50 protein-coding genes (2 of these 50 cut by a window edge) are annotated in these 54963 nt (G+C 71.6%); 24 read left to right on the forward strand and 26 right to left on the reverse strand.

Annotated elements, in window-relative coordinates; translation table 11 throughout:
- The 3 genes in view from ACLBYB_RS08250 to ACLBYB_RS08260 are tightly spaced (each overlapping or abutting the next) and all read right to left on the reverse strand, a layout consistent with a single transcriptional unit that may run on beyond the window.
- A protein-coding gene (locus ACLBYB_RS08250) for a FecCD family ABC transporter permease (protein WP_447698465.1) crosses the window boundary here: on the reverse strand, positions 1 to 780 show its 5' portion. The gene continues 273 nt to the left of window position 1, outside the view; only the first 780 of its 1053 coding nucleotides appear in the window; the start codon lies at positions 778 to 780; the stop codon falls past the left edge of the window.
- Positions 777 to 1841 (reverse strand): iron ABC transporter substrate-binding protein, encoded by a 1065-nt coding sequence (locus tag ACLBYB_RS08255; RefSeq protein WP_447698466.1) that lies wholly within the window; start codon positions 1839 to 1841, stop codon positions 777 to 779. The genes ACLBYB_RS08250 and ACLBYB_RS08255 overlap by 4 nt, the downstream gene beginning before the upstream one ends.
- Positions 1841 to 2224 (reverse strand): VOC family protein, encoded by a 384-nt coding sequence (locus ACLBYB_RS08260; protein ID WP_020092953.1) that lies wholly within the window; start codon positions 2222 to 2224, stop codon positions 1841 to 1843. Before ACLBYB_RS08260 ends, ACLBYB_RS08255 begins: the two co-directional genes overlap by 1 nt.
- 231 nt (positions 2225 to 2455) lie before the next feature.
- Here ACLBYB_RS08260 and ACLBYB_RS08265 point away from each other — a divergent pair, with 231 nt between their 5' ends.
- The gene (locus ACLBYB_RS08265) at positions 2456 to 3376 is read left to right on the forward strand and encodes a DnaJ C-terminal domain-containing protein (protein WP_056531888.1); all 921 of its coding nucleotides are present in this window, start codon (positions 2456 to 2458) and stop codon (positions 3374 to 3376) included.
- A 127-nt stretch (positions 3377 to 3503) separates the two neighbouring features.
- Positions 3504 to 4328 carry an enoyl-ACP reductase FabI gene (fabI, locus tag ACLBYB_RS08270; protein WP_132366064.1) on the forward strand — a complete coding sequence of 275 codons (825 nt, stop codon included), beginning with the start codon at positions 3504 to 3506 and terminating at the stop codon, positions 4326 to 4328.
- A 55-nt stretch (positions 4329 to 4383) separates the two neighbouring features.
- Here the strand turns inward: fabI and ACLBYB_RS08275 are convergent, their stop codons facing one another.
- Positions 4384 to 5538, reverse strand: coding sequence for an AAA family ATPase (locus ACLBYB_RS08275; RefSeq protein ID WP_447698467.1), 1155 nt, complete (start codon positions 5536 to 5538; stop codon positions 4384 to 4386).
- A gap of 16 nt (positions 5539 to 5554) precedes the next feature.
- On the reverse strand, positions 5555 to 6547 hold the full coding sequence (locus ACLBYB_RS08280) for a polyphosphate kinase 2 family protein (RefSeq protein WP_020092949.1): 993 nt from the start codon (positions 6545 to 6547) through the stop codon (positions 5555 to 5557).
- Between the two features lie 96 nt (positions 6548 to 6643).
- Between ACLBYB_RS08280 and ACLBYB_RS08285 the strand changes: the two genes are divergently transcribed.
- The 3 genes from ACLBYB_RS08285 to ACLBYB_RS08295 all read left to right on the forward strand — a co-directional run bounded on the left by ACLBYB_RS08285 (position 6644) and on the right by ACLBYB_RS08295 (position 12863).
- Complete coding sequence (locus tag ACLBYB_RS08285) at positions 6644 to 7231, forward strand: histidine phosphatase family protein (RefSeq protein ID WP_020092948.1); 588 nt, start codon at positions 6644 to 6646, stop codon at positions 7229 to 7231.
- A gap of 111 nt (positions 7232 to 7342) precedes the next feature.
- The gene (locus ACLBYB_RS08290) at positions 7343 to 11413 is read left to right on the forward strand and encodes a Pls/PosA family non-ribosomal peptide synthetase (RefSeq protein WP_447698468.1); all 4071 of its coding nucleotides are present in this window, start codon (positions 7343 to 7345) and stop codon (positions 11411 to 11413) included.
- A gap of 295 nt (positions 11414 to 11708) precedes the next feature.
- Positions 11709 to 12863: a diguanylate cyclase domain-containing protein gene (locus ACLBYB_RS08295; protein ID WP_447698469.1), complete on the forward strand. Its 1155-nt coding sequence runs from the start codon at positions 11709 to 11711 to the stop codon at positions 12861 to 12863.
- 17 nt (positions 12864 to 12880) lie between these two features.
- Here the strand turns inward: ACLBYB_RS08295 and ACLBYB_RS08300 are convergent, their stop codons facing one another.
- A complete protein-coding gene (locus ACLBYB_RS08300) occupies positions 12881 to 14356 on the reverse strand; it encodes a methyl-accepting chemotaxis protein (protein WP_447698470.1) in 1476 nt (491 codons plus the stop codon).
- A gap of 372 nt (positions 14357 to 14728) precedes the next feature.
- Between ACLBYB_RS08300 and ACLBYB_RS08305 the strand changes: the two genes are divergently transcribed.
- On the forward strand, positions 14729 to 14935 hold the full coding sequence (locus ACLBYB_RS08305; RefSeq protein ID WP_447698471.1) for a SlyX family protein: 207 nt from the start codon (positions 14729 to 14731) through the stop codon (positions 14933 to 14935).
- Positions 14936 to 14974: 39 nt separating this feature from the next.
- On the opposite strand, the gene ACLBYB_RS08310 is transcribed toward ACLBYB_RS08305, so the two are convergent.
- Together ACLBYB_RS08310 and ACLBYB_RS08315 are read right to left on the reverse strand one after the other, a co-directional pair.
- Positions 14975 to 16408 (reverse strand): NAD-dependent succinate-semialdehyde dehydrogenase, encoded by a 1434-nt coding sequence (locus ACLBYB_RS08310; RefSeq protein ID WP_447698472.1) that lies wholly within the window; start codon positions 16406 to 16408, stop codon positions 14975 to 14977.
- Positions 16409 to 16509: 101 nt separating this feature from the next.
- Positions 16510 to 17295, reverse strand: coding sequence for a class II glutamine amidotransferase (locus tag ACLBYB_RS08315; RefSeq protein WP_020092942.1), 786 nt, complete (start codon positions 17293 to 17295; stop codon positions 16510 to 16512).
- 321 nt (positions 17296 to 17616) lie between these two features.
- On the opposite strand from ACLBYB_RS08315, the gene ACLBYB_RS08320 reads away from it, so the two are divergent.
- Complete coding sequence (locus ACLBYB_RS08320) at positions 17617 to 18009, forward strand: response regulator (RefSeq protein WP_012322423.1); 393 nt, start codon at positions 17617 to 17619, stop codon at positions 18007 to 18009.
- 301 nt (positions 18010 to 18310) lie between these two features.
- On the opposite strand, the gene rpsU is transcribed toward ACLBYB_RS08320, so the two are convergent.
- Positions 18311 to 18646 (reverse strand): 30S ribosomal protein S21, encoded by a 336-nt coding sequence (gene rpsU, locus ACLBYB_RS08325; protein ID WP_012322424.1) that lies wholly within the window; start codon positions 18644 to 18646, stop codon positions 18311 to 18313.
- Between the two features lie 222 nt (positions 18647 to 18868).
- Here rpsU and ACLBYB_RS08330 point away from each other — a divergent pair, with 222 nt between their 5' ends.
- A complete protein-coding gene (locus ACLBYB_RS08330; protein WP_012322425.1) occupies positions 18869 to 19915 on the forward strand; it encodes a threonine aldolase family protein in 1047 nt (348 codons plus the stop codon).
- Between the two features lie 253 nt (positions 19916 to 20168).
- On the opposite strand, the gene ACLBYB_RS08335 is transcribed toward ACLBYB_RS08330, so the two are convergent.
- Together ACLBYB_RS08335 and ACLBYB_RS08340 are read right to left on the reverse strand one after the other, a co-directional pair.
- A complete protein-coding gene (locus ACLBYB_RS08335; protein WP_447698473.1) occupies positions 20169 to 21356 on the reverse strand; it encodes a DUF1501 domain-containing protein in 1188 nt (395 codons plus the stop codon).
- Positions 21353 to 22882: a DUF1800 domain-containing protein gene (locus ACLBYB_RS08340; RefSeq protein ID WP_447698474.1), complete on the reverse strand. Its 1530-nt coding sequence runs from the start codon at positions 22880 to 22882 to the stop codon at positions 21353 to 21355. Before ACLBYB_RS08340 ends, ACLBYB_RS08335 begins: the two co-directional genes overlap by 4 nt.
- Before the next feature lie 185 nt (positions 22883 to 23067).
- Between ACLBYB_RS08340 and ACLBYB_RS08345 the strand changes: the two genes are divergently transcribed.
- Positions 23068 to 24681 (forward strand): peptide chain release factor 3, encoded by a 1614-nt coding sequence (locus tag ACLBYB_RS08345; protein ID WP_020092937.1) that lies wholly within the window; start codon positions 23068 to 23070, stop codon positions 24679 to 24681.
- A 51-nt stretch (positions 24682 to 24732) separates the two neighbouring features.
- Here the strand turns inward: ACLBYB_RS08345 and ACLBYB_RS08350 are convergent, their stop codons facing one another.
- Together ACLBYB_RS08350 and ACLBYB_RS08355 are read right to left on the reverse strand one after the other, a co-directional pair.
- Positions 24733 to 25191: a response regulator gene (locus ACLBYB_RS08350; protein WP_020092936.1), complete on the reverse strand. Its 459-nt coding sequence runs from the start codon at positions 25189 to 25191 to the stop codon at positions 24733 to 24735.
- 7 nt (positions 25192 to 25198) lie between these two features.
- Positions 25199 to 25666 carry a BLUF domain-containing protein gene (locus ACLBYB_RS08355; RefSeq protein ID WP_020092935.1) on the reverse strand — a complete coding sequence of 156 codons (468 nt, stop codon included), beginning with the start codon at positions 25664 to 25666 and terminating at the stop codon, positions 25199 to 25201.
- 310 nt (positions 25667 to 25976) lie between these two features.
- Between ACLBYB_RS08355 and ACLBYB_RS08360 the strand changes: the two genes are divergently transcribed.
- The 5 genes from ACLBYB_RS08360 to ACLBYB_RS08380 all read left to right on the forward strand — a co-directional run bounded on the left by ACLBYB_RS08360 (position 25977) and on the right by ACLBYB_RS08380 (position 31635).
- Positions 25977 to 27362 (forward strand): flagellar hook protein FlgE, encoded by a 1386-nt coding sequence (locus tag ACLBYB_RS08360; RefSeq protein WP_020092934.1) that lies wholly within the window; start codon positions 25977 to 25979, stop codon positions 27360 to 27362.
- A gap of 34 nt (positions 27363 to 27396) precedes the next feature.
- A complete protein-coding gene (gene flgK / locus ACLBYB_RS08365) occupies positions 27397 to 29280 on the forward strand; it encodes a flagellar hook-associated protein FlgK (RefSeq protein WP_447698475.1) in 1884 nt (627 codons plus the stop codon).
- A gap of 2 nt (positions 29281 to 29282) precedes the next feature.
- Positions 29283 to 30890, forward strand: coding sequence for a flagellin (locus ACLBYB_RS08370; RefSeq protein WP_447698476.1), 1608 nt, complete (start codon positions 29283 to 29285; stop codon positions 30888 to 30890).
- Between the two features lie 147 nt (positions 30891 to 31037).
- A complete protein-coding gene (locus ACLBYB_RS08375) occupies positions 31038 to 31298 on the forward strand; it encodes a hypothetical protein (RefSeq protein WP_056531919.1) in 261 nt (86 codons plus the stop codon).
- A 1-nt stretch (position 31299) separates the two neighbouring features.
- The gene (locus ACLBYB_RS08380) at positions 31300 to 31635 is read left to right on the forward strand and encodes a hypothetical protein (RefSeq protein ID WP_447698477.1); all 336 of its coding nucleotides are present in this window, start codon (positions 31300 to 31302) and stop codon (positions 31633 to 31635) included.
- Here ACLBYB_RS08380 and ACLBYB_RS08385 read toward each other — a convergent pair.
- Genes ACLBYB_RS08385 through ACLBYB_RS08395 form a run of 3 tightly spaced genes read right to left on the reverse strand, consistent with a single transcriptional unit; the run spans position 31632 to position 33613 of the window.
- Complete coding sequence (locus ACLBYB_RS08385; protein WP_447698478.1) at positions 31632 to 32105, reverse strand: hypothetical protein; 474 nt, start codon at positions 32103 to 32105, stop codon at positions 31632 to 31634. The genes ACLBYB_RS08380 and ACLBYB_RS08385 overlap by 4 nt on opposite strands.
- Positions 32092 to 32451, reverse strand: a complete 360-nt coding sequence (locus ACLBYB_RS08390; protein WP_020092928.1) for a rod-binding protein — start codon at positions 32449 to 32451, stop codon at positions 32092 to 32094. The genes ACLBYB_RS08385 and ACLBYB_RS08390 overlap by 14 nt, the downstream gene beginning before the upstream one ends.
- Before the next feature lie 25 nt (positions 32452 to 32476).
- Positions 32477 to 33613 carry a flagellar basal body P-ring protein FlgI gene (locus ACLBYB_RS08395; RefSeq protein WP_331299751.1) on the reverse strand — a complete coding sequence of 379 codons (1137 nt, stop codon included), beginning with the start codon at positions 33611 to 33613 and terminating at the stop codon, positions 32477 to 32479.
- Positions 33614 to 33853: 240 nt separating this feature from the next.
- Between ACLBYB_RS08395 and ACLBYB_RS08400 the strand changes: the two genes are divergently transcribed.
- Complete coding sequence (locus ACLBYB_RS08400; protein WP_020092926.1) at positions 33854 to 34282, forward strand: flagellar assembly protein FliX; 429 nt, start codon at positions 33854 to 33856, stop codon at positions 34280 to 34282.
- Positions 34283 to 34369: 87 nt separating this feature from the next.
- Here ACLBYB_RS08400 and ACLBYB_RS08405 read toward each other — a convergent pair whose 3' ends face one another.
- Entirely contained in the window at positions 34370 to 35866 is a 1497-nt protein-coding gene (locus ACLBYB_RS08405) for a helicase HerA domain-containing protein (RefSeq protein ID WP_447698479.1), read from the reverse strand.
- A 244-nt stretch (positions 35867 to 36110) separates the two neighbouring features.
- On the opposite strand from ACLBYB_RS08405, the gene ACLBYB_RS08410 reads away from it, so the two are divergent.
- The 4 genes from ACLBYB_RS08410 to dksA all read left to right on the forward strand — a co-directional run bounded on the left by ACLBYB_RS08410 (position 36111) and on the right by dksA (position 40471).
- Positions 36111 to 37358 (forward strand): Hsp70 family protein, encoded by a 1248-nt coding sequence (locus tag ACLBYB_RS08410; RefSeq protein WP_447698480.1) that lies wholly within the window; start codon positions 36111 to 36113, stop codon positions 37356 to 37358.
- 127 nt (positions 37359 to 37485) lie between these two features.
- Positions 37486 to 38859, forward strand: a complete 1374-nt coding sequence (locus ACLBYB_RS08415) for an MBOAT family O-acyltransferase (protein WP_447698481.1) — start codon at positions 37486 to 37488, stop codon at positions 38857 to 38859.
- A gap of 2 nt (positions 38860 to 38861) precedes the next feature.
- Positions 38862 to 39869 (forward strand): hypothetical protein, encoded by a 1008-nt coding sequence (locus ACLBYB_RS08420; protein WP_447698482.1) that lies wholly within the window; start codon positions 38862 to 38864, stop codon positions 39867 to 39869.
- Positions 39870 to 40051: 182 nt separating this feature from the next.
- A complete protein-coding gene (dksA, locus tag ACLBYB_RS08425; protein ID WP_132366079.1) occupies positions 40052 to 40471 on the forward strand; it encodes an RNA polymerase-binding protein DksA in 420 nt (139 codons plus the stop codon).
- A gap of 47 nt (positions 40472 to 40518) precedes the next feature.
- On the opposite strand, the gene ACLBYB_RS08430 is transcribed toward dksA, so the two are convergent.
- Genes ACLBYB_RS08430 through ACLBYB_RS08440 form a run of 3 tightly spaced genes read right to left on the reverse strand, consistent with a single transcriptional unit; the run spans position 40519 to position 43452 of the window.
- Positions 40519 to 42225 (reverse strand): pilus assembly protein TadG-related protein, encoded by a 1707-nt coding sequence (locus ACLBYB_RS08430; protein WP_354454873.1) that lies wholly within the window; start codon positions 42223 to 42225, stop codon positions 40519 to 40521.
- Positions 42197 to 42862, reverse strand: a complete 666-nt coding sequence (locus tag ACLBYB_RS08435) for a TadE/TadG family type IV pilus assembly protein (protein ID WP_100250747.1) — start codon at positions 42860 to 42862, stop codon at positions 42197 to 42199. The genes ACLBYB_RS08430 and ACLBYB_RS08435 overlap by 29 nt, the downstream gene beginning before the upstream one ends.
- Entirely contained in the window at positions 42841 to 43452 is a 612-nt protein-coding gene (locus ACLBYB_RS08440) for a TadE/TadG family type IV pilus assembly protein (protein ID WP_244603177.1), read from the reverse strand. Before ACLBYB_RS08440 ends, ACLBYB_RS08435 begins: the two co-directional genes overlap by 22 nt.
- A gap of 237 nt (positions 43453 to 43689) precedes the next feature.
- Between ACLBYB_RS08440 and ACLBYB_RS08445 the strand changes: the two genes are divergently transcribed.
- Positions 43690 to 44100 carry a hypothetical protein gene (locus ACLBYB_RS08445; protein WP_354454870.1) on the forward strand — a complete coding sequence of 137 codons (411 nt, stop codon included), beginning with the start codon at positions 43690 to 43692 and terminating at the stop codon, positions 44098 to 44100.
- Entirely contained in the window at positions 44097 to 44567 is a 471-nt protein-coding gene (locus ACLBYB_RS08450) for a hypothetical protein (protein ID WP_091678920.1), read from the forward strand. Before ACLBYB_RS08445 ends, ACLBYB_RS08450 begins: the two co-directional genes overlap by 4 nt.
- 12 nt (positions 44568 to 44579) lie before the next feature.
- On the opposite strand, the gene ACLBYB_RS08455 is transcribed toward ACLBYB_RS08450, so the two are convergent.
- Positions 44580 to 45857: an NAD(P)/FAD-dependent oxidoreductase gene (locus tag ACLBYB_RS08455; protein ID WP_447698483.1), complete on the reverse strand. Its 1278-nt coding sequence runs from the start codon at positions 45855 to 45857 to the stop codon at positions 44580 to 44582.
- Between the two features lie 147 nt (positions 45858 to 46004).
- Here ACLBYB_RS08455 and ACLBYB_RS08460 point away from each other — a divergent pair, with 147 nt between their 5' ends.
- Positions 46005 to 47345: a glutamate--tRNA ligase gene (locus tag ACLBYB_RS08460; RefSeq protein WP_447698484.1), complete on the forward strand. Its 1341-nt coding sequence runs from the start codon at positions 46005 to 46007 to the stop codon at positions 47343 to 47345.
- Between the two features lie 4 nt (positions 47346 to 47349).
- On the opposite strand, the gene ACLBYB_RS08465 is transcribed toward ACLBYB_RS08460, so the two are convergent.
- From ACLBYB_RS08465 to ACLBYB_RS08480, 4 genes are all read right to left on the reverse strand, one after another.
- The gene (locus ACLBYB_RS08465; RefSeq protein WP_447698485.1) at positions 47350 to 48126 is read right to left on the reverse strand and encodes a class I SAM-dependent methyltransferase; all 777 of its coding nucleotides are present in this window, start codon (positions 48124 to 48126) and stop codon (positions 47350 to 47352) included.
- 16 nt (positions 48127 to 48142) lie between these two features.
- Complete coding sequence (locus tag ACLBYB_RS08470) at positions 48143 to 49351, reverse strand: MFS transporter (RefSeq protein WP_091925134.1); 1209 nt, start codon at positions 49349 to 49351, stop codon at positions 48143 to 48145.
- Positions 49352 to 49457: 106 nt separating this feature from the next.
- Positions 49458 to 51599: an OmpA family protein gene (locus ACLBYB_RS08475; RefSeq protein ID WP_447698486.1), complete on the reverse strand. Its 2142-nt coding sequence runs from the start codon at positions 51597 to 51599 to the stop codon at positions 49458 to 49460.
- Positions 51600 to 51678: 79 nt separating this feature from the next.
- The gene (locus tag ACLBYB_RS08480) at positions 51679 to 52770 is read right to left on the reverse strand and encodes a DUF2865 domain-containing protein (RefSeq protein WP_447698487.1); all 1092 of its coding nucleotides are present in this window, start codon (positions 52768 to 52770) and stop codon (positions 51679 to 51681) included.
- Between the two features lie 160 nt (positions 52771 to 52930).
- Here ACLBYB_RS08480 and ACLBYB_RS08485 point away from each other — a divergent pair, with 160 nt between their 5' ends.
- Complete coding sequence (locus ACLBYB_RS08485; protein ID WP_020092910.1) at positions 52931 to 53443, forward strand: CreA family protein; 513 nt, start codon at positions 52931 to 52933, stop codon at positions 53441 to 53443.
- A 62-nt stretch (positions 53444 to 53505) separates the two neighbouring features.
- On the opposite strand, the gene ACLBYB_RS08490 is transcribed toward ACLBYB_RS08485, so the two are convergent.
- Complete coding sequence (locus ACLBYB_RS08490; protein WP_042672904.1) at positions 53506 to 53853, reverse strand: hypothetical protein; 348 nt, start codon at positions 53851 to 53853, stop codon at positions 53506 to 53508.
- Positions 53854 to 54163: 310 nt separating this feature from the next.
- Between ACLBYB_RS08490 and cysS the strand changes: the two genes are divergently transcribed.
- Positions 54164 to 54963, forward strand: the 5' portion of a protein-coding gene (cysS, locus tag ACLBYB_RS08495; RefSeq protein ID WP_447698488.1) for a cysteine--tRNA ligase. 598 nt of this gene lie beyond the right edge of the window; the window shows 800 of its 1398 coding nt (coding positions 1-800); its start codon is at positions 54164 to 54166; the stop codon falls past the right edge of the window.

Below are 54963 nucleotides of genomic sequence, written 5' to 3' on the forward strand. Positions count from 1 at the left end.
GCCGGCGATCAGGACGGGGCGCAGCACCCGCGTCTCCACGCCGAGGGCCCGCGCCTCCGCGTCGCCGAGGCTCATCAGGTTCATGCGCCAGCGCAGCAGCACCAGCGGCACGAGGCCGAGCAGCAGCATCGGCAGGGTGGCGGCGACGTCGCCGAGGGTGACCGAGGACAGGCTGCCGAGGAGCCAGAAGGTGATCGCCGGCAGCTGGTTGTAGGGATCGGCCAGCACCTTGAGGAGCGAGATGCCCGCCCCGAGCACCGCGCCGACCGCGACGCCGGCGAGGACCAGCGTCAGGACCGGGTCGTGCCGCCGCACGGCGAGGCCGACGCCGTACACCGCCGCGACGGCGCCGAGCCCGCCCAGGAAGGCCAGGGCCTGGATCGGTGCCACCGGCAGGCCGAGATAGATCCCCAGGACGGCGCCGAGCCCGGCGCCGGCTGAGACGCCGAGGATGTCGGGCGAGACCAGCGGGTTGCGGAACAGGCCCTGGTAGGTCGCCCCCGCGGCCGACAGGGCCGCGCCGACGACCAGCGCGGCGATCACCCGGGGCAGGCGCACCTGCATCACGACCGTCTCCGCCGTCGCCGGAACCCGGAGGGGCAGCCCGAGCAGCCGGTGGCCGAGGATCGCGGCGAGGTCGGCGGGCGCGACCGGGTACTTGCCGACCGCCAGCGCCACGGCGGTCAGCGCCAGCAGGGCGAGACCGGCCAGCAGCGCCGCGGGCAGGAGGAGGCGGGTGCGCGCCCGGATCGTCTCGGCGGCGGCCGGGACGCGACTCACCGCGCCGGGCCCGGGGGGGCGCCAGGCGGCGTCGGGCCGAGGAGGGCATCGGCCTGACCGAAATCGAGGTCGACATGGTAGAAGCGGCCGTAGAAGGCGCGCACCACCTCGGGCATCGGTTGCGGGAACAGGTCCGGATGAAGTCGGGCCGCCAGCCAGCGCAGGCCGATCAGCCGGTTGACCCCCGGCGGGGCGTCGAACCACGGGAAAGGCTGGAGCGGCGCCACGTAGACCCGCCCGGTCCGCACGGCCCGGACGTCCCGCCACAGCGGGTCGACGCGCAGCCCGGCCGCGAAGGCCGGGTCGAGGGTGACGATCACGTCGGGGTTCCAGGCGAGCACCTGCTCGGGCGAGACGTTGCCGAGGCGGCCGCCCCCGTCCTGCGCGACGTTGCGGCCGCCGGCGGCCTCGACCAGCTCGGTGTTGATCGAGCCGGCGAACCCCGTCTCCAGCCCGCGCGGCCCGCGCGCGTAGTAGACCCGGGGCCGCTTGTCCTCCGGGACCATCGCGACGGCGCGGTCCACCGTGTCGGCGAGGCTCTGGGCCTCCGCCGCCAGGGCGTCCGCGTCGGACTGACGGCCCAGGGCCGCGCCGAGCTGCCGATACGCCTCCGGTGTCTTCGCGAAGCTGCCGTCGAGCAGGATGTAGGGGATCCCGGTCTGCGCCTGGACCCGGTCGGCGAGCGACGCGTAGGTCGGCCCGAGGCTGCCCGAATCCACGATCAGGTCCGGTTTGGCGGCCAGCACCGCCTCGACGTTCGCCGTGCCGCCGCGCCCGGTCAGGCGGCCGTAGGCGGGGAGGGCCCGGGTCCGGGGCGCGAGGAAGGGCAGCGCCTCGGGATGCGGGGCGCTCACCCAGCCGGCCATGAGGTCGGGCGCCAGCGTGTAGAGCAGCACCGCGGCCGGCGGTCCCGCGGCGAGCACCCGCCCGACCCGTTCGGGGAGTTCGACCGTGCGGCCGGCCGCGTCCGTGAACGGGCGCGCCGCCGCCCCGCCGGACGCCGCCAGCAGCAGGATCAGCGCCGCGGTGAGGGCGCGGCGGCGCGCGGGTCGCGGCGCCATCAGGCGGATTTCCGCTCCAGGATCTCGATCAGCGCCCCGTCGGGGCCCTCCACGAAGGCGATCCGGAGGCCGGGGCCGCGCTCCGTGATGCCGGTCCGCACGGGCACGCCCCGGGCGGTGAGATCGGCCATCGCGGCCTCGATGTCGGCGACGCGCAGCCCGAAATGCTCGATCCCGAGGCAGGGCGTGGCGGTCGCCGGCGCGATCTCGTCCGGGGCCTGCTCGATGAAGACGGCGAGGCCGCCGAGGTCGAGCACGACGCGCTGCACCGGGTCCGCGCCGACGCGCTTCACCTCCCGGGCCCCGAAGGTCTCGACGTAGAAGGAGGCGGCCGCGACGGCGTCGCGGCTGCGCAGGTGGAGGTGGTCGCAGGCGTAGTGCATCGGCTCTCCGGTTTCAGGTGATCCAGACGGGCGCGGCCCCCGGCCCGGAGGCGCCGTTCCGCGCCGTGTCCGACGATAGGGCCGGCGCGGAGCCGCGGCGAGATCGGCCGCTTGACGTTCGGCCCGAACCCGCAGACTTTCGCCGCCAGAACCGTTGCAGGGATGCAACATCCATCCCACATCCCGGTTGCGAACCCACATCGCACAGCCAACCGCACAGCCAAGAGATCCATGCGCAATCCCTACGACGTGCTGGGCGTGGCCAAGGGGGCGAGCGAGGCCGAGATCAAGAAGGCCTATCGCAAGCTCGCCAAGGACTTCCACCCCGATCGCAACAAGAACGACGCCAAGGCCAAGGACCGGTTCGCCGAGGCGAATTCGGCCTACGAGATCCTGGGCGATTCCGAGAAGCGCAAGCAGTTCGACCGCGGCGAGATCGACGCCGAGGGCAAGCCGCGCGCGACCGGCTTCGAGGGGTTCGGCGGCTTCGGCGGCGGGCGCGGGGGCAATTTCGATTTCGAGAACATGGCGCGCGCGCAGCGCGGCGGCGGCGGCGGGATGGGCGAGGACATTTTCTCGCACATCTTCGGGGAAGCGTTCCGCGCCGGCGGGGCCGGTCCGGGCGGCCAGCGCCAGGCGGCCAGGGGCGAGGACGTCGCCGCGGAGCTGCTGGTGACGCTGGAGCAGGTCGCCAGCGAGGAGAAGCTGCGCCTCGCCCTGCCCACGGGCCGTGAGGTCGACGTCGTGATTCCCCGCGGCGTGGTCGACGGCCAGACCATCCGACTGCGCGGCCTCGGCCAGAGCGGCGGCCTCCGGGCCGAGCCGGGCGACGCCCTCCTTACCATCAGGATCCGGCCGCACCCGCGCTTCACCGTCGAGGGGGCCGACCTGCGCACCAGCGTCGACGTCCCGCTGGAGGATGCCGTGCTCGGCGGCACGATCCGCGTGCCGACGCTCACCGGCGCCGTCGAGATGAAGATCCCGGCGATGACGAGTTCCGGCCGCACCTTCCGCCTGCGCGGCAAGGGGCTTCCGAAGAAGGACGGCACCCGCGGCGACCTGTTCGCCACGACGGCGATCGTCCTGCCGGAGGGCGAGGACGCGGCACTGACCGAATTCGCCCGCGGCCGCCGGGCGGCCAACGCGGCCTGACGCGCCGGCGTAGCCACCGGGGCGCGCATGAAGGCGCTCGGCGGCGTCCCGGACTTCCGTCGCCGGGCCGCCTCCGCTAAGGAGGCCCCCCGGCCCCGAGAGGGGTCGCGCGGCTTCGGGATCGATCATGGCGGAACACGGGCAGGGCCTTCTGGCGGGCAAGCGGGGCATCGTCCTCGGGGTCGCCAACAACCGCTCGATCGCCTGGGGCATCGCCCGCAGCGCCCGCGCCCACGGGGCCGAACTGGCCTTCACCTACCAGGGCGACGCCCTGCGCAAGCGCGTCGAGCCCCTGGCCAAGGAACTCGACGCCCACGTAATCGGGCACTGCGACGTCACCGAGTCGGCCACGATCGACGCGGTCTTCGCGGAGGCCGCCAGGGTCTTCCCGGACGGCATCGACTTCGTCGTCCACTGCGTTGCCTTCTCCGACAAGGACGAGCTGACCGGCCGCTACATCGAGACCTCCGAGGACAACTTCACCAAGTCGCTCCTGGTCTCCTGCTACTCGTTCACCGCCGTGGCCCAGCGCGCCGAGAAGATCATGCGCCCGGGCGGCTCGCTGGTGACGCTGACCTATTACGGCGCCGAGAAGTGGATGCCGCACTACAACGTCATGGGCGTCGCCAAGGCAGCGCTCGAGGCGTCGGTGCGCTACCTCGCGGCCGATCTCGGCCCGAAGAACATCCGGGTCAACGCCATCTCGGCCGGCCCGATCAAGACCCTCGCGGCCTCCGGGATCGGCGATTTCCGCTACATCCTGAAGTGGAACGAGTACAACGCGCCCCTGCGCCGGACCGTGACGATCGGGGAGGTCGGGGAGACCGCGTCCTACCTCGTCTCCGACATGGCGGCCGGCATGACCGGCGAGATCCTCCACGTGGATGCCGGCTACCACGTCGTCGGCATGAAGAATCCCGAGGCACCGGATCTAACCCTCGACAAGGACTGAGACGGGTCGCTCGTCGCGGCGGCCCAGACCTGAGGCGTGAGCGGCCCGGTGCGGCTCACGCGTCCTCCCCCTCGTCGAACTCCCCCGAGAGCGTGAGCCCGTCGATCCAGGTCTCGCCGTCGCGCTTGATGACGGTGCGCGGCCGGACCTTCCCGTGCTCCGCGATGCCGGCCGCCAGCCGCTCCGAGTGCGTGACGAGCCAGACCTGCGTGCGCTCCGCGGCCCGCGCGATCAGCCGCGCCAGCGGATCCATGAGATCGGGATGCAGGCTGGTCTCGGGCTCGTTCAGCGCGATGAACGGCGGCAGCCGGTAGCCGAGCAGCGCGCCGGCCAGGGCGAGGTAGCGCAGGGTGCCGTCCGACAGTTCCGGCGGATCGAAGGTCCGGCCCGGGAAGTCGGGGAAGCGCAGGCCGAAGCGCGCGTGACGGCCCGGCTCCGGCAGCACGAGTGCCGCGCCCGGGAAGGCGCCGTCGACGGCCTCGTCGATCTCGGTCGTGTCCTCCCGGATATGCGCCAGGGTGGCGAAGACGGCGGCGAGGTCCGCGCCGTCGGACGCGAGGGTCGGCGTCGTCACCGCGAGGCATGGCCGGCGCAGGGGCGACTCGGCATCCGTCCGGAAATCGTGGTGGAAGCGCCACCCCGCCAGGGCGAGGCGGACCACGGCGATCTCGGGATGGCCGGTGGCGTCGAGGAGGCTGCCGAGGGCGGTCTCGGTCGGCAGCAGGTCGCCGCCGAGGGTGCGCTTGCGGCCCTCCGCGTCCCGGACGAAGCCGCTCCGCCCGTCGCGATCGAGGATCACGGCCGCGCGGCCGCGGGTGCGGACCGTCAGGCGCTCGGCCTTGACCTGCGGCTCCTTCCGGAAGGCGGCGCCGAAGGTCGTCCCGCCGACCTGCTGCACCAGCCCGATCTCGACGGCGTAGACGAATTCCTGCCCGATCGTGTCGTGGCGCAGGGTGGCCGACAGGCGGATCCGCGCCGCCTCGCCCTGCCGCCGGCGGCCGGCCCAGAGGGCGGAGTCCATGCCGCCCTCGGCGGCGAGGTCGCGGGTGAGGGTGCCCCGGGCGGCGGCCTGCAGCAGCTCCAGGGCCCGGTAGAGGTTGGTTTTGCCGGTGCCGTTGCCGCCGACGAAGACCGACAGCGCGTCGACCGGGAAGCCGATCCGCCGCAGCGAGCGGTAGCCCGAGACCGCGACCTCTCGAACCACCAGCATCCCGGATTCTCCCGCGTCAGTCGGGGACCGTCAGATCCGCGATGCCTTTGGCGGCCTCGGGGAATCGCGGGTCCATGGCCTCCAGCGTATCCGCCACGGTCCGGGCAATCACGTAGTTGCGGAACCACTTGTGGTTGGCCGGCACCACCAGCCAGGGCGCCTCGGGCGTCGAGCAGCGGCCGAGGGCGTCCGCGAAGGCCTGCTGGTAGGCGTCCCAGGATTTCCGCTCGACCAGGTCGGCCGGGTCGAACTTCCAGTGCTTCTCGGGGTCGGCGATCCGGGCCTCCAGGCGCCGCTTCTGCTCCGCCTTGGAGATGTGCAGGAAGAACTTCACGACCGTCGTGCCCGACTCGGTGAGCAGGCGCTCGAAATCGTTTATCCGGCCGTAGCGGCTCTGCCAGACCGCGTCCGGCACGAGGCCTTTCACCCGCACGACGAGCACGTCCTCGTAGTGGCTGCGGTTGAACACACCGATCATGCCGCGCCCCGGCACCCGGGCGTGGTAGCGCCACAGGAAGTCGTGATCGAGCTCCTCGCTCGAGGGCACCTTGAACGAGGCCACCGCGCAGCCCTGGGGGTTCACCCCCTTGAGCACCGACCGGATCGTGCCGTCCTTGCCGCCCGTGTCGATCGCCTGGAACACCAGCAGGAGGCTCCGGGCGCGCTCCGCGTAGAGGCGCTCCTGGAGGGCGACGATGCGCGCCCGCTCCTGGGCGAGGGCGTCCTTGGCCCAGTCCTTGTCGAGACCGCCGACGTCGTCGGGATCGACCGTGCCGAGATCGAAGGGCGCCCCCGGTTCGACCGCCACGATGCCGGGCGCCGGGCGGATCGGTACGGGCCCGTGCCGGCCGAGCGCCGCCGGGACGGATTCGGCCACGCTGTCGACGCTGCCGGCCCAGCGGGCCGTCGACGGGCGGTGATCCACGGTGGCGCCATGCAGATCAGCCTCACCTGTCATGCCGTCACCGCGTTTGTGGCCGCGATGATGCTTGCCGTGCTTCTTGGACATGGGGCAGGACCTAGTTCCGGATATTGCCGACCGCCGGCGAGAACGGCCGGTAGTCCAGGCTGTTCCGGACGCCTGTGCAGGACGGGGTTGAGACGGTTGGGTACGATCTACTTCATCCGGCACGGCCAGACCGCCTGGAACGCCGAGGGGCGCCTCCAGGGCGGGCGCGACACCGACCTCAATGCCCAGGGGGAGGCACAGGCCGCGGCCGTGGCGGAGCGCCTCGCCGCCGCGGCGGGGCCGGCCCTGGCAGAGGCCGATTTCGTCGCGAGCCCGCTCAAGCGCACCCGGCGCACCATGGAGATCCTGCGGGGCGCCCTCGGCCTGCCGCCCGAGGCGTACCGCGTCGACCCGCGCCTGCGGGAGATCGGTTTCGGCAGCTGGGAAGGCTCCACCTGGGCGGAGATCCGCCGCCGCGACCCGGCCGGGGCCGCCGGCCGCGACCGGGACCGCTGGCACTACCGCCCGCCCGGCCTCGGCGCGGAGAGCTATGCCGGCCTCGTCGAGCGCGTCGGGCCGATGATCGCGGGGCTGGAGCGGGACACGGTCATCGTCGCCCATGGCGGCGTCGCGCGGGCAGCGCTGGTCGCCCTCGGCCACCTCGACGTCTACGCGGCGCCCCGCCTGGGCATCCGCCAGGGCGAGGTCCTGATCCTCGAGCCCGGTGGCTGGCGCTGGGCTTGATCCCGTGCGCCGGCGCAGTGCAAAGCCGCCTCGATAACGGCATGATCGGCAGGCTATAGGGCGGCGGCCAGGACAGGCGCCGGCCCGAGCGGGCGGCCAGCGGAGCAGCGGATGAGCGACGTCGCCGAGAAGACCCGGCCCGGACCGACGGCCGGGGAGCCCGCGCCTCTCGGAGCCGCGGCGGCGATCCTGCGCGGCGACCACCGGCCCGACCTCATCCGCGACGAGGTCCTGGCCGAGATCTTCCTGCACGCGGCCGAGACCCGGCCCGATCATCCCTGCCTGGTCGACGGCGCCGGCGTCGGCGCCGGGGGCGTCCACCCGCACCTGACCTACGCGGAGGTCGCCGCCCGGGCCGGCCGGATCGCCGCTGGCCTCGCCCATCGCGGCATCGGGCTGGGTGACATCGTTGGCCTCTGGATGGCCCGTGGCCCGGACCTCCTCGTGGCGCAGATCGGCATCACGATGTCGGGCGCGGCCTGGCTGCCCTTCGACGCCGAGGCGCCGGCGGACCGGGTGGGCGTGTGCCTCGCCGACGCGGGCGCGAAGGCGCTGCTGGTCTCCCCGGCGCTCGCCGCGGCGGCGCCCGACGCCGCCCCGGCCCTGACGCCCGCCGATCTCGACTCCGGGACGCCCGCCGGCGCGCCGCTGCCCGATCCGCGCGCGGCCGGGCTGACACCCGAGCACCCCGCCTACCTGATCTACACCTCGGGCTCGACCGGCGTGCCCAAGGGCATCGTCATCAGCCACGCCAACATCTGCCACTTCCTGCGGTCCGGGAACGCCCTCTACGGGATGCGCGCCGACGACGTGGTCTTCCAGGGCGCCTCGGTGGCCTTCGATCTCTCGATGGAGGAGATCTGGGTGCCGTATCTCGTGGGCGCGACCCTGTTCGTGGCGAGCCCCGTCATGATGGGCGACCTGGAATCGCTCCCCGGCATCCTGGAGGCCGAGGGGATCACGGTGCTCGACACCGTCCCGACGCTCCTGGCGATGATCTCCGGCGACCTGCCGCGGGTGCGCCTCGTCCTGCTCGGCGGCGAGGCGCTGCCCGAGCCGCTGATCGCCCGCTGGGCGACCGGCGGCCGCCAGCTGTTCAACACCTACGGCCCGACGGAGGCCACCGTGGTGGCCACCGCGGCCGAGATGCGGCCCGGCGAGCCGGTGACCATCGGCGGCCCGATCCCGAACTACTCCGTCTACGTCGCTGGCGAGGATCTGACCCTGCTCGGCCGAGACCAGCAGGGCGAGCTGCTGATCGGTGGTCCCGGCGTGGCGCGGGGCTACCTCGCCCGTCCCGAGCTGACCGCGGAGAAATTCATCGCCAACCCGTTCGCGTCGGACGGGACCGACCCGGTGCTCTACCGCTCGGGCGACGCGGTCTCCCTCGACGCCGCCGGCCGGATCGTGTTCCACGGCCGGATCGACGACCAGGTGAAGATCCGCGGCTTCCGCGTGGAACTCGGCGAGATCGAGTCCCGGATCCGGGCGGTGCCCGACGTCAACCAGGCCGCCGTCGTGCTGCGGAACGACGACGGCGTCGACCGCCTCGTCGCCTTCCTGATCCCGGAGCGCGGCCGGTCCATCGACGCCGCCGCCCTGCGCCGGACCCTCGCCGGGCAGATGCCGCCCTACATGGTGCCCGGCCATTTCGAGGTGGCCGAGACTCTGCCCAGGCTCACGTCCGGCAAGGTCGACCGCAAGGCACTCAAGGTCGCCCCGCTCACGGTGGTCGCCGCTGACGGAGAGCAGGAGACGCCCGCCAACGAGACCGAGGCGGCCCTGGTCGCCGCGGCCAAGCAGATCTTCGGCAACCAGCCGATCGCCCTTGAGGGCGACTTCTTCGCCGATCTCGGCGGCCACTCGCTGCTCGCCGCGCGCTTCGTCTCGGCGGTGCGCGAGAACCCGCCGCTGGCCGGCATCACGCTGCCGGACGTCTACGCCCTGCGCACCGTGCGGGCGATGGCCGACGCGCTCATCGCCCGCACGGGCGGCATGGGCGCCGGGGCCGCGACCCGCGACCTGAGCTTCGCGCCGCCGCCGCTGCTGCGCCGGGCGCTGTGCGGCCTCGGGCAGCTCGTCGCGCTGCCCTTCGTGATCGCGCTGGCCACCGCGCAGTGGCTCGGCATGTTCGTGACCTACCTGCTGCTCACCGGCGGAGGCCTGAGCTTCTTCGCCGAACTCGGCGTGCTGCTCCTCGTCTACGTGGCGATCAACGGCGTGACCGCGGTCGCGGCGGTCGCCGGCAAGTGGCTGATCCTCGGCCGGACCAAGCCGGGCCGGTACCCGCTCTGGGGCACCTACTATTATCGCTGGTGGCTCGCGCAGCGACTGGCGCCCCTCGTCCACGTGAAGTGGCTCCAGGGCTCGCCCGCGATCGCCGTCTACCTCCGGCTGATGGGTGCGAAGGTCGGACGCGACACGCTCATCTCCGACATCGAGATCGGCGCGGCCGACCTCCTGACCATCGGGGACGGCGCGTCCCTGGGCGGCCGCCTCGTCATCGCCAACGCGGAAATCGTCGGCAACGAGCTGGTCATCGGCAGGGTCGAGATCGGCGCGGACGCGGCGGTCGGCACCTCCTGCGTGATCAGCCACGACGCGGTGATCGGGCCGCAGGCGGAGATCGCCGACCTCACCACGATCCCCACGGGCTCGCGGGTGGGCGCGGCCGAGCGGTGGGACGGCTCGCCCGGCCGCAAGGTCGGGATGGTCGACCCCGCGGAGCTGCCCCCCCCCGCCGAGGCCTCCTTCGCGCGCCGCGCGGCGTTCATGGCGGCCTACGTGGTGCTGCTCGGCGCGATCCCCGCGGTGGGTCTGCTGCCGATCTTCCCGGCCTTCTTCATCTTCGACCAGATCTCGGACTCGCTCTCCGACATCACCGACATCGACTACCACTGGTACCTGCCGATCCTCACCTGGCCGACCGCCATGCTGATGACCGCCGGCACGGTGCTGCTGATCGCCGGCATCCGCTGGGTGGTGCTGCCGCGGACCCGCTCCGGCACCTACTCGGTCCACTCGCTGTTCTACCTGCGGAAATGGTCGCTGGCGCTCGCCGTCGAGGTCACCCTGGAGACGCTCTCGTCGCTGTTCGCGACCGTCTACATGCGGGCCTGGTACCGGCTGATGGGCGCCAATATGGGCCACGGCGCCGAGATCTCGACCAACCTCGCGGGCCGCTACGACCTCGCCGAGGTCGGCGCGAAGAACTTCATCGCCGACGAGGTGGTGTACGGCGAGGAGGAGATCCGGCGCGGCTGGATGCACCTGGAGCCGGTGCGCACCGGCGCCCGGGTCTTCGTCGGCAATGACGCCGTTGTGCCGCCCGGCGCCGTCATCCCCGACGACGTTCTCATCGGCATCAAGTCGAAGCCGCCCGAGAACGCCGCGATGAGCCCCGGCGAGACGTGGTTCGGCTCGCCGCCGATCCGGCTGCCGGCCCGCCAGAAGGTCGATCTCGGCTCGACCGCCCAGACCTACGAGCCCGGCGCGTGGCCGAAGATCCGGCGCGGCGTCTTCGAGGCCTTCGCGACCTCGTTCTCGCCGATGCTCTACATCACCCTCGCGATCACGGCGATCGACTGGTACTTCTACCCGGCCATCCTGGAGCAGGACTGGTGGGGTCTGGCTTACAGCTTCGTCGGTGCGAGCGTCGCCATCGCGCTGATCCAGTCCTCGGCGGTCATCGCGATGAAGTGGCTGCTGATGGGCGTCTACAAGCCCGGCATGCAGCCGATGTGGTCGTGGTGGGCGATGCGCACCGAGGCGATCGCGGTGGCCTACTGGGGGCTCGCCGGCAAGGTGCTGCTCGAGCACCTCCAGGGCACGCCCTTCCTGCCCTGGGTGCTCCGGCTGTTCGGCGTGAAGGTCGGCAAGGGCGTCTGCATGCTCACCACCGACATCACCGAATTCGACTGCGTCACCATCGGCGACTACGCCACGATCAACCGCGTCTCGGCACTGCAGACGCACCTCTACGAGGACCGGATCATGAAGATCGGCCGCGTCGTCGTCGGGCGCGGCGTCTCGGTGGGTGCGTTCTCGACCGTGCTCTACGACACCAAGGTGGGCGATTTCGCCCGGCTGCGCCCGCTCACCATCGTCATGAAGGGCGAGTCGATCCCCGCCAACACCGAGTGGGAGGGCGCGCCCGCGGTCCCGGTGATCCACCGCGCCTGACGGGCGGGCCGCACCGCGCGTTCCGGCCCCGGCGTTCCGGGGCCGTGCGGGGGCGGGCCCGCGCCGAGGTCAGAGTCGGCGACCCTGCGGCACTCAGCACGGGAGACCCGGCAGGCTCCGGGACGAATATGCCGGTGTACTAGCACCCTCGTCCCGGTTGGCCGTTCTAATCTAGCTTACAGTGGCTTCCGGCAAGATAGAGCGATATACTCTGCCGGCTCGTATCGTTGCTCGGCCATAGTGCGACGCGGGGGCGGGGGCGGCTAACGTCCGGGTCGAGGATAGACAGGCGTCCGTGCAACTCGATCCCGCCACCCTGCTGGTCGTCAGCGCGGCGACGACCTTCCTGGTCGGCACGCTCTTCATGGCCTCGTGGCGGCAGGCGCCCGAATCCCGGGTGCTCGCCTACTGGGGCGCGGCGCATCTCGTGGGCGCGGCCGGATCGGCCGGCCTCGCGATGCGCAACCAGATCCCCGACCTGATCTCGGTGGGCTTGGCCAATGCCGTGGTGCTCGCCGCCTACGGCCTCATCTGGAGCGGCGTCCGCTCCTTCGAGCATCGGGAGCCGCGGGTGGGCATCGCCATGGCCGGCGCCCTCGGCTGGTGCGTCCTGTGCCTGATCCCGACCTTCTACGCGTCGATCGAGGCCCGCATCATCTACGCCTCGGGCACCGCGGCGCTCTATTGCTGCGCCGCGGCCGCGGAGATCTGGCGCGGTCGCGCCGAGCGGCTCGCCTCCCGGATCGCCGCCGCCATCATCCTGGGACTGCACGGCAGCTTCTACATCGTGCGGATCCCCGCGACGCTGGTGGCGCCCCCGCAGCCGGGTCTCAGCCCGCTCGCGTCGCACTGGGTGGCGATCCTGTGCTTCGTCACCCTGATGTTCTCGATCGCCTCGGCCTTCACCTTCATGGCGCTGGTCAAGGAGCGGGCCGAGCGGGAGCAGCGCATCGCTGCCTCCACCGACGCGCTGACGGGCGTGCGCAACCGCCGGGCCTTCGCCGGGGCCGCCGCGGACGCCATGGCGCGGCACGGCGACGCCGCCCTGCTGCTGTTCGACCTCGACCGGTTCAAGGCCGTCAACGACCGCTTCGGCCACGGCGTCGGCGACGCGGTCCTCGTCGGCTTCTGCACCATGGCGTCGACCCTGCTGCCGCGGGAGGCCCTGCTGGGCCGCCTCGGCGGTGAGGAGTTCGCGTGCCTCCTGCCGGACGTCTCGCCCGCCGAGGCCCTGGCCCGGGCCGAGGAGCTGCGCCAGACCTTCGCGCAACTCGCGGTTCCCGAGCTTCCGGCCTTGCGCGTCAGCGTCAGTATCGGGATCGCGCAGGCGCGCCCCGGCATCGCGTTCGACCTGCTGATGCAGCGGGCCGACGCCGCGCTCTACGCCGCCAAGAATGGCGGACGGGACCGGATCTCCGTGGCCGATCCGGCCGCCACCCGCGCGGCCTGAGGTCCTGCCGGGCCGGCTCACGCGAGGGCGCGCGCCGCCTCCGAGACCTTGCGCACCGAGGCGTCGACGACGCTCGCCGAGGAGGCGATCTCCGCCATGGCGGTGTGGATCGCCGCGACGCCCTGCGCCGCCGACTGCATGTTCTCGGTCATGTCGCGGGTCACCGCGGCCTGCTCGGTCACGGCCGACGAGACGCTGAGCGAGATCGCGCTGAGTTGCTCGATCGTGGCGCCGATCCCGTCGATCGCCGAGACGGCCCGGGAGGTCTCGGCCTGCACGGCGGCGATCTGGGTTCCGATCTCGCCGGTGGCCTTGGCGGTCTGCTCGGCGAGCGCCTTCACCTCGGCGGCGACGACCGCGAAGCCCTTGCCGGCCGCTCCGGCCCGGGCCGCCTCGATCGTGGCGTTCAGCGCCAGTAGGTTCGTCTGGTCGGCGATGGACCGGATCAGGCTCACCGCCGCCCCGATCCGGTCCGCGGCGCCGGTCAGCCCCACGACGATCGCCCCCGCCTCCTCGGCGCGGGAAACGACCAGATCGACGGAGGATTTCGCCTGCATCGCGTGACGGCTGAGTTCCTCGATCGAGGCGGCGAACTCCTCCGAACCCGCAGCGACCGCATCGACGTTGCGGCTTGTCCGGCTCGAGGCCTCCGCGGTCTCGTCCGCCTGCCGGACCACCCGGCTCATCGAATCGCGGATCGCCGCGATGTCGGCGTCGATCGCGCGCTGCCCCTCGGCCCGGCGCTGGCGGTCTTCGACCTGCCGGGTCACGTCGGTGGCGAACTTCACCACCGCGCAGGGCTTGCCGTCGGCGTCGAGGATCGGATTGTACGCGCCGAAGATCCAGACGGTGCGGCCGTCCTTCCCGACGCGCCGGAACTCGCCCGCCTGGTACTGGCCGTTGCCGAGCGCGGCCCAGAAAGCCGTGTAGTCCGGGCTGGCCGCCTCCGCCGGCGCCATGAACATGCGGTGATGCCGCCCGCGGATCTCCTCCAGCGTGTAGCCCATCGTGGACAGGAAGTTGCTGTTGGCATCCGTGATCGTCCCGTCGAGGGCGAAGCAGATCACCGCCTGCGAACGGTTGAGCGCTTCGACCTGACCGGCGTGGAGCGCGTTGCGGGCGCGTTCCGCGGTGATGTCGGTGGCGAGCTTGACGACCTTGGTGGGCTTGCCGCGGCGGTCGAGGATCGGGTTGTAAGAGCCCTGGATCCACACGGTCTGGCCGGCTTTCGTCACCCGCGGAAAGGCACGCGCCTCGTGCTGACCGGCGCGCAGCCGGTCCCAGAAGGCGCTGTAGTTCGGACCGGACCTGTCGGCCTCAGGCACGAACATTCTGTGATGCTGGCCCCGGACTTCGTCGAGCGTGTAGCCGACGAGGTCGAGGAACACGGCGTTCGCGTCGGTGACGGTGCCGTCGAGGTCGAATTCCACCCGCGCCATCGTCCGGTCGATCGCCGCGAGGAGGGCGTCGTCGCGTGAACCAAACATCGCCATCGGAGCCCGTGCCCGCCTGATCTGTAAAGTGCGGACGATCATGAGGAGACGCGCTTAAAAAACCGTCAATGGCGTGCTCTCGTCATGAAACGGGCTCAATGAGAGTGCGAGAAAGTTGTAGTAGAGCAGTTGATCGTCGCAAAATGCATTTATACAAACGAGAAAGATAACCGAGATATAAATCACTTTTGCGCCATTATCGGTCTTCGAGCCTATACATCGACCGATGGGCGTTCTCGACTGGTCATGGCTGGAGGCGGTCCGTCGGGTTGTTCGGCGCGCGGCCTGCGTTAGGAGGAGCGTAGAACGCCGGCGGTCCGAGACGATCGGGGCGGGGACAGCTCGCGACACGGCACTGCCTGGAGACCCGACATGGACGAGGCGACACGGATCGACCGCCTGGAGATGCGCCTGACCGAGCAGGACGCGACGATCGAGGATCTGAACCGGACCGTGACCGAGCAGTGGCGGGTGATCGACCGGCTCGTCCGGCAGCTCGACACGCTGCGGGAGCAGGTGGAGGAGGCGGCCGCCCGCGCGGCGCCGCGCGGGCCGGAACCGCCGCCGCCGCATTACTGAGGGGAGGGGCCGGCGCGCCGCGGCGCGCCGGCCGGCGCGTCAGAAATTCGCCTGCGTGACGAACTTGGTGACCAGGTAGGCGTCGAGGGCCTCCGGGCCGCCCTCGCTGCCGTAGCCCGAATCCTTGACGCCGCCGAACGGCGTCTCGGGCAGGGCGAGGCCGTGGTGGTTGATCGAGATCATGCCGCTCTCGACCGCGTTCGACACCCGCGCCGCGCGCTCGGCGGAGCGGGTGTAGGCGTAGGCCGCGAGCCCGTAGGGCAGGCGGTTGGCCTCGGTGAGCGCCTCCTCGTCGTCGGAGAACCGGTTGATCATCGCCAGGGGGCCGAAGGGCTCCTCGTTCATGATCCGGGCGGTCAGCGGCACCTCGGTGAAGACCGTCGGCTCGAAGAAATTGCCCTGGTTGCCGAGGCGCTTGCCGCCCGCCCGCAGCGTCGCGCCGCTGGACTCGGCGTCCGCCGCCAGCGCCGTGACGGCGTCGAGGCGCCGCCCGTGGACCAGCGGTCCCATCTTGGTCTCGGGATCGAGCCCGTCGCCGACCTTCACCGACTTGGCGAAGGTCGTGAAGCCCTCGACGAAGCGATCGAAGACCGAATCGTGCACGAGGAAGCGGGTCGGCGAGACGCAGACCTGGCCGGCATTGCGGAACTTCGAGGGGGCCAGGACGGCCACCGCCTTCTCCACGTCGGCGTCGCCGAACACGATCGCGGGGGCGTGGCCGCCGAGTTCCATCGTGGCGCGCTTCATGTGCTCGCCCGCGAGCGCCGCGAGCTTCTTGCCGACCACGGTCGAGCCGGTGAACGAGATCTTCCGGATGACCGGGTGCGGGATCAGGTAGGCCGAGATGGCTTCGGGATCGCCGTAGACCAGCGAGAGCGCGTCGCCCGGGATGCCCGCATCCAGGAAGGCGCGGACCAGGGCGGCGCAACTCGCCGGCGTGTCCTCCGGGCCCTTCAGGATCACCGTGCATCCGGTGCAGAGCGCCGCCGAGATCTTGCGGACCGCCTGATTGATCGGGAAGTTCCAGGGCGTGAAGCAGGCCACCGGCCCGACCGCCTCGCGGACCACCGCCTGCAGCACGCCGTCGGCGCGGCCCGGGATGACGCGGCCGTAGGCGCGCTTACCCTCCTCGGCGAACCAGTCGATGATGTCGGCCGCCGCCAGGGTCTCGACACGCGACTCGGCGAGCGGCTTGCCCTGCTCCAGCGTCATGATCCGGGCGATCTCGTCGACCCGGGCGCGCAGCAGGTCGGCCGCCTTGCGCATCACCTTGGCGCGCTCGAAGGGCGCGACTTTGCGCCAGGCCGGGAAGGCGCGGGCGGCGGCCGCCAGGGCCTCGTCGAGATCCGCCGTGGTGGCGACCGCGCACTGGCCGATCGTCTCGCCCGTGGCGGGGTTCAGGACGCCCAGGGTGTCCCGGTCGGCACCCGCGCGCCAGCGCCCGGCGATGTGAAGCTCGGTATCCGGATACATCGGTCGATTCCCGCTCGGCCGCACCATCGGCCGCAGGCGGAATGTGGCGATGTGGCGCGCCCCGGCAATCCCCGCGGCGGCATGGCTGGGGCCGTCTGTATTCAGGCGGCGGCGCGGGCGGGCTCCGGCGCCTCGACGAGCGTCGCGGTCCCGTGGCGGGCGCGCAGGGTCGCGCCCTTCGGGACCACCCGCCAGCCCTCGCGGCAGCCGTCGATCGGCTCCGACACCACCACGATGCCGCCCGGCCCCTCGCGATAGTACAGGCTCGGCGGCCGGCCGTCGCAGGCCCAGCGATAGGCGGTCAGCGTCTCGCCGTCCGTGAGCAGCGCGGTGAAGCGCAGCGGCTCGCAGACATTCGCCGACTCCATCAACTCGCGGACGGTCTTCAGCGTCCGCGCCATCGCGCCGACGGGGTCCGCCTCGAGGCCGTTGGCGAGCGCCAGGAGGAAGATCGCTTCCGAGTCGGTGCTGCCGCGGCGATGGTCGTAGTAGGAATCCGGGATCAGCGCCTCGAGGCGCCGCTTGATCCGGTGGTAGCCGCCGATCTGGCCGTTGTGCATGAACAGGTGGCGGCCGAACACGAAGGGGTGGCAGTTGGCCCGGGCGGTGGCCGTCCCGGTCGAGGCGCGCACGTGCGCGAAGAACGTCCGCGCCCGCACCTGCCCGCAGAGGTTCACGAGGTTCTCGTCCGACCACGCCGGGGAGATGTCGCGGTAGACACCCGGCTCGGGCCGCTCGGCGTACCAGCCGATGCCGAATCCGTCGCCGTTGGTCTCGGTCTTCCCCTCGTCGGCGTGCAGCGACTGGTGCACCAGCGAGTGGGTCGGCGCGCAGACGAGGTCGGAGAGGAAGACCGGCTCACCGCTGTAGGCGAGGAAACGGCACATGTCGGACGATGATCCTTCAGCTGTGGGCCGCGTTCGGTCCGGCGAGACGCCCCCGCGCGGGTGGGGACGTTCGGTCGCAGGACGTTAACAGTCGGTCCACTCCGGTGAACAGTTTCTTAACCGCCCGGAAACTGCGCCATTTTCGTGCGTTCCGCATGAAATTGGGGCCGTCTGTCCGCAGGGCAGGCATTCCCCGTCCGAGCGAGGCGACTCTTGTGAGCCGCCTCATGAAGGATCAGCATGGCCGAATCGGGGAATCAGAAGTTCGCCCTACAGGCGACCGCCCGACGCGGGGCAAGGCACCGGCATCAGGAGACTTTAATGGATCGCGCAACGCCCGATAGTTCCGCCCCCGTGGCGCTCGTCGTGGAGGACGACGCGGCTGTGCGCGATCTCGCGACGGCGGTGCTCGAGGAGACAGACCTCGGCGTGATCGCCTGCGAGAGCGCGGAGGCGGCGCTCTCGGTGCTGGAGCGCGCGGACGTGACGGTGGCGCTTCTCTTCGCCGACGTGCGCCTGCCCGGTGCCATGGACGGGGTGTCGCTCGCCCAGGCGGTGAAGCGGCGCTGGCCGGACGTGCGCGTGGTCGTCACCTCCGGCGCGAGCCGGGACGCGCGGCTCCCGGACCAGGCGGTCTACATGCAGAAGCCCTGGCGGGCCCTCGACGTGCTGGTCCAGGCCGAGCACGCCACCATGGCGGCCAAGGCGGCCTGAGCTGGCGGCCCGAGCGCGCGCCGGCCGACCCCCTTCACGTCATCGCGAGCGCTGCGACCCGGATCGCCGCCCGGCTGCGGCGCCGGGACCTCGAGCTGTTCCAGCTCGTGTCGCAGCGGGTCGGAAGGGCGACCCGGTTCGAGACAGCCGCGCCATGCCCCCTCTTCCGTGCGGGAGAGGGGGCATGGCGCCACACGCGGCTCGCGCGACCGGGCGCCTCCATCCGGCCGCGACGCAACCCAAAGAAAAAGCCCGGCCTGCGCGCGCAGGCCGGGCTTTCTCGTGACCGGAGAGATGTCGCTCAGGCGGCGGGGGCCGGGCTGACCGGGGTCTGGCCGGCGGCGTTGCCACCCTGGCCCTGCGCGGCGGACGGCGACGGGAAGCCGGGACGGCGGCCGCCGGCGGGGAAGCGGGGCTTCGGCTTCGGCGCGGCAATCAGGCCCTCGCGGATCGCGGTCTTGCGGGCCTGCTTGCGGGCGCGGCGGACGGCCTCGGCCTTCTCGCGAGCCTTGCGCACGGACGGCTTCTCATAAGCCTTGCGCTGCTTCATCTCGCGGAAGATGCCCTCGCGCTGCATCTTCTTCTTGAGGACGCGGAGCGCTTGATCGACGTTGTTGTCGCGAACGAGTACCTGCAACGGACTTGATCCTCTGGACCTGGATATCTGGGTTCACGTGGCCCGCCGCCGATCTGGAAACCGGCAACGTCCCTCGCCCGGTGAGAACCCGGGAGGGACGGGAACGTCGGTTTCCGAATCGGCGTGGAGCTCACGCCTTGACGGGGCTATTACACCAAGCGCGCACCAGTTCCAACCTGTCCGCGCGATCCATCTGCGCCTGCGCCGTGCTAGGTTGCGCGGATGAGACACGACGACTCGCAGCAATTCGCCAGCGACAACTATTCCGGCATCTGCCCGGAGGCCTGGACGGCGATGGAGGCGGCCAATCGCGGCCACGCCCCGGCCTACGGCGAGGACGCCTGGACCGCCCGGGCGGCCGACGCGTTCCGGGACCTGTTCGAGACCCCGTGCGAGGTGTTCTTCGCCTTCAACGGCACGGCCGCCAACGCGCTGGCCCTGGCGGCGCTGTGCCAGTCCTACCACAGCGTGATCTGCGCCGACTCGGCCCATGTCGAGACCGACGAGTGCGGCGCGCCGGAATTCTTCTCGAACGGCTCGAAACTGCTGACCGTCCGGACGGAGGGCGGCAAGCTCACGCCGGAGGCGATCCGCGGGCTCGCCCAGAACCGCAGCGACATCCACTTCCCGCGGCCGCGCGTGGTGACGATCACGCAGCCCACCGAGACCGGGCAGGTCTACAGCCTCGCCGAGCTGCGGGCCCTGTCGGCGACCTGCCGGGAGCTGGGCCTCGCCCTGCACATGGACGGGTCGCGCTTCGCCAACGCCTGCGCGAGTCTCGGCTGCAGCCCGGCCGACATGACGTGGCGGTCGGGCATCGACGTGCTGTGCTTCGGCGGGACCAAGAACGGCATGCATGCCGGCGAGGCGGTGGTGTTCTTCGACGCCGCGCTCGCCGAGGATTTCGGCTACCGCTGCAAGCAGGCCGGACAGCTGGCCTCGAAGATGCGCTTCCTCGCGGCGCCCTGGGTCGGCATGCTGGAGAGCGGCGCGTGGCTCAGGAACGCGGCCCACGGCAATGCCTGCGCCCGGCGCTTCGCCGAGGCGGTCGCCGGTCTGCCGGGCGTGCGGGCGCTGTTTCCCGTCGAGGCGAACGCGGTCTTCCTGACGATGCCCGCGGCCACGATGGAGGGCCTGCGCGCCCGGGGCTGGCGATTCTACACCTTCATCGGCGGAGGCGCGCGCTTCATGTTCGCCTGGGATGCCCGGCCCGAGCGGGTCGACGAGCTGGTCGGCGACCTGCGCGCGCTGGCGGCCGCGGCGGCCTGATCCGCTGGACACAGCGGTTCGGAGCCGCACCGGAGGTGTTTCGCGCGCCGGTGCCGAGTTTCCCTGAGCGGTGTGAGTACGCTGGCGCGACGTGCGCACGCGCGTCCTTGCGAGCGCAGCGAAGCAACCCAGCGTCGCGCGACGCCGGCCGATGTCGTGCCGCCCTAAGTTGCTTCGCTGCGCTCGCGATGACGGAGAGATCGGAAACCCGGGCTCGGGAAGAATGGAACCGCGCGAGGCCGCGGCTCGCCCCCTACAGCAGCGCCAGATCCGCCGGGTCCGCGCTCGGGAAGACCCGCCGCAGGCTCGCCGGGTCGAGCCCGTAGAGCCGCCGGATCAGGCCGCCCAGCAGCCCGCGATAGTCGGTGAGTACGGGATAGTCCCGGTTCTGGAACAGGTGCGCCTCGTCGGTCCGCACCTGCGGCCCCGCGATCCGGCCGCCGCGCACCCCGCCGCCGAGGATCCAGTAGACGCTGCCGTGCCCGTGATCGGTGCCGCGGCTGCCGTTCTCCCGGAAGGTGCGCCCGAACTCCGACAGCACGACCACCACCGTGTCGGACCAGCCCGGCCCGATCTCCTCGGCGAAGCCCGCGAGGCCGCGCCCCAGCTCGCCGAGCCGGTCGGCGAGGTAGCCGGTGCCGGCGCCCTGGTTCACGTGCGTGTCCCAGCCGCCGACATCCACGAAGCCGAGGTTGAAATTCTCGCGCATCAGGCGGCCGATCCGCCGGGCCGACAGCTCGAAGCCCTTGGGCGAGACCGCCCCGCGGTCGGCCTGGCCGGCATGGTCCGAGATCGTGTGGTAGACCGCGTCGCGCACCCGGAACCCCTCGGTCACGGCGGCGGCCAGCTTGGTGTCGCTGTACATGGCGGCGATCAGGCGGGCCTGCCGGTCGTCGATGCCGGGCTTGCCGACGCCGTTGATGGCGATGTTGGGCACCGTCTCGCCGCCCCGGAAGATCAGCGGCATCTGGTCGGTGAAGGCGATCGGCCGGACCCGCGTCAGCTCCGCGGCGAGCCGGGCCATGAAGCCGGAATTGTAGTCGCGGGCGACCCCGACAGTCTGGCCCATCTCGATCGTGTCCTGCGTCTCGAAATGGCTCCGGGTCAGGTCGTCGGTGCCGGCGAACGGCACGAAGGCGGCCTGGCCCCTGGCGTAGAGCGGCAGGAGCGTCTCGCGCAGCGCCGGGTGCAGGCTCCAGTCGGCGTCGAGCGCCAGCGCCGCCCTCGGGTCCGACGCGTCGGGCTTGGCGATCGCGAGGTTCGGCCGCGACCGGTAGTAGAAGTCGCTGCCGGTCGGGATCACCACGTTGGCGGCGTCGTAGGCGCCGCGCAGGAACACCACGAGGAGGCGCGCGTCGGTCTTCGGGGCGGCCCAGACGCGGCCGGCCACCGTCGACAGGCCGAGGGCCGCGGCGGCGCGGATCAGGTCGCGACGGGTCATCGCATGAACTCCGGCGAGGCGAGGTAGAGGGTGTTCCAGTCCTGCGGCGAGACGGCCTGTGCGAGGGCCGCCCGCGTCGCCGCCGACAGGGTGCCGGACAACGCCGCGAAGTAGAGCCCGTTGGCGAGCACCGGGAAGGCCGGTTCCTCGGGCTGATCGGGCAGCGCCGGCTTGAACAGGCCGGCCGAGCCGGACCCGATCTGCCGGGCGATCTCGAACCGCGTCGCGAGCTGCCCGGGCCCGCTCCAGGCGGCCGCGTCGAGGGGGTAGCCGTCCGGCGTCGAGCGGTTGAACAGGCCCTCGCCGAGGCGGTTCAGCCAGCCGAGCACCGGGCCGGCGTTGCGGATGACTCGCGCGTCGTAGGCCATGCGCAGGGCCGATAAGACGTAGCGGACCGGGTCCTTGAAGGCGCCGCCGCGCTCGGCCGTGAAGGCTGGCTCGCGCACCAGCGCCTCCATCACCGCGGCGATGTCGCCGTCGGTCCGCGTGAAGACGGCGGCGAGCCGGGCGACGAGGGCGTCGTCGGGCGGCTGGCCGAGGAAGTAGGTTGCCAGCGCCCGGGAGACGCTGGTGGCGGTGGCGGGGTTGCGGGCGATCAGGTCGACCGCCTCCTCGACCTCGGGCCAGCCGCGCCCCCGGATGCGCGTGCCGAGGAAGACCTTGTCGCCGTAATCGTGCCGGTTCGGGTTGAACTCGAACAGGCCGTCCCGGCGGAAGTCGGCGGCGCGCTCGGGGCGGAGCTTCGGGTTCTCGGGCTTCAGGTCGATACCGACCCCGCTCAGGATCCGGGCCAGCGCCTCCACGTCACCCTGCGTGTAGCCGGAGCCGACACCCATCGTGTGCAACTCCATGATCTCCCGGGCGTAGTTCTCGTTCGGGCGGCCGGCGGCGTTGGCGTCGTTGTCGAGGTAGCGCAGCATCGCCGGGTGGCGCAGGCTCGCCATCAGCAGGTCGCGGAAGCGCCCGAGCACGTGCGGGCGGATCGCCGTCTCGACGTAGTCGCCCACGGCGGCGCGCAGCGTCGACTTTCCCTGGTGGACGTTGAGCCGGTTGAACCAGAACCACGTCAGGCGCTCGCGCAGCTGGTCGGGGCTGTAGAGCGCCCGCAGCACCCAGACCGAGGCGGCGTTCCGCGCGGCCGTGTTGAGCGCCGCCTGGAAAGCCTGCTGCGCAACTTTCTTGGCCTCGGGATCGGCGATGTCCTTCGCCGCCTTGGCCTGCGCGTCCAGGGCCTGGGCCCGCTCGAACAGGCTGCCCGCCGGGGTCAGCGCGTCGACCTGCGCCTGGGCCTCGGGGGGCAGGCGCATTTCGGCGGGCGGGTGAAGCTGATCGTGCAGCCAGCGCGCCCGCCCTTCCGCTGTGAGCTGCGCGAAGGCCGAGGGCGTGGCGCCCCAGGTCAGGGCATCGAGGAAGGCGGCGTCGGCCGCTGCGGCGCGCTGCTGTGCCTCGGCCGCGCGGGGCCCGGGACCCGCGGCGGCGAGCAGCAGGACGGTGACCAGACAACAGCGTGCTGCGGCGCGCGACATCGGGGCCTCGCGAAGCGTGGATCGACCGGGGAAGCGTGGTGTCGCGCCCCTGTACGGTGCCTGAAAGGCGGCCCCATTCTGCCGCCGTCTTTGCCAATATCGGGGCTTGCCGCTACACGATCCCGAGACCGCGCGAGTGCCGCGCCGCGCACCACCACGTTCCGCCGACCCAGGGCGTTCGCTCCATGCTGATGCAGACCAAGACCGAGGCGAGGCCGGCCGATCCGGTGTCGCGGCGGCGCACCTTCGCGATCATCTCCCACCCCGACGCGGGCAAGACCACGCTCACAGAGAAGCTTCTGCTGTTCGGGGGCGCGATCCAGCTCGCCGGCGAGGTGAAGGCCAAGCGCAACCGGGTCTCGACCCGCTCCGACTGGATGGGCATCGAGAAGGAGCGCGGCATCTCGGTGGTCACCTCGGTGATGACCTTCGAGTACGGCGACTGCGTCTTCAACCTCCTCGACACGCCCGGCCACGAGGACTTCTCCGAGGACACCTATCGGACGCTGACGGCGGTCGATTCGGCCGTCATGGTGATCGACGCCGCGAAGGGCATCGAGGCGCGCACGCGCAAGCTGTTCGAGGTCTGCCGCCTGCGCGACATCCCGATCGTCACGTTCGTCAACAAGCTCGACCGCGAGGCGCGCGACCCGTTCGAACTGCTCGACGAGATCGAGAAGACGCTGGCGCTGGACGTCGCCCCGGTCACGTGGCCGATCGGTACGGGCCGCAACTTCTCCGGTACTTACGAGCTCGGCGGCAACCGTGTCCGCCGCCTCGACGCCGCCGAGGATGCGGGGATGGTCGCGGTGTCCGGCCCGGACGACAAGCTGTTCGACGAATTGCTCACCGAGGACGGCGCCGCCGACGCGTGGCGCGAGGAGGTCGAACTCGCCGAGGGCGGCCTGAAGCCGTTCGACCTCGACGCGTTCCGCGAGGGTCACCTGACGCCGGTCTTCTTCGGCTCGGCGCTGCGCAATTTCGGCGTGCGCGACCTCATCGACGGCTTGGCCAAGGTGGCGCCGCCGCCGCGGGGCCAGGACGCTGACAAGCGCCTCGTCGAGCCGACCGAGCCGCGGATGACCGGCTTCGTGTTCAAGATCCAGGCGAACATGGACCCGAACCACCGGGACCGGATCGCCTTCATGCGGGTCTGCTCGGGCAAGCTCAACCGGGGCATGAAGGCCCGGCTGGTGCGCACCGGCAAGCCGATCTCGCTCTCGGCGCCGCAATTCTTCTTCGCCCAGGACCGTGCCATCGCCGACGAGGCCTACGCGGGCGACGTGGTCGGCATCCCGAACCACGGCACGCTGCGGATCGGCGACACGCTCACCGAGGGCGAGGACATCGTGTTCCGCGGGGTGCCCAGCTTCGCGCCGGAGATCCTGCGCCGGATCAAGCTGACCGACGCCATGAAGGCCAAGAAGCTGCGCGAAGCGCTCCAGCAGATGGGCGAGGAGGGCGTCGTCCAGGTGTTCGTGCCGCAGGACGGCAGCCAGGCGATCGTCGGCGTGGTCGGCGCGCTGCAGCTCGACGTGCTGAAGGAGCGGCTCCAGGCCGAGTACGGCCTGCCGGTGGATTACGAGACCTCGCGATTCTCGGTCTGCCGCTGGGTGTCGTCCGATTCGGAGGCCGAGCTCGACAAGTTCATCGACTCGCACGGCTCGGCCATGGCCAAGGACCTCGACGGCGCCCCGGTCTTCATGGCGACCACGGCCTTCTCGCTCCGCTACGAGGAGGAGCGCTACCCGGCCGTGCGCTTCACCGACGTGAAGGATTACCAGAAGCGGGCGGCGTGACGCGCTTCGGCGGCGCCTCCGCGTCGCCGGGCCCGCGAGGGGTGCGCGGCGTCAGAACTTGCCGAGCATCGGGAATTCGACGCTCAGGGTCGATTCGGACGCGATCGGCGCCTCGCGCTTGCGCGGCTTGCGGTTGAGGACCTGCTTCAGCTTGGTCTTCAGCACCGCCATGTCGAACGGCTTGAGGATGAAGGCGTCCGCGCCCGCCTGGTGGGCGAGGTTGATGTCCTCGAAGTCGAAGGACGACTCGGTGAGCATGAAGGGCGTGTTCATCAGCGCGTCGTCGGCGCGGATCTCACGCAGCAGGGTGAGCCCGTCCATGGGCTCCATGTCGAGATCGGAGATCACCAGGGCGTAGCGGCGCTGCCGCATCCGCTCCAGCGCCTCGGGCGCGTTGGTGACGCCCTCGACATCCGGGAAGCCGATGCGGGTCATCAGCATCACGATCAGCCGCAGAAGCTTCTCCTGATCGTCGACGATGAGAATCGGGGGCGTATCGCTCTCGGACATCGGCGGCTCAGATGAAGAGGTGGTCGATGCCCTGACGGGACATCGCGTCGGACTGCAGCGACAGGCACAGCCCGTGTATCGCGGACGCCTTCGGCGTTCCGCGCTGGAGCATCGGGAGCAGGTTGGCCTTGGCGAACAGGGTGTCGTTCCCGGCCGTGCGCTGCGCGCTCTTGAACGAGTGGACGAACTCGCGCTTGGTGATCTCCCGCCACTCGCTGATCTGGACCTCGCGGTGGCGGCTGTCGGCACTCACCCGGTCGAAGGTCTCGTGCACGGATGTGCGCTCGCCCTCGATGACCTGGCAGGCGAAGTTGCCCTCGATGACCAGAAAGCTCGTGATCACCGCGAACTCGTTCTTCTTCTGAGCGATGCGGCCGATATCGCTGATCTGCTCGGACCTCTTCGCCGCGTCCGACGACAGGTTGAGACGCGAGAAGTAGATGATGTGGACGAGGCTTGTCCGTTTCGCCCGCATGATCCCGAGATCCGCAATCCGTACCCGTTCAGCGCTTCCGGACAGGACGCACCGCGCGTGGCCCCGGCCCGGCGGCATCTTCGCGCGTGTCGAATAACACCGCGTAAACGCGGCGGACGGGACTTCCGGTCCGGATCTCCGCCCCTGCGGAACCGACCCGGCAGGATCTGCCGGGCGCGCGGCCATGACCGGTCAACCCTGCCGGGTCGTCGACAATCCGGTCCAGGATTCTCAAGCACTTAGCCCTGGCACGCCGGTTGCGGCCGGTCCGGCCTGCGGGCCAGTGCGGCGCGCATCGGGGTCGTTCGCCATGGATCTTTTCACCGCCCTGCAGACCTCGGTCTCCGGACTCCAGGCGCAGTCCTACGCCATCAGCAACATCTCCGGGAACATCGCGAACTCGCAGACGACCGGCTACAAGCGCATCGACACCAGCTTCGTCGACCTGATGTCCGAGAAGACGCCGGGCCGCGAGGTCGCGGGTTCGGTGCTGCCCCAGTCGCAGCTCACCAACACCCTGGCCGGCAACGTGGTGTCGTCGAGCGTGCCCACCAACATGGCCATCAACGGCCAGGGCTTCTTCACCGTCGTGCAGAAGACCGGCGACGCGAACGGCGCCACATCCTTCGGCGGCACGAGCCTGTACACGCGCCGGGGCGATTTCGCCCAGGACAAGGACGGCTATCTCGTCAACGGCGCCGGCGGATACCTGACCGGATCCAACCTCGATCCGATCACCGGTCAGACGACCAGCATCGGTCCGATCAAGATCGGCAACTCGGCGCTGCCGGCGCAGGCCACCACGACGATCACCTACGCCGCCAACCTGCCCTCGACGCCGAGCACGTCGGCCTCGGCGACGTCGGGATCCGATCTCTACAATCAGAATACCGCAGCGGTCGTGACCTCCGGATCGGGGCAGACCGGCGTCAAGGTCGATTCGACCCAGACCGGTGCCGTCTCGACCTTCATGAGCAACAGCATCGCCGGCCCGTCGCTGCCGGTCTACACGTCGACCGGCGCGCCGCTCACGCTGACGACCCGCTGGGCCAAGGTCCAGGACGCGACGACCACGCCGGCTCAGCCGGCCGTGTGGAACCTGTACTACTCCACCAACCCGAGCGCCCTCACCACGTCCGACTGGAACAACGTGGGCACGGCCTTCACCTTCGACTCCACCGGGAAGCTCACCTCGCCCTCGACGAACCCGATCCCGCTGGGGCCGATCACCATGGGTGACTACACGTTCCCCAGCCTCAACATGAACCTCAGCGCCTCAGGCCTGACGCAGTATGCCGACACGACCGGTGCGGCGACGACCAACGCGCTGACGCAGAACGGCAACAGCTCCGGGACGCTCACGAGCGTGGCCGTCGGTCCGGACGGCAAGGTCAACGGCACCTTCTCCAACGGTTCGGTCGTGGCTCTCGCCTCGGTCGGCGTCGTCCAGTTCGCGAATGCCGACGGCTTGAAGGCCGATACGAACGGGAACTATCTCCAGACGGTCGATTCGGGGCCTCCGCTCGCGGGCCTCAACGGCAGCACGATCTCGGGCGCGAGCAACGAGCAATCGAACACCGACATTGCGACCGAATTCTCTAAGATGATCGTAACCCAGCAGGCTTACTCTGCGAACACGCGCGTCATGTCGACGGCCCAGACGATGATGTCTGATCTGCTCAACGTGATCCGCTGAGTGAGGGTGCGATTCGAGCCGCGGAGGCCGTGACATGTCGCTGAATGCGATCTCCACCTCGAGCGCAGGCCTCGCCGCCACCCAGGCGGCGATCAACATCGTCTCGCAGAACGTCGCCAATGCCGGGACGGCGGGCTACGTCAAGCGCACGCTCTCGACGGTCGCCACCGGGACGAACAATTCCGGCGTGGCCGCCGGCACGATCACCCGCAGCTTCGACGCCGCGGCGCTGAACCAGCTCCGGCTGGAGACCTCGGGGGCCGCCTACACGGGCACCAAGTCCGGCATCGCCGCCCAGCTCGACGCCCTCTACGGCGTGCCCGGCAGCGCCACCTCCCTCGACGGGACGCTGAACACCTTCACCCAATCGCTCCAGGAACTCGCCGCGAACCCGACCTCGGCGGCCGCCCGCACGACGGTGCTGGGCAATGCCGCGGCCGTCGCGAGCCTCATCAACAGCGCCGCCGGAACGGTGCAGAACCTGCGCACCGGCCTCGAGTCGCAGCTCGGCACCGACACGAGCGCGGCGAGCACGATCCTGTCCAACATCGCGACGCTCAACGGCAAGATCCAGAACACCACCGACAGCACCTCGCTGACCGATCTTCAGGACCAGCGCGACCAGGCGATCAACAGCCTGTCGAGCTACATGGACGTGCAGACGGTCCAGCAGCGCGACGGGACGGTCTCGGTCATGACCCAGTCGGGGGTGACGCTGGTCGACCGCGGGAACGCCGCGACCCTGACCTTCGACGGACGCGGCGTGCTCAGCCCCACCGCGAGCTACTCGACCGACCCCGCCCAGCGGACGGTCGGAACCATCACGGCGACGCTGCCGGGCGGCGGTAAGATCGACCTCGGCGCCCCCGGCGTGCTGCGGTCTGGCAGCCTAGCCGCCGAGATCGAGATGCGCGACCAGACCCTGCCGCAGGCGCAGCGGCAGCTCGACGATCTCGCGGCCGGCCTCTCGAAGGCGCTCACGAATACCGCGACCACCGGGACGTACAGCGGGACCGACACGCAGATCAGCGTCTCGACGATGCAGCCCGGGAACACGATCACCTTCCCGGTCACCGACAACACCGGGGCCGTGCGCAACGTGACGCTGGTGGCGTCCGCGACCTCCAGCGGCGCGGTCGTGCCCGCCGCGCAGACCACGGATGCCAGCGGCCTCACGCTGACCTTCAACGCCAGCGGCGGGCCCGGCACATACGCGGCTGCGATCCAGTCCGCTTTCGCTACGTTCAACGCCTCCGGCAGCACCTACAAGCTGCCGACACTGTCGGCGAGTCCGGTCTCCTCGACCGCCACCAGCGCGACGCTGACGCTGGGGGCGGCCGGCAAGGTCGCCGGCGCGGCCAGCGCCAGCGTCACGGCCGTCTCGGCGTCGGACCTGAACACCGGCAACCCGTCGATCGCGATGTTCGTCGACGGTACGGGCAACAAGCTCTACACCGGCACGTTCGACGGCGGCTCGCAGCTCACCGGTTTCGCCCAGCGCATCACGGTCAACGGCGCGCTGGCGGGCAACACCGCCGCGCTGACGGCGGCGAGCGCCACGGATCCGAGCGCGTCCGGCGCGCGCGCCCAGAAGCTGTTCACGGCGCTCACCGCGAACCAGCAGACCTTCTCGTCGTCGAGCGGCATCGGCGGCGTCTCGGCCCCCTACAGCGCCACCGTCATCGGTTTCGCGCAGGACATCGTGTCCACGCAGGGGGCCAACGCGTCGAACGCCGCCGCCCTCGACGCCACCCAGCAGACGGCGCTCTCCACCGCGCAGAGCCGGTTCTCCGCCGGTGCGGGCGTCAACATCGACCAGGAGATGTCGAACCTGATCGCCCTGCAGACCGCGTACGGCGCCAACGCCCGGGTGCTCACCGCGGCCCGCGACATGCTCAACCAGCTGCTGCAGATCTGATCATGACGACGATCACGCCCTTCGCGGCCGGCTCCTACATCACCAACCGCAACGCCTCGCAGCTCCAGGCGCTGAAGAGCCAGCTCAACGACCTGACCAACCAGCTCTCGAGCGGTCAGGTCTCGCAGACCTATGGCGGCCTCGGCTCCGGGCGGTCGACGGCTCTGTCCGCGCAGGCCACCCTGAGCGCGCTCTCCGGCTACGCCGCCGGCATCACCGCCGCGCAGACCCGGACCGACCTCGCGGTCACGAGCCTGACGCAGGTTGCGACCCTCGGCACCTCCACCGGGACGATGCTCCAGAACGGCCTGCAGAGCGTGGCGGCGAACTCGGTCTCCGGCCGGTCGACGGCGCTGGCCAACCTGCAGACGGCGCTCGACACGCTCAACGAATCGGCGGCGGGCAACTACCTGTTCGGCGGCACCGACACCACGACCCAGCCGGTGGTCGATTCGAGCAAGATCCTCGACGGCACGACCGACGCGAGCGGCAACACGCTCGACGGCCTCTCGACCCTGATCTCGCAGCGGGTCACCGCCGAGCTCGGCGCGGGGGGCAACGGCCGCCTGACGCAGACTCTGGCCAGCCCGGCCACGAGCGTGCAGGTCACCGAAGAGTCGAACAACCTGACCCGAGGACAGTTCGGCTTCACCCTGGCGGGCGCGCCGACCACGACCGGCTCGGCGATCGGCGCGACCTACACGGCGGGCACGGCCACGAGCCCGGGCAGCTTCAGCCTCAGCATGACGACGCAGCCGAGCGCCAGCGACACCGTGTCGTTCGCGCTGAAGATGGCCGACGGCACCTCCACGACGATCACGCTCACGGCCGCGACGAGCGCGGACCCGAAATCGATCACCAACTTCGCCATCGGCTCGACGCCCGCCCAGACGATGGCCAACTTGTCGGCGACGCTGAGCAACGCGCTCACCGGCGCGGCCAACAGCACGCTGGCGGTGAACGCCACCGCGGCGACCGCGTCGAACTTCTTCTCCGGCGCGGCGGAAGGCGGCTCGTCGGGGTCGGGCGTGATGCCGCAGCGCATCCTGTACGATGGCACCACCCCGGTCGGCTACAGGGCGGCCACGCCTCAGGACACGGTGCTGTGGTACCAGGGCGAGAACACCTACACGCAGCCCGCGCCGCCGGCAGTCCCACAGCCGACCTCGGCGATCGACACGCAGTCGGTCCAGGTGAGCGCGACCGGGAGCGTCGGGACGGGCGCCCGCGCCAACGATCCCGCGGTCCAGAACGTGCTCGCCGGCCTGGCGACCATGGCCTTCGGCCTGCCCACCACGAACGACGCCAACACCTACAACACCTACCAGACGGTGGCGACGAAGGCCGGCAGCCTGCTCTCGTCCGCCAACCAGACCCCGAGCGTCCAGGACACGGTCACGCAGCTCACCGTCGCGTCGACGCGGCTCTCGAATGCCGGCACGACCAACAAGGCGCTCCAGAACACCGTCCAGAATACCCTGGACGGGATCGAGCAGATCTCCCCCGAGGAGGTCATCACCAAGCTGCTCGACGTGCAGAACCGGCTCCAGGCCAGCTATCAGGTGACCGCGACGCTCTCGAAGCTCTCCCTCGTGAACTACATCAGCTGAGCTGATCGCCGGGACCGGTCAACGCGCGCCTGACGCTCGAAAAATCTCGCGACGTGTCGGGTTCACCATAGTCTTGCCGCTTTCCGGGAATGAAGCGCAGCGTGCGGTCGCGCCCACGCGCCGTCATTCGATTGAGGAGAGGTCGGCATGGCGCTGTCCGGACCCATCGAACTCGTCCTTCGCCTGGGAGCCGTCCCGCGTAGCGGCGCGATCGTCCTGGTCGAGCAGGCCGTCGACACCTACCTCGCGGGCTACGCGCATCCCGAAGAGCGCGCCATCGCCCTCGACATCCTGCTGCGCGACCTCGCCCGCCTGCGCATCCACGAGCCCGACCTCGACGGGTTCGTCGGCGAGGTCGAGCACTACATCGACCTGCTCCACCGGGATCTCGCCCGCCAGGCCGCCTGAGATGCGCGGCCGGATCCCGGTCTGCGCTGCCCTCGCGGCGATCGTGGCCGGCGCGGGCCCGGCCGAGGCCCTCGACCTGCGGGATCTGCCCGTGATCCCGGGGCCGGCGCCGTGCCCGTCCAAGGGCCAGGGCTTCGTGCGGCTGCCGGGGAGCGGCAGCTGCCTCCGCGTCTCGGGCCGCGTCGTCGCGGGGGCGGATCTGGCCGCGGGGAGCGGCGTCGCGGCAGCGCCAGTTGTCGCCGGCCGCATCGCGGTCGACAACCGCGTCGACACCGATCTCGGCGAGGTGCGGACCTACGTCCGGATCGGCGCCGGCCGCCGTCCGGGCGGGCCCTAGAGGTTGCGCGAGAGGACCAGCGGCCCGCTGCGCACGCCGCGGCCGTACGGGGACGGCGCTGGCGTCTGCCGCCCGTAGCCGGAGGGGAGCTGTGCCCGGCCGATCTCCTCCGCCAGGGTCTTGATCAGCCCTTCCGAGACGGTCTTGGCGCTGGCGAGCACCGTCTGGTTCGCCTCCACGGCCGCGGTGAACCGCCGGTGGGCGGTGCGCAGGGCCTCGACCCCGTCGGGATGGAAGCGCTTCAGCGCGACGGCGTTCGCCTTCGCGACCTCGAGACCCTGCATGTAGGCGGCGGCCAGCGCGGCCTTCGGCTCGCCCGCGGCGACGCCCTCCTGCAGTCGCCCTTCCCGAACGTAGGCCGCCTCTTCGGCGAGCACGGCTTCCAGCGCGGCCATGTTGCCGAGCACGCCAGCCACCAGGGCCTCGGCGGTGATCCGGTCCCCGACGCGCAGCGGTTCAGCCCTTTGCATGGATCGCTCCCTCGCTGGCCGCGCCCTGCATCTTCATGATCTCACGGAAAACCGAATCGGCGATGCCGACTCCGCCGCTCTTCACGATCTGCTTCGCGTATTCCTTGGTCAGCATCGAGCGGTAGACACCGCCGCCGGTCCCGTTCTCGCCGAGCGGCCCGTCGGTGCCCTCCGACTGGGTCAGCCGGTCGAGGCTGTTCTCCAGGAACATCGATTCGAACTCGGTCGCCGTCTTCAACGCCTTGGCCTTGTTGGCGGTCTTGATGATCCCGTCGACGGCGCTCCCGGCCACCGAGGTTCCGACGCTGGCGGCGGCGCTGGCCGCGAGACTGGCGAGTTGCAGCATGGATCGTCCCTTCGCGTCCGTTCGGTCACATCAGCTCGATATCGGCCTGGAGCGCGCCCGCGGCCTTGATCGCCTGGAGGATCGAGATGAGATCCCGCGGGCCGACGCCCAGGGCGTTGAGACCGTCGACCAGCTCGCGCAGGCTGACACCCTCCTTCACCAGGGCGAGCTTGTTTCCGTCCCCGGTATCGACCTTCACCCCTGTGCGCGGCACCACGACGGTGCGTCCGTCGGAGAACGGCGCCGGCTGGCTGACCTGCGGCTGCTCGGTGATGGTGACGGTGAGGTTGCCCTGGGCGATGGCCACCGTCGACACGCGCACGTCCCGGCCCATGACGATGATGCCGGAGCGCTCGTCGACCACGACCCGGGCGGTCTGGTCGGGCTCCACCTTCAGCTGCTCCACCTCGGTGATGAGGCGGATCATGTTGCCGTTGTAGCGGGACGGGATCTGGATCGTGACGGTGGCCGGGTCGGTGGGCTCGGCGGTGTCGGCGCCCATGAAGTCGTTGATCGCCGCGGCGATCCGCTTCGAGGTGGTGAAATCCGGGTTGCGCAGCGACAGACGCAGCGAGCGGGCGTCGTTTAGCTTGAAGGCGATCTCGCGCTCGATATTGGCGCCGTTGGAAATCCGGCCGTTGGTCGGCACGCCCCGGGTGATCTTCGCGGCATCGCCCTCGGCGGCGAAGCCGGCGATCGCCACCGAGCCCTGCGCCAGGGCGTAGACCTCGCCGTCGGCGCCGAGCAGCGGCGTCACCAGCAGGGTGCCGCCCTGGAGGGACTTGGCGTCGCCCAGCGACGAGACCGTCACGTCGATCCGGGTGCCCTGCGCGGCGAAGGGCGGCAGGCTCGCGGTCACCATCACGGCGGCGAGGTTCTGCGTGCGCATCGTGGCGCCGCGGGTGTTGACGCCGAGGCGCTCCAGCATGGCCTGGAGCGACTGCTTGGTGAACGGGATGTTGTTCAGCGTGTCGCCGGTTCCGTTGAGGCCGACCACGATGCCGTAGCCGACAAGCTGGTTCTGGCGAACGCCCTCGATGGAGGCGAGATCCTTGACGCGCGACAGGGCGAGCGCCGGCGCGGACAGCGCGGCGAGAAGCAGGGCGCCCGCGAGGGCGACCGAGAGAGACCGGAGAGGACTGAACGCGTGACGCGGGCGCATGCCGTGTTTCGACCGTGACGGACCTGCCCCCATCCTGCCAGGGTCGTGCCAGCCGCCAGACCTGTGCAAGCCGTTGAAGAAAACAAAGTTTTTCCGGGCCAGGTCTGGCCCCGCGCCTCGCGGTGCCGGCACCGAACCTGCCGACCCGGCAGCTTCTGCCGGCTTGTTTACCCGCGCTTAACCCTGGCGGCCGAATTTCCGGTTCTGCGCGGGGGCGCTTGGAGCAACGCGAACCGGATCATGCGTGTCGAGACTCGCCAGCCGATCCAGAGCGCCGGCGGTGTCGCGTCCGCCCGGAAGCCCGAGGGCGGCGCGGCCTTCAGCCTCGGCGCGGCCCCGTCGTCGACGACGTCTGCCGGCGCGCCGGCCGCCGCCGCGACGCTCGCCGGGCTCGACGCGGTCCTGCTTCTCCAGGCCGAGGCCGACACGCCCCAGGAGCGGCGCCGGCGCTCCGCCCAGCGCGGCCAGGACCTCCTCGACGGCCTCGACCGGCTGAAGGCGGCACTCCTCGGCGGCCGCGTCGCGCCGCAGGATCTGCGCGCCATCGCCGGCCGCCTGAACGAGCGTGCCGGCCTCTCGGGGGATCCCCGGCTCGACGGCCTGATGGCCGAGATCGAACTGCGCGCCGCGGTGGAACTCGCCAAGCTGGAGATGGCCCGGCGCGTCTGACCGGGCTTCCGCACCTGACCCCGGGCGCATCCCGGTACCGCGCCGGGCGAGCGCCCGATCCCGCTACCCCGCCCGCTAAACCGCCCGCTAAACCGCCCGCCGCTTCGGACCCGTCGGCAGCATCTGCGGCTCGCCCGGTCCGGTCTCGACGCCGAGATCCGGCACCGCGATGATCGGTGCGCCGCGCAGGTCCTTGCGGGTGACGATGGCGCCGCGCTCCTCGAGATAGGCCAGCATCCGCCGCGCCCGGCCGCCCGAGCTGGTGCCGTAGGCCTCGGCCAGCACGGTGTCGGTGGGGCAGGGGGCGCCCTCGATGGCAGCCCGCGCGACCACGAGGAACAGGCCGGCGAGGTCGTCCGGCAGGCCGGCCGCGATCGCCTGGGCCTGCTCCCAGCCGGAATTGTCCGCGACCGCGCCGCCGGCCTCGGCCCGCGCGACCGCGAGGCGCCGCTTGAACTCGGGCAGACCCATCGTGTCGCCGCGCAGGCGCCGGATCCGGCAGCGGACCGTGAAGTCCTGGTAGAGCGTGGCGGGAGTGCAGGCGGCGGCGTCGGCATCCGCCAGCACGGAGGCCAGCACCTCGGCGAGCGCCGCCTCGCGGGCCTCCGGGTCCATGGGTTCCTCCTCCACCTCCTCCGCCGGAGCCGGCGGACGGTAATTGGCGAGCTGGACGAGCACGTCTGGCGCCGGCGCGGGGCGCGGCTTCGGCCGCGGCGCCAGCGGCGCGACGATCTCGGCGGGGCTCGCTGTGAGGATCAGCGCGCGGGCATCCTCCAGGGCGTCGGGCAGGGGCACGAGGACCGGCGAGGAACTCCGGCTCACGGTCTGGGTCGGCCCGACCGCGATGGTGAGCGGGCGCCGGGACAGGGCCGGCCCCAGGGCCACGAAATGCCCGCGCGGCAGGTCGCGGAACGTCTCGGCCTGCCGGCGCTCCAGCCCGAGGAGGTCGGCGGCGCGTGCCATGTCGATGTCGAGGAAGGTCCGGCCCATCAGGAAGTTCGAGGCCTCGGCCGCGACGTTCTTGGCGAGCTTGGCGAGGCGCTGCGTGGCGATGATGCCGGCGAGCCCGCGCTTGCGGCCGCGGCACATGAGGTTGGTCAACGCGCCGAGCGACAGGCGCCTGGCCTCGTCCGAGGCCTCGCCGGCGGCCGCGGGCGCGAAGAGCTGCGCCTCGTCCACGGCCACCAGCATCGGGTACCAATGGTCGCGGTCGGCGTCGAACAGGCCGCCCAGGAAGGCGGCGGCGGCCCGCATCTGGCCGTCGGCGTCGAGATTCTCGAGCGACAGCACCACCGAGACCCGGTGGGTCCGCACCCGGGCGGCGATCCGCTGCAGGGCGACGTCGTCGCCGTCGGCCTCCACCACGACGTGGCCGTAGCGGTCGGCGAGGCTGGCGAAGTCGCCCTCCGGATCGATGATCGCCTGCTGCACGAGGCCGGCGCTCTGCTCGAGCAGCCGCCGCAGCAGGTGCGATTTGCCGGATCCGGAATTGCCCTGGACCAGGAGCCGCGTGGCGAGCAGTTCGGTCAGGTCGAGGAGCGCGGGGCGCTCGCCGGTCAGGCCGAGATCGATGTCGGAACGCATGGGGCCTCATAGCACGGCTTGGCGGGTCCGGGTGTGCCGCCGCGGCGCTGTCCACGCTTCCCGCATGTGGGCCGCGTGTGTGCCGCATGCGGGCGTCGGTCCGAGGCGTGGCTCCGCCGCCGGTGCGCGATCGGGCCGTCAACCCCCTTGCGGGAGCCCCGGGCCCCGCTCTTCCGCCCTGGACCCTGGCATGTCGGCCCTGTAGGCCCACGGCCCTCCTCTCCATTCCCGGACCCACGACACGATGGCGGCCTGCGGCCTCGATTTCGGCACGTCGAACACCACGCTCGGGCATCTTGGCCCGGACGGCCCGACGCTGCTGCCCCTGGAGGGCGCGCACCGGACAATCCCGAGCGCGATCTTCTTCGAGCTCGGACGGGAGCCGATCATCGGCCGGGCCGCCACGGCGGCCTATGTCGAGGGCCGGTCCGGCCGGCTGATGCGCGGGCTGAAATCCGTGCTCGGCACGCCGCTCATGGAGGAGGCGACCCCGGTCGGCCGCCAGCGGCTGCGCCTGCGCGACGTCATCGCCCGCTACCTCACCGCCGTGAAGGCGCGGGCGGAGGCCGCCAGCGGCCAGAGCCTCGACACGGTGGTCCACGGCCGCCCGGTCCACTTCGTCGACGGCGACCCGGAGGCGGATCGCCGCGCGGAGGACACGCTGCGCGACATCGCCCGCGACGTCGGCTTCCGGGAGGTCTCGTTCCAGTACGAGCCGATCGCCGCGGCGCTCGACTACGAGCGCCAGGTCCGCGCGGAGGAGATCGCCCTCGTCGCCGACATCGGCGGCGGCACCTCGGACTTCTCCATCGTGCGCCTCGCGCCGGAGCGGCGGAGGCGGCCGGACCGGGCCGGCGACATCCTGGCCAACGACGGGGTGCGGATCGGCGGCACCGATTTCGACCGACAGCTCAGCCTCGGAACGGTGATGCCGCTCCTGGGCCTCGGAAGCCCGATGCGCCGCGGCGACCTCGCGGTGCCGAACGCCTACTACCACGACCTCGCCACGTGGTCGGCGATCAACCGCCTCTACAATCAGAAGACCCTGCGCGAGATCGACGAGGTCATCCGCGACGGCGCCCGGCCCGACCTGCTCGTGCGGCTGCGCGAGGCGGTGGAGGGCGAGCGCGGTCACGCCCTGGCCGGGGCAGTGGAGAGCGCCAAGATCGCGGCGTCCGAACAGGACGCGACCCTGCTCGACCTCGGCCTCCTGGAGCCCGGGCTCGCGGTCCCGGTGGATCGCGCGACCCTGTCCGCCCAGACGGGGGACCTCGCCCGCGCCGTCGCGGCCCGGATCGCGCGCTGCCTCGCGCAGGCGGAACTGACGGCCGACCGGGTCGACGCCCTGTTCCTCACCGGCGGCTCCACCGGCCTGCCGCACCTGCGCGCCGCGCTGACGGCCGCGCTGCCGGCCGCCCGGGTGGTGGAGGGCGACACGTTCGGCTCGGTGGGGCTGGGCCTGACCATCGAGGCGGCCAGCCGCGGAGCGTGAGGCCGCGCCCGGCCGGGCGCGTCGCCTCTGCGGCGATTGACGGGCCGGCCTTGATCCTCGACAAGGCGGTCCCTCCCGCTCGGAGACAACGGCGGCCCATCCGGGCTCCTCCGCGCCGCCTCGCCCGATGCTGTTCAACTCCTTCGTCTTCCTCCTCGCCTTCCTGCCGGCCGCGCTGATCCTGCACGGGCTGGTGGCGCGCGCCGCGCCCGCGTGGCGGCTGCCGCTCCTCGTCGCCCTGTCCTTCGTGTTCTATGGCTGGTGGGACGTCCGGTTCGTGCCGCTGCTGGCCGGCTCGATCCTGGCGAACTGGTGCGTGGCGCGCGCCTACCGCCGGTGGCCCGGCCGCTGGCTGATCCCGACGGCGATCGCCGCCAACCTCGCGCTGCTCGGCGTGTTCAAGTACCTCGACTTCGCGGCCGACCTCGCCAACCTGATCCCCGGCCTGGAGGCGCAGCGGCTCGGCCTCGCCCTGCCGCTCGGCATCTCGTTCTTCACCTTCCACCACATCATGTATCTCGCCGACCTGCGGGCCGGCCGGGCGCCGGGCTTCGGGCTCGTGAAATACGCCCTCTACATCGCGTTCTTCCCGCAGGTTCTCGCCGGCCCGCTCGTGCGCTGGAGCGAGATCATGCACCAGTTCGACGAGGCGCCCTACGCGCGGCCCGACGCCGCCGAGCGCTTCGCCCGCGGGTTGATGCTGCTGACCGTCGGCCTCGCCAAGAAGGTGTTCCTCGGCGATCCGCTCGCGGAATACGTGAACCCGGTGTTCCAGGCCGCCGCCGCCGGCAAGGCCGTCACGGTGGTCGAGGCGTGGCAGGCGACGCTCGGCTTCACGTTCCAGATCTACTTCGACTTCTCCGGCTACACCGACATGGCGCTGGGCATCGCGCTGCTGTTCGGCCTCGTCCTGCCGCAGAACTTCGACGCGCCCTACCGCGCCACGTCGCTCCGCGACTTCTGGCGGCGCTGGCACATGACCCTGTCGCGCTTCCTGCGCGACTACCTCTACATCCCGATGGGCGGGAACCGCCGCGGGCTGCCGCGGCAGGTCGGGGCGCTCGTCGCCACGATGACGCTCGGCGGCCTCTGGCACGGGGCCGGCCTGACCTTCCTCGCCTGGGGGGCGCTGCACGGGATCGGCCTCGGGGCCGGTGTCCTGGCGCGCCGGGCCCGGATCGCGATCCCCGCGCCGCTGGGCTGGGCGCTCACCAGCCTGTTCGTCGTGCTGACCTGGGTTCTGTTCCGCGCGACGAGCTTCGAGGCGGCCCTCGCGATCTTCAAAGGACTCTTCGGGCTCGCGCCGAGGGGCTCCGGCTTCAAGTGGCGCACCATCGCCATCGCCGCCCTGGTCGCGACGGTCGGGCCCACCGCCTGGAACGCGGTGCACCGGCTGCCGCCGCGCCGCCTCCTCGCCTTCGGCTTCGCGCTGCTGTTCGTGCTCGTCCTGCTGAAGATCGGCGACGATGCGAACTACGAGTTCATCTACTTCCAGTTCTGAGGATGGCGCCCGCACCCCCCACGACCGACAGGGACTGGCGCGGCTTCGCCCGCGCCCTGGCCCTGTCGATGGTCGGCCTCTTCGCGGGCTACTTGGCCCTCGCGGTGCTGGTCGACCCCTACGATACCGGCCGCTCGACGCTGCTGTCCCGGGGGGCCGTGCGGCCGCAGGGGCCCCGCACGGCCTCGGCCGTCCGCGGCCGCGATCCGGCCTATGCGGGCGTGGTGATCGGCAACTCGCACATCCAGCTCATCGAGCCGGCGGCACTGACCGGGCTCACCGGCATCCCGTTCCTCCAGCTCTCGGTGCCGGCCACCGGCCCGTCCGAGCAGTTCGCCCTGCTGGGATGGTACCTGCAGCACCACGCCCGCCCCGCCGCGATCGTGCTCTCGGCCGACGCGTTCTGGTGCGCGGACGACCCGTCCTTCCCGAGCGAGCACGGCTTTCCCTACTGGCTCGTGGGGGACTGGCCCGCCTACCTGCGCGGGCTGATCCGCTTCTCGGCCGCGCAGGAGACGGTCAACCGCATCGGCTGGCTCCTGAACCCGCGCAGCAAGACCGCCGCGGCCGACGGCTGGTGGGATTACGAGCGCAACTACCTGAGCCAGGGCTTCGGCGTCGATCCTGCCAAGAAGGCGGCGCTGGAGAAGCCGGTCGGGCCCGAGCCGGAGCCGCGGCACGGCGGGCCGTTCCCGATCGCGGCGCGCCTGCGCGCCGAGCTGACCCGGATCCCGGCGGAGACGCCGGTCGTGGTGGTGTTCCCGCCGGTCTACGCCCGCGGCGAGCCGCCGCCCGGCAGCCCTCGGGCGCGGGCCGAGGCGGCCTGCCGGGCCGAGGTACGCACCGTGCTGGCGACCCACGCGCTCAGCACGGTGGTCGACTGGCGCGACGGCCGCCCCGCGGCGGCCGATCCCGACCAGTTCTTCGACCAGACCCATTACAGGCTGCCGATCGCTCGGAGCCTGACCACGGAGATCGCAGAAGCGATCGTACGGTTGCGGACCAGATGACAGCGTAAAACATCTGTACCGTGGCCTGTTTGCCGCACGCGGCGATGCAGTGACAGCCAGTTACAGCCCCTGCATCCGTGTGCGTTGTGGCGATGAGGCACCTCGACTATACGGCACCTCACGTTATCGCCGCACACCGGCCATCCCCTGGTGGGCGGTTTACCATCCAGCGAGGGTGACGCATGGCGAAGGTGCAGCTGGAGGACGGCTACGTCCCGTCCGACGACGAGCCCTTCATGAACGACCGGCAGCGCGAATATTTTCGGCGCAAGCTGATGAGCTGGAAGAACGACATCCTGCGCGAGGCGCAGGATACGCTGGTGGCGCTGCAGAGCGAGAACGAGAACCACCCCGACCTCGCCGACCGCGCATCCTCCGAGACGGACCGGGCGATCGAGCTGCGGGCCCGGGACCGCCAACGCAAGCTCACCGGCAAGATCGACGCGGCGCTGGCCCGAATCGAGGACGGGTCCTACGGTTTCTGCGAGGAGACCGGCGAGCCGATCTCCCTGCGCCGCCTCGACGCGCGCCCGATCGCCACTCTGTCCCTCGAGGCGCAGGAGCGGCACGAGCGCCGCGAGCGGGTCTACCGCGACGACTGACCGGGTCCGGCCCGCGCGCCGGATCCCGCGCAGCGCCGGCGCGGCGCCTACTGAGTCAGCCGCAGCGCGCCGATGCTGGCCTGGATCGACTTGAAGGCCTTGATCAGGTCATCGGACGAGTTGGCGAGGTAGAACTGGTCCGGCGACGAGGCGCAGTTCCGCAACAGCGTCTGCCCGGCAGAATCGATCGGATCCGTCGGGATGCTGAAGCCGATCGTGTAGATCGAGATATTGACGGCCTTCGTGTTCGCGCATGCCTCGGCGGTGAGCGCGTCGAGCGCCTTCCGCGCCGTATTGCTGTCGGCGATATTGGTGTTCTGGTATGCCGTCGTCAGGCGCGGATTCGGCGTCGTGCCGTTGGCGTTCTTGAAGTACCCGGCCGCGAAGTAGAGTGAGCCGGTCGGCGCGCTGGAATTGGTGCCCCAGCTGTTCGTGCCGTCGGTCATCAGGATGATGATCTTGTTGATGGTCGTCGCGTTCGAGCTGTTCGCGCTCGACGCGTAGGGTTGGCCGTCCGCGAAGACGCTGTTGGGCGAGAGCGTGCGCCAGCCCCACATGAAACCCTCGTGGATGTTCGTCGATCCGGACGGCGCCATCTTGCTGATAAGGGTCTTCAACGCGTTCGTGTCGCTGGTCAGCCTCTGGAGCGGCTGGGTCGTGCACCCGAAATTCGGACCGTTCGGGATGCCGAGCGGGGCGCCGGAGGCCGCATCCTTGGGCGTGATGTACTTGCAGGCCTGCCCGAGCGCGGTGTTGTAGGTGCTGCTGTTCCGGCATGTCGGGCCGGTCTCGTCGTCGATGTAGCTGTTGTAGCTGTAGGCCGTCGCCCGCGAGGCGCCGACCGGGAACGACGCGCCGCCCGAGGTGCCGTCACCCGGCTCGTCGGGCGCGAGCAGCGGCACGTAGAAGGAATCCTTGGTCGTGGGCGCTCCGTCCTGGACGTTGAAGGGGTAGGGGAGCGCCTCGAGGCAGCCGGCCCATCCCCAGTTCCGGTTCGCCGCCTGCAGCTTCGCGAAAATGTCGAAGCGGTTCTTGAACGGCGCCGGATTCGACTGGACGATGTTCGTCCAGTGGTAGCTGGAGAGGCCGTTCTGATCGATCCAGCTCGCGTAGCGGTAGGCGGACGGATCGACCGCCACGGCGGCGGCGAAGGGCACGATCGCGACCTTGGTCGCGCTGGAGAAGGCCGGGCTGGTGTAGACGTAGTTGACGAAGTCGGTCGCGGCCGTCTGGACGGCCTGGAGCTTCGACTGTCCCCCGCTCGAGGCGGCCATCGAGCCCGTGTTGTCGAGCACGAGCGCGATCTCGAAAGTCTTCGGCAGCGGCGTGGCGCATTGCGAGACGGCGCCCGGGTTGATGCGCTGGGTGCCGGTCAGCCCGCCGAAGAAGGTCGTCGATTGCTTGTGAGCGGTCAGCGTGATCTTGCGCGGGCTGCTGGTGATGGCCAGCCGGTCGACCACGAGGCTCGCCGCCCCCATGGCACCGGTCATCGTCGTCTGCGCCAGGGCGTTGAGTTCGGTCTCGGACGTCGTCAGCGGTGTCTGGCAGAGCAGCAGCGCCGTGGCGTCGGCCGCGGCCTGGAGCTTCGTCTCCAGCCGCGTGGCGAAGCCGTAGTCGATCGCCGCGCCGCCGACCATCACCATCGGCACGCTGAGGAACGCGAACAGCAGGGCGACGTTGCCGCCGCGGTCGCGCAGGACATCGCGGCGCCGCTCGGGGCGGCCGTCAGGTTTTGCGGACGATCTTCGTGCCATCGCAGTTCGATTGTTTGTCGTCCGGCAGGACGACTTCCGTGTAGGTGCTGGTGCCGTAGGCTTGGCCGCCGCGGGTCGGCCACGGCGCGCTGCTGGTGAACGTGATCGTGTTGCTCACGCCTTTGGCGAGCTTGACCAGCGCGCTCCCGATCATCGGCGTGTAGCTGATGCTGACCTCAGCCAGGACGTAGCGCATGCCCGGCATCCGGTAGCCGTCCGGCACGGTCAGGCTGGGCGCGGGGCCGGGGCTCCGCGCGGTCCCGTTGGTGTTGGCGACGCTCGAGCAGACCACCGGAGGACCGCTCGGGTCCTTCGCGTCGGTGCCCATCGCGCTGACCACGATCTTGACCTTCGACGTGTCGAACGGGCGCATCACCGCCGTGGCGGAGGCGAGGATGTCGTTCATCACGGTGGTGCTGATCGGGTTCTGTGTGTCGCCCTGCGCCGTCAGGTCCGCCACGGTGCGGCCGAGCTGCGTCAGCTTGCGCCACTCGTCGATGGCGTGCGTCACCTCGGTCATGCCCGCCCAGATCGCGAGCAGGATCGGCAGGATGACGGCGAACTCGACGGCCGCGCCGCCGCGCCTGTCGTGCCGGAGCCGCGCCGCCCGCCGGGTCAGGACGGCGAGGACGGGCACGGGCTCGCTCCGACGATCTGATAGGGCTCGGTGCGGAACACCGCCGTGGAGGTCAGCAGGCTCGATCCCTCCGCGGAGCCGCTGGTGAACTGCTTCGTATTGAGGCCCATCAGATTGAAGAAGGTCGGGAACGGCACGGCCGCTGTGACGATCACGATCGTCCCGGGCGAAGCGCATTTGTAGTTGGAGCCGAAACTCGTGCTCCACGTGCCCGTGGCGGTGTCGATCGGCTTGGTCGCAGTCGCGCTCGCGAAGCTGCTCGAGGTCGCGACGTCGATCTTGACGTTCTGGCAGTTGAAGACGGTGGGCACGGGGCTGACGGCCGATCCGCACATCCTAGCCTTCAGGGTCGCGAGCACGGTCGCCGGATTGGTCTGGCCGGCGGTGTCGAGCTGGAACTGGCCGGTGAAGATCGTCCGGACCGCGTTCTGGAGCGCGCGATCGAAATTCTGCGTCGCCCACATCTGGAACACGATCTGGATGATCGCGCCGCACAGCGCCAGGAAGGGCAGGGCCACCAGGGCGAACTCCACCGCGGCCGCGCCCCCGGTGTCGCGCCCGAGGCGCGCGAGGAGGCAACCTGGCGTCACTCTGACCTGCGTTCCTACAAGTCCTCGGCTGTTCATATGCGAGCAGATCAGTCGGAAGTAGCCATCTCATCCGATGTGACGCCAAGCTTTTGCGAAACTCTTAATCCGATCGACTAGACCAGGGTTATCAAACAGCCGCTACTTTTGGTTGTAATAGCGCCGTCGTGTCGGCGACGCGCTGTTGACGCACCGCCTGCGCGCGCCAGTTCCCCGCGCGCAGGCCTGCCGGAGAACCCCATGAGATCCCCCCTGATCGCGCTCGTGGTCGGCGCGGTGGCGCTCGCGCTCGCCGCCTGCGATGCCACGAAGCCCGGACCGGCCGGACCTCCAGGGGCGAAGGGTGATCGGGGACCGGCGGGGCCGGCCGGGCCGGCGGGGGTGAACGGCGCCACCGGCGCCCGCGGCCCCGCGGGCGACCCGGGCCCGGCCGGACCAGCCGGGCCACCGGGACCGTCCCTGAACAGCCAGGTGCGCCTCGACGTGGCGTGCCGCCGTGACGAGGAATTGATTGGCGCTTACTGCCGAGGCATGGCGGTTGTGCCGTCGGTGACCGTCACGGACGGCGTGTCCACGGTCGGCTGCCTCGACATGACCGCCAAGGCCGCCAAGGATGCCCAGCCCGTCGCGGTCTGCATGAAGAAGCCATGAGACTCGCCGTCCCCGCACTCTTGGTCGCGCTGGTGTCCGGCCCGGCCTGCGCGCAATCCTTCGTGCCCACGGAACGGGCGGCGATTGACCTCGTGCGCGACCGGCGCACCGCCGGCTTCACCACGGTGGCGCGGACGCTGGCCTATGCCGAGCGCGCGACCGGCGGCGCCTTCCGTCTCGGCGGCTACCGGGTCGATTACCGCCCGGACGTCCCCTTCGCCCGGGTGCGGATCTGCTATCGCCTCGGGATCGACCCGCCGACCTGCGGCCTCGCTTACCGCGTCGCGGTCAATCCCGCCCATGTCGAGCCGGCCGACCGCTACAATGGGCTGACGCGCGACCTGGAGCACGGCCCGCAGGCCTTCCTCCGGGCACTCGCCCGGGAGACCGACCTCCAGCGCCAGCCGGACGTCCTGCGGAAGGTCGAGGCCGCGCTCGAGCCCTACAACCCCTACGACTGGCGCTGAGGGAGGCGGCTCTCAGAGCAGCCGCGGCCAGCGCAGGAGCCGCTCCGGCGCGAAGGCCGCGACCGGCACGGCCGGTTCCCGGCCGGTGGCGAGGTCGGCGACGATTTCGCCGGTGATCGGGCCGGTGGACAGGCCGATATGGCCGTGGCCGAAGGCGAAGAGCAGGCCGTCGTGCCGGGGGGCGCGGCCGATCACCGGCATCCCGTCGGGGGTCGACGGCCGGGAGCCGAGCCACGGCGCGTTGTCCAGCGGGCCGCCGAGCCGAAGGGTGGAGGCCGCCTCCCGGGACGCCGCATCGATCTGGGTGTGGTCGGGCGCGGCGGCGCGCGCGTTGAGCTCGACGCCGGACAGGACCCGGACCCGGTGCTCGCCCATCGGCGACAGGATCGACCCCGCGCCCGTGTCGAGGATCGGCCGGGTCAGCGGCGCGCTGTCCGGATGCAGGGCGTAGTGGCGGTGGTAGCCGCGTTCGGCCGCAACGGCGAAACGGTAGCCCAGGGTCCGGGCGATCGCCCCGGACGCGGCGCCGGCCGCGAGGATCACCTGTCGGCCCCGCACCGCGCCGCCGTCGTGATCGACGCGCCAGCCGTCCGCCTGGGGCTCCAGCCGGGCGACGCTGCCCCGCAGGCGGCGGCCGCCGAGACCGGTGAACAGGGCCTCGCACGCCTCGATGAGCCGGCCGGGCTCGCGGACCGATCCCGTCTCGGTGAGCAGCATGGCCCGCGCGTAGGGCCGCACCAGCGCCGGCTCGAGCGCGCGCAGCGCCGCGGTGTCGAGGATGTCGAAGGCGACCCCGTGTCCGGCCAGGATCTCGCGCTCGAGGGCGGCGGACGCGAAGGCCGCTTCGGTGCGGTAGGCCTTGATCCAACCCGTCCGCTGTAGCCGGTCGCCGGTCCCGGCCCGGGCCGCCAGCCGCTCGTGGGCCGGATAGGCGGCGCTGGTCAGCGGCAGCAGCGCCTCCGCGGCGCGGCGCCAGCGCGAGGCGCGCGCGGCGGCGAGGAAGTGCGCCGTGTAGGGCACGATCCGCGGGAGATGCCCGTAGTGCAGCCGCAGGCCGCGATCGGCGTTGCGCAGGTAGGCCGGGAGCTTGCCCCACAGGGCCGGGCTCGACATCGGCAGGATCGAGCCGCGGCTGACCACGCCGGCATTGCCGTAGGAGGTCCGGGCCCGCGCCTCGCCGGGATCCAGCAGCACCACGTCGAGCCCGCGGTCCCTCAGCGCGATGGCGCTGGCGAGGCCGACCATCCCGCCGCCGACCACCACGATGTCGGCCGTCTCGTCCGTCGCCATGCCGCTCACATCCTGCACCGCACCACGCGCGCCCTTCTGCCGGGTTTCCCGCGTCCTGGGTAGCGGGCGCCGCGGGGCGGCGCATCGGGCCGGTGTGATCGCGAAGTCCCGCGCACATTCCCGCGCAGATCGGCTAGAGAGCGGGCCATGACTCTCGTCCGCTTCGCACCCTCGCCGACCGGGTATCTCCATATCGGCAACGCCCGGCCGGCCCTGCTCAACGCCCTGTTCGCCCGCCGGGCCGGCGGCCGCTTCCTGCTGCGCCTCGACGACACCGACGCGGAGCGCTCGACGGAGGCCTTCGCCGAGGCGATCGGCGAGGATCTCGCGTGGCTCGGCATCCTGCCCGACCTGTTCGCCCGGCAGAGCGACCGCACGGCGCAGCACGACGCCGCCGCCGACCGCCTGCGCGCAGCGGGAAGGCTCTACCCCTGCTACGAGACGCCGGAGGAGCTGGAGCGCCGCCGCAGGCGTCAGCTCGGCCGTGGCCAGCCGCCGATCTACGACCGGGCGGCGCTGCGGCTGACCGCCGAGGAGCGGGCGGCGCTGGAGGCCGAGGGCCGCCGGCCGCACTGGCGGTTCCTGCTCGAGGCGCGCACCGTCGGCTGGGACGACCTCGTCCGCGGGCCCGCCCATGTCGACTGCGCGTCCCTGTCGGACCCGGTGCTGATCCGCGCCGACGGCAGCTACCTCTACACGCTGCCGTCGGTGGTGGACGACGCCGGTCTCGGGATCACCCACGTCATCCGCGGCGAGGACCACGTCACCAACACCGGCGTGCAGGTGCAGATCTTCGAGGCCCTGGGCGCGCCCGTCCCGGTCTTCGGCCACCACAACCTGCTGACGACGGCCGACGGGGAGGGGCTGTCGAAGCGCCTCGGCCACCTGTCGCTGCGCGGCCTGCGCGAGGCCGGCTACGAGCCCGCGGCGGTGCGCTCGCTGGCGGTGCTCACCGGCTCGGCCGAATCGGTGCGGGCGGTGCCAGACCTCGACACCCTCGCGGGCCTCGTCGATCTCGGCGAGATCTCGCGGGCGCCGGCCCGGTTCGACCCGGCGGAGCTCGACGGCCTCAACGCCCGCTTGGTCCACGCCATGCCGTACGCGGAGGCGGCCGCGCGCCTCGCGGCTCTGGGGATCCCAGAGGACCGGGCAGAGGCCTTCTGGCTCGCGGTGCGGGCCAATCTCGGGCGCGTCGCGGAGGCGGCCGACTGGTGGCGGGTCGTGGCCGGTCCCGTCGAGCCGGTGCTCACCGAGCCCGCCGTGATCGCGGCCGCCCGCGAGACCCTGCCGCCCGAGCCGTTCGGCCCGGAGACCTGGAAGGCGTGGACGACCGAGATCCGGACCCGCACCGGGGCCAAGGGCCGCGGCCTGTTCATGCCGCTCCGGCTCGCCCTCACCGGCCTGGAGCACGGGCCGGACCTCGCCGGCCTGCTGCCGCTGATCGGGCGGGAGCGGGCGGCGCGCCGGCTCTCCGGCGCGGCCGCCTGAGCGATCAGCGGCCGGGCTTCGGGCGCGCCTCGATCAGCGCGGCGTCGAGCAGGAAGCTGCCGTTGGCCTCGATGGCGAAATGCGCCGCGACTTCCGCGGGCGCGGTGACCTGCAGCGCCCGGATCGCTGCGACGTGGGTCTCCGGCGTCCGCATCCGGGCGATCCAGCTCGCGAACTCCATGCGCGGCCGGCTCGGCGTCGCGTCGCCGGGCGCGAATCCGGCCGCCTCCAGCAGGGCCCGCCATTCCGAGACCCGGTAGTCGCGCACGTGCGAGGGGTCGCGCAGCAGCTCCAGCGCCTGTAGGTGCGTGTCCAGCAGCGGATCCTCGGGCGCGACGATGTCGCTGACGATGAGGAACCCGTCCGCCCGCAGCACTCGTCGCGCTTCCGCCAGGGCCGCCGGCACGTCGCGCCAGTGGTGGGCGCTGTAGCGGGTCAGGACGGCGTCGAAGCTCGCGTCGGGGAAGGGCAGGGCCTCGGCGCCGCCCTGCCGGGTCTCGATCCGGTCGAGCCCCCGCCGGGCCGCCTCGGCTGATACGGCCGCCAGCATGTCGGCCGACAGGTCGTAGGCCGTGACGGCGGCGCCAGCGGCGGCCGCCGCGAAGGCGACGTGCCCGCCGCCGCAGCCGAGGTCGAGCACCCGCAGGCCCGGTCGCGCGCGGACCCGCTCGCCGATCCGGTCGAGATCGGCGCCGGCGGCGTGCACGGCGCTGGTCACGTAGGCGGAGGCCTGCGCGCCGAACTGGTCGACGACGTGTCGGGCGTGGCTGCGGGCGTTCATCGGCGGATCTCCCGGATCAGGTCGCGAGCGGCTTCAGGCGGGACAGCCGCAGGGCAATCATCAGCGCCAGACCGTACAGCCCGCCCACGAACAGCACCACGCCGTTCCACCCGGAATGGGCGAAGAACCAGCCGCCCGCGGTCCCGAGGACCGACGAGCCCAGATAGTAGAGGCCGAGATAGATCGCCGAGGCCTGGGCCCTGTCGCGCAGCGCCCGCCGCCCGACCCAGCTGCTCGCGACCGCGTGGGCGCCGAAGAAGCCTACCGTCGTCACTACGATGCCGGCCAGGATCAGCAGCAGGCGGTCCGAGAGCGTCATCACGATGCCGGCCAGGCCGACGGCGGTGGCGACCCAGAGGACACGGCGGCGGCCGAAGCGGCTCGCCAGCTCGCCGGTGACAGGGCTGCTGACCATACCGGCGAGGTAGACCGAGAAGATCATCCCGATCACCGCCTGGCTCAGCGCGTAGGGCGGGTCCAGCAGGCGGAAGCCGATGTAATTGTAGATGCAGACGAAGCCGCCCATCAGCAGGAACGCCTCGGCGAAGAGCCAGGGCAGGCCGGCGTCGCGGAAATGGTGGGCGAAGCTGCCCGGGACTTCCGCCCAGGCCAGCCGGCGCGGCACGAAGCGGCGCGAGGGCGGCAGCCAGCGCCAGAACGCCAGCGCGGCGGCGAGCGCGAGGCCGCCGATCACCGCGAGCCCGGCGCGCCAGCTGACAAAGTCCGCCATCACGCCGCTGATCAGGCGGCCCGACATGCCGCCCAGCGCGTTGCCGCCGACGAGCAGGCCCATCGACAGGCCGATGGCCTTGGCGTCCATCTCCTCGGCGAGATAGGCCATGGCGACGGCCGGGAGTCCGCTGGCCGTCAGCCCGGTGAGCGCGCGCAGCGCCAGGAAGCCGTACCAGCCGGGGACCAGGGCGGCCACGACCGTGAGCACCGCCGAGGCGACCAGCGAGGCCAGCATCACCGGCTTGCGCCCCCAGATCTCCGAGAGCGGGCTGACGACGAGCAGCGCCACCGCCAGCAGCCCGCAGGGCAGCGACAGGGCGAGGCTGCTCGCAGCCGGCGAGACGCCGAAATCCTCCGCGTAGATCGGCAGGAGCGGCTGGACCGCGTAGAGCACCGCGAAGGTCGAGAAGCCGGCCGCCGCCAGGGCCAGAGCCGTGCGGCGGAAGACCGGTGTGCCCGACCGGATGAGCCCGTCCTCCGCCTCGCTGTTCATGACCGTCCCGCGCCGCTGTCCTCAACCGGTGGAGAGGCGCTGTGGCCGCACGGTCAACTGCCGCACGGTCAACTGCCGCGCGGGACAGGCCCGCGCGGCGGCCGCCCTAGCGCGGCGGCGGAGGCGGCGGAGGCGCTGCCTGGCCCTGCCCCTGACCTTGCCCCTGCTGCAGCAGCGGCGTGATCCGCTGGACGACGACGCGGCGGTTCTCCCGCGACGGGCCCTGCGTGTTCACTTTCAGGTACTGCTCGCCGTAGCCCTGGGTGGTCAGGTTCTCCGGCGGCACGCGGAACTGCTCGGTCAGCACGGTCGCCACCGACTGGGCGCGCCGGTCCGACAGCGACAGGTTGTCGAGCGCGGAGCCGACGGCGTCGGTGAAGCCCTCGATCAGGAACACCTCCCGCGGGTTGGCCTGGATGGCGCGGTTCATCGCGCCGGCGATCACCGACAGCTTGGCTGCCTGATCGGGCGTGACGGTGAACGAGCCGGTGTCGAAGGTGATCGTGTTGATATCGACCGAGCGAAGGCGGGCGCGCAGGTCCGGGCTGTATCGGATCTGGTCCAGCGTGTACCGGCGGTCGACCTGCACCACGGGGGGCGCCGTCAGCGCCTCGTAGACCTCCGCCTCGTCGGCCTGGGCGTAATCCACGATGTAGCGGTCCCGCGGGATGCGGATCTCCGGCGGCGGCAGCACCACAACGTCCTCGTAGATCGGGCGGAGCGGGCCGGCGTAGCTGTTGTCGATCAGGACGAGCTCGCGGCCGTCGCGGTAGCGGAGGTAGCGGCGCAGCATCCGACCGTCGTCGTTCGTGACGGTGACGATCTGCTCGCCGCCGGGCCGGTCGACGTAGCTGTAGAAGTCCGCACCCTGCCGCTCGAACCGGTAGCCGCGCGGGTCGAGGGTGCGGAAGCGCTCGTTCTCGTCGTGGCGGATCAGGTAGCCGTCGCGGTCCTGCACGATGATGCGGCCCGGCTCCCGGTAATAGGTCCGGCCATCCTCCCGGAACTCGCGCCGGTCTGTGCGGACCTGATCGAAGTCGCGCACGCCGTCGTTCTGGCGGAAACCGCCGGGGACGTAGCCGGGCTGTCCCGGCCGGTTGAAGGCGTTCGGGTCGGCCGGACGGCCCGGGCCGCCCGCGGGCGGCTGTCCCGGCTGTCCCGGCTGTGCCGGCGCCGTCCCGGGCTGCGGGCCGCCGGGCGGCGGGGCCTGTCCGGGGGCGGGCGCCTGGCCCGGCGGCACGAACGGCCGTCCCGGAATCCCGGGGGCCATGTTGGGCGGCACCGGCCGTCCGGGCTCGGCGCCGGGAGCACCGTTGGGCTGGGCCGGCGCCCGTCCCTCGGGCTGGGCTCCCTGCGGCTGGAACGGCCGTCCCGGAACGCCCGGAGCGGCGTTGGGCGCCTGCGGCCGGCCGGGCTCGGCGCCGGGACCGCCATTCGGCTGAGCGCGATTCTCGGGCTGGCGGTTATCGGGCTGCGCGTCTGGGCGCTGGGCCGGCCGACCGGGTGCGCCGGGGGGCGCGTTCGGCGGCTGAGACCGGTCGCCGGGCGCACCCGGACCGCCCGGACGCTGACCCGGCGGTCCGCGATCCGGCGCGGACCGGTCGGGGGCCGCGTCGCGCTGCGCGGGACGGTTCGGCTGGTCGTCGGGACCGGGGCGATCCCGGTCGGGCGCCTGGCGCTGCTGCGGCGGGGCCGGCGGACGCTCCGGCGCGGGCCGCCCCTGGGGCGGCGGAGCCTGATCGCGATCCGGCGCCTGCTGACGCTCGGACCGCCCCGGGCCGGGCCGATCCTGTGGCCCGCGGTCCGGACGGTCCGGCTGCTGATCCCGCCTGTCTTGCTGCCGGTCCTGCTGCCGCTCCGGTTGGCGGTCCTGCCGGTCCGGCGCCGGGGGACGGGCCGCCGGCGGCTCCGGCCGGCGCTCGGGCGCGCGCTCCCGCGGAGGCGGTTCGGCCTGCGGCTGGCGCTGGGCGGGCAGTTCGGGCCGCTCGCGCGGGGGCGGCGGCGCCCGCTCCGGCCGGGGTTCGGGCCGCTCGCGCGCGGCCGGTGGGCCCGGCGGCGGGCCGGGACGCTCCTGCGGCGGCCGCTCGGGGCGCGGGCCGCCGTGTGGGGATTCGCCGCCGCGGGGGCCGCGCTCCTCCGGTCCGCCCTGCGCCACCTGGATCCGGCCCGGCGCGGCGTCTGCGAGCTGCACGAGCGTCAGGCCCGGCAGCACCGTGCCGGTGAGGAGGATCAGGCGGAGCAGGCGCATCGCGGTCTCGTGTCGGTTCAGGCCGAGCCGAACACCGGACGTCGCGTATGGTTCCGCGCCCGTCGGCGCGAAACCGGTCTCAGGGGGTGAGGCGCTGGGGCACCGCGATGACGTCGGGCGCGATGATGCGCACGGCAACGTGATCCGGCTTGGCCTCCGCGGCCTCCGCGGCCTTCGTGCCGTCGGCCGCGGCAGGCTGGACCTTCGCCGCATCGTCGCGGCCGGGTCCCGCGCTTCCCTTCGTGTCGACGCCCGCGCGGCCGGCGGCGTCGGCGGCGAGCTCCGCCGCGGTCCGGTCGGCCCGGCCGACGAGGGTCAGGCGCACCTTCGGCCGGGACAGGGCCTCGGCCTGCATCGGCGTGACGAAGATGTCGCCCTTGTGCCGGACCAGCATGCTCTCGGCCTTCACCAGAGACTGCGCCCAGGACTTGCCCTCCGGCTTGCAGGAGCAGTTCGGCACGAATTCCTTGCGGAATTTGAAGGCGTTGGCGAGGTTTGTGTAGGCGCGGCTGCCCTTCACCGTGGCGGCGTGCTTCAGGGCGTCGTCGCCGTACGGCATGGAATAGGCCTGCGCCTCGGTCCCCGGGCAGAGCGCCTGACACATCTCGTCGGCGCCGCCGCGGCCCTCTGGCAGGTTCTTCATCGGGAAGTAGCCGCCGTCGCAGGTCCGCACGCAGACCATCTGCGGGCCGCCCCGGCCGTAGGCCTCACCGGAGCCGGCATAGGCCTCGCGCGGCGGGCAGGTGGAGGCGACCAGCCCCTGGAGCTCGCGCTTCCGGGCGCCGCTGTCGTCGATCACGGCGCCGCCGTAGGTGGCCTTGAGCGCGCGGATGCGCTGCTCCACCGCGCCGCACTGGGGCGGCCGGGTGTCGAAGAACAGGAACTTGCCGCCCTCGCAGTTCAGGCCGCGGAAATAGGCTTCGAGCCGACCGATCTCGTCGTTGAGCGCGCGCGTCGTGCTGGCGCCGCTCTGGAGCGAGGCCAGCTCCGCCCGGTAGCGCCGGCACTGCGGCGACGGCAGCTGCGGCGCCGGCCGCGCCTCGGCGGGCGCCGGGGCTGGCGCGGCCTCCTGCGCGCTGGCGGAGATGGCGAGCGGAGAGGACAGTCCGAGGGCTATGGCCGCGCTCAGGATGAGGCGGCCGAGCGTACGGACGATCGGGCGGTGAGGCATAGGCTGCATCGCGTTGATCGGGTGCGCGGCGATCCGGAGTATCCGGAGCCCGCGCGCATCCGCGCTTCGGGACGGAAGCGGGGCCATTCTACGCCCCCTCGCAAGACCGCGACACCCCTCCTACATCCGGCCCGCAAGCGTGAGGGGGAATTGACCGGCGATGTTGTTTCGGAGTCTCACCTATGTTGGGCTTCTCGCACTGGGCCTGGCAGCGGCCGGTCCGGCCGCGGCGCAGGAGCCGGACCGGATCTTCGACAAGTCGACGGTCTGGCGCCCGCTGACGCCCAACGACAAGCTCGTGGTCTACGGCGTCGACGATCCGGCGGTCTCGGGCGTGTCGTGCTGGTACACCCAGCCCGAGAAGGGCGGGATCAAGGGTACGCTGGGCCTGGCCGAGGATGTCTCGGACATCTCGCTGGCCTGCCGGCAGACCGGGCCGATCGCCTTCAAGGGCAAGCTCAGCCAGGGCGAGGTGGTGTTCAGCGAGCGCCGGTCGCTGATCTTCAAGTCGATGCAGATCGTCCGCGGCTGCGACGCGAAGCGCAACACGCTGATCTATATGGTCTACTCGGACAAGGTCATTCAGGGCTCGCCGAAGAACTCGACCTCGGCGGTGCCGCTGGCACCCTGGGGCACCGAACCGGCGCAGAAATGCGCTGACTTCATGAAGTGAGCGGCGCCCGGTGACGTGAGCTTTCCGCGCGGCGGCCCGGCGACGGGCCGTCCGCGGCCGGCTCAATCCTGGCAGGTGATCCGGATCGGGCGCTCGGACGGCGCCGGGACCGGTTGGCTGATCGCGCCGGTATACTCGTCGGCGGCGGCGACGCCGTAGGAGTTCGCCGCGGCGTAGCCCTGGGCCTCGCACCACGCGTTGGCGACCACCTGGCCGCAGGCGCTGCCCGGCGTCGTCAGGCACTCGCCGACGCCGTAGCCGTCGCTCGACGGGATCAGGAAGGTCTTCTCGACACGGGCCGGCGCCTTCGCGGGCGTCTCGCCGTCGGTGCCGGCCAGCGCGGCGTGGGTCAGGCCCGCGCAGGCGAGAACGGTGGCGAGAGCGAGGGAACCAACGGCCGAGCGTCGCATGGATTGTCCTTGGGCACAGGATCTGTGGCGTGAGGATCGTGGCCCGGACGGTCCGACGGCGCGGTTAAGGAAGCCTTACCCGCATGGCGCGCAAGCCATCTCGAATTCCTCACGCTTTTGGGTTAGCCCCATCGCGCGGGCCGCGCCGTCGCCGCGATGCAACAGGGTGCCGTGCCGGGGCTGGCCGATCCGCCACGTTTCGGCCGCTCTTCGCCGCGCGGGGCCCTCAGGTCGTTGAAGGCAGGGCCGGATTTCCGGCCACGGCTCCGGGCCGGACGTCATCCCCGGCGCCGGAGAAGGGATGGGTTTCATGGCGCCGATGTTGCGGCTCTACAACACGCTCACCGGCGCCAAGGAGGCGTTCGCGCCGATCGACCCGCAGCATGTCCGCGTCTACGCCTGCGGCCCGACGGTCTACGACGCCGCCCATATCGGCAACGCCCGACCGATCATCGTCTTCGACCTGCTGTTCCGCCTGCTGCGCCACCTCTACGGGCCGGAGCACGTCACCTACGCGCGCAACGTCACGGACGTGGACGACAAGATCAACGCCCGGGCGGCAGAGCGCGGCATCACCATCCGCGAACTCACCGACGGGACGCTGGCGCAGTTCCACCGCGACGTGCGCGACCTCGGCGTGCTCATGCCGGAGGACGTGAACGTGCCGGGCAAGCGAGCACGCTTCGTCGAGCCCCGCGCCACCGACCACATCGCCGAGATGGTGACGATGATCGAGGCCCTGGTCCGGGCCGGCCACGCCTATGTGGCGGAGGACCACGTGCTGTTCGACGTCCCCTCGATGCCGGATTACGGCGGCCTGTCGAAGCGGCCCCTCGACGAGATGGAGGCGGGGGCCCGGGTCGAGGTCGCTCCCTACAAGCGCTCGCCCCTCGACTTCGTCCTGTGGAAGCCCGCCAAGCCCGGCGAGCCGTCCTGGCCGTCGCCGGCCGGCATTGCCGCCGCCGGCCGCCCGGGCTGGCACATCGAGTGCTCGGCCATGTCGGCCAAGCATCTCGGCCGGACCTTCGACATCCACGCGGGCGGCATCGACCTGATCTTCCCGCACCACGAGAACGAGGTGGCGCAGTCCCGCTGCTGCTTCGGCACGCC

The organism is Methylobacterium sp. D54C (assembly GCF_053345595.1).

Excerpts from the sequence above, each read along its gene's own strand:
- ACLBYB_RS08255 (WP_447698466.1), bottom strand. The coding sequence starts at position 1,841 with ATGGCGCCGCGACCCGCGCGCCGCCGCGCCCTCACCGCGGCGCTGATC.
- ACLBYB_RS08260 (WP_020092953.1), bottom strand. The coding sequence starts at position 2,224 with ATGCACTACGCCTGCGACCACCTCCACCTGCGCAGCCGCGACGCCGTC.
- ACLBYB_RS08265 (WP_056531888.1), top strand. The coding sequence starts at position 2,456 with ATGCGCAATCCCTACGACGTGCTGGGCGTGGCCAAGGGGGCGAGCGAG.
- fabI (WP_132366064.1), top strand. The coding sequence starts at position 3,504 with ATGGCGGAACACGGGCAGGGCCTTCTGGCGGGCAAGCGGGGCATCGTC.
- ACLBYB_RS08275 (WP_447698467.1), bottom strand. The coding sequence starts at position 5,538 with ATGCTGGTGGTTCGAGAGGTCGCGGTCTCGGGCTACCGCTCGCTGCGG.
- ACLBYB_RS08280 (WP_020092949.1), bottom strand. The coding sequence starts at position 6,547 with ATGTCCAAGAAGCACGGCAAGCATCATCGCGGCCACAAACGCGGTGAC.
- ACLBYB_RS08290 (WP_447698468.1), top strand. The coding sequence starts at position 7,343 with ATGAGCGACGTCGCCGAGAAGACCCGGCCCGGACCGACGGCCGGGGAG.
- ACLBYB_RS08300 (WP_447698470.1), bottom strand. The coding sequence starts at position 14,356 with ATGGCGATGTTTGGTTCACGCGACGACGCCCTCCTCGCGGCGATCGAC.
- ACLBYB_RS08305 (WP_447698471.1), top strand. The coding sequence starts at position 14,729 with ATGGACGAGGCGACACGGATCGACCGCCTGGAGATGCGCCTGACCGAG.
- ACLBYB_RS08310 (WP_447698472.1), bottom strand. The coding sequence starts at position 16,408 with ATGTATCCGGATACCGAGCTTCACATCGCCGGGCGCTGGCGCGCGGGT.
- ACLBYB_RS08315 (WP_020092942.1), bottom strand. The coding sequence starts at position 17,295 with ATGTGCCGTTTCCTCGCCTACAGCGGTGAGCCGGTCTTCCTCTCCGAC.
- ACLBYB_RS08320 (WP_012322423.1), top strand. The coding sequence starts at position 17,617 with ATGGATCGCGCAACGCCCGATAGTTCCGCCCCCGTGGCGCTCGTCGTG.
- ACLBYB_RS08330 (WP_012322425.1), top strand. The coding sequence starts at position 18,869 with ATGAGACACGACGACTCGCAGCAATTCGCCAGCGACAACTATTCCGGC.
- ACLBYB_RS08335 (WP_447698473.1), bottom strand. The coding sequence starts at position 21,356 with ATGACCCGTCGCGACCTGATCCGCGCCGCCGCGGCCCTCGGCCTGTCG.
- ACLBYB_RS08340 (WP_447698474.1), bottom strand. The coding sequence starts at position 22,882 with ATGTCGCGCGCCGCAGCACGCTGTTGTCTGGTCACCGTCCTGCTGCTC.
- ACLBYB_RS08345 (WP_020092937.1), top strand. The coding sequence starts at position 23,068 with ATGCTGATGCAGACCAAGACCGAGGCGAGGCCGGCCGATCCGGTGTCG.
- ACLBYB_RS08350 (WP_020092936.1), bottom strand. The coding sequence starts at position 25,191 with ATGTCCGAGAGCGATACGCCCCCGATTCTCATCGTCGACGATCAGGAG.
- ACLBYB_RS08355 (WP_020092935.1), bottom strand. The coding sequence starts at position 25,666 with ATGCGGGCGAAACGGACAAGCCTCGTCCACATCATCTACTTCTCGCGT.
- ACLBYB_RS08360 (WP_020092934.1), top strand. The coding sequence starts at position 25,977 with ATGGATCTTTTCACCGCCCTGCAGACCTCGGTCTCCGGACTCCAGGCG.
- flgK (WP_447698475.1), top strand. The coding sequence starts at position 27,397 with ATGTCGCTGAATGCGATCTCCACCTCGAGCGCAGGCCTCGCCGCCACC.
- ACLBYB_RS08370 (WP_447698476.1), top strand. The coding sequence starts at position 29,283 with ATGACGACGATCACGCCCTTCGCGGCCGGCTCCTACATCACCAACCGC.
- ACLBYB_RS08375 (WP_056531919.1), top strand. The coding sequence starts at position 31,038 with ATGGCGCTGTCCGGACCCATCGAACTCGTCCTTCGCCTGGGAGCCGTC.
- ACLBYB_RS08380 (WP_447698477.1), top strand. The coding sequence starts at position 31,300 with ATGCGCGGCCGGATCCCGGTCTGCGCTGCCCTCGCGGCGATCGTGGCC.
- ACLBYB_RS08385 (WP_447698478.1), bottom strand. The coding sequence starts at position 32,105 with ATGCAAAGGGCTGAACCGCTGCGCGTCGGGGACCGGATCACCGCCGAG.
- ACLBYB_RS08390 (WP_020092928.1), bottom strand. The coding sequence starts at position 32,451 with ATGCTGCAACTCGCCAGTCTCGCGGCCAGCGCCGCCGCCAGCGTCGGA.
- ACLBYB_RS08395 (WP_331299751.1), bottom strand. The coding sequence starts at position 33,613 with ATGCGCCCGCGTCACGCGTTCAGTCCTCTCCGGTCTCTCTCGGTCGCC.
- ACLBYB_RS08400 (WP_020092926.1), top strand. The coding sequence starts at position 33,854 with ATGCGTGTCGAGACTCGCCAGCCGATCCAGAGCGCCGGCGGTGTCGCG.
- ACLBYB_RS08405 (WP_447698479.1), bottom strand. The coding sequence starts at position 35,866 with ATGCGTTCCGACATCGATCTCGGCCTGACCGGCGAGCGCCCCGCGCTC.
- ACLBYB_RS08410 (WP_447698480.1), top strand. The coding sequence starts at position 36,111 with ATGGCGGCCTGCGGCCTCGATTTCGGCACGTCGAACACCACGCTCGGG.
- ACLBYB_RS08415 (WP_447698481.1), top strand. The coding sequence starts at position 37,486 with ATGCTGTTCAACTCCTTCGTCTTCCTCCTCGCCTTCCTGCCGGCCGCG.
- ACLBYB_RS08420 (WP_447698482.1), top strand. The coding sequence starts at position 38,862 with ATGGCGCCCGCACCCCCCACGACCGACAGGGACTGGCGCGGCTTCGCC.
- dksA (WP_132366079.1), top strand. The coding sequence starts at position 40,052 with ATGGCGAAGGTGCAGCTGGAGGACGGCTACGTCCCGTCCGACGACGAG.
- ACLBYB_RS08430 (WP_354454873.1), bottom strand. The coding sequence starts at position 42,225 with ATGGCACGAAGATCGTCCGCAAAACCTGACGGCCGCCCCGAGCGGCGC.
- ACLBYB_RS08445 (WP_354454870.1), top strand. The coding sequence starts at position 43,690 with ATGAGATCCCCCCTGATCGCGCTCGTGGTCGGCGCGGTGGCGCTCGCG.
- ACLBYB_RS08450 (WP_091678920.1), top strand. The coding sequence starts at position 44,097 with ATGAGACTCGCCGTCCCCGCACTCTTGGTCGCGCTGGTGTCCGGCCCG.
- ACLBYB_RS08455 (WP_447698483.1), bottom strand. The coding sequence starts at position 45,857 with ATGGCGACGGACGAGACGGCCGACATCGTGGTGGTCGGCGGCGGGATG.
- ACLBYB_RS08460 (WP_447698484.1), top strand. The coding sequence starts at position 46,005 with ATGACTCTCGTCCGCTTCGCACCCTCGCCGACCGGGTATCTCCATATC.
- ACLBYB_RS08465 (WP_447698485.1), bottom strand. The coding sequence starts at position 48,126 with ATGAACGCCCGCAGCCACGCCCGACACGTCGTCGACCAGTTCGGCGCG.
- ACLBYB_RS08470 (WP_091925134.1), bottom strand. The coding sequence starts at position 49,351 with ATGAACAGCGAGGCGGAGGACGGGCTCATCCGGTCGGGCACACCGGTC.
- ACLBYB_RS08475 (WP_447698486.1), bottom strand. The coding sequence starts at position 51,599 with ATGCGCCTGCTCCGCCTGATCCTCCTCACCGGCACGGTGCTGCCGGGC.
- ACLBYB_RS08480 (WP_447698487.1), bottom strand. The coding sequence starts at position 52,770 with ATGCCTCACCGCCCGATCGTCCGTACGCTCGGCCGCCTCATCCTGAGC.
- ACLBYB_RS08485 (WP_020092910.1), top strand. The coding sequence starts at position 52,931 with ATGTTGTTTCGGAGTCTCACCTATGTTGGGCTTCTCGCACTGGGCCTG.
- ACLBYB_RS08490 (WP_042672904.1), bottom strand. The coding sequence starts at position 53,853 with ATGCGACGCTCGGCCGTTGGTTCCCTCGCTCTCGCCACCGTTCTCGCC.